The sequence below is a fragment of the Serratia quinivorans genome (assembly GCF_946227985.1).
In the GTDB taxonomy this organism is placed as follows: domain Bacteria; phylum Pseudomonadota; class Gammaproteobacteria; order Enterobacterales; family Enterobacteriaceae; genus Serratia; species Serratia quinivorans_A.
The window spans coordinates 57672-115342 of record NZ_CAMKGL010000011.1; the positions used below are offsets into that span (position 1 = coordinate 57672).

Annotated in this window: 52 protein-coding genes (2 of these 52 cut by a window edge); 28 read left to right on the forward strand and 24 right to left on the reverse strand. The window is 56.4% G+C overall.

Annotated elements, in window-relative coordinates; translation table 11 throughout:
- The 5 genes from fdhD to OCH02_RS21100 form a co-directional block, all read left to right on the forward strand.
- A protein-coding gene (gene fdhD, locus OCH02_RS21080; protein WP_261432883.1) for a formate dehydrogenase accessory sulfurtransferase FdhD crosses the window boundary here: on the forward strand, positions 1 to 263 show its 3' portion. 547 nt of this gene lie to the left of the window's left edge; the window shows 263 of its 810 coding nt (coding positions 548-810); its start codon lies off the left edge, out of view; its stop codon occupies positions 261 to 263.
- A 127-nt stretch (positions 264 to 390) separates the two neighbouring features.
- Entirely contained in the window at positions 391 to 1011 is a 621-nt protein-coding gene (gene sodA / locus OCH02_RS21085) for a superoxide dismutase [Mn] (protein ID WP_261432819.1), read from the forward strand.
- A gap of 127 nt (positions 1012 to 1138) precedes the next feature.
- Positions 1139 to 3067: a methyl-accepting chemotaxis protein gene (locus OCH02_RS21090; RefSeq protein WP_261432820.1), complete on the forward strand. Its 1929-nt coding sequence runs from the start codon at positions 1139 to 1141 to the stop codon at positions 3065 to 3067.
- 93 nt (positions 3068 to 3160) lie between these two features.
- The gene (gene yiiM, locus OCH02_RS21095) at positions 3161 to 3832 is read left to right on the forward strand and encodes a 6-hydroxyaminopurine reductase (protein ID WP_261432821.1); all 672 of its coding nucleotides are present in this window, start codon (positions 3161 to 3163) and stop codon (positions 3830 to 3832) included.
- A 238-nt stretch (positions 3833 to 4070) separates the two neighbouring features.
- Positions 4071 to 4850: a class I SAM-dependent methyltransferase gene (locus OCH02_RS21100; protein ID WP_261432822.1), complete on the forward strand. Its 780-nt coding sequence runs from the start codon at positions 4071 to 4073 to the stop codon at positions 4848 to 4850.
- A gap of 286 nt (positions 4851 to 5136) precedes the next feature.
- On the opposite strand, the gene OCH02_RS21105 is transcribed toward OCH02_RS21100, so the two are convergent.
- Both OCH02_RS21105 and OCH02_RS21110 read right to left on the reverse strand, forming a co-directional pair.
- Entirely contained in the window at positions 5137 to 5499 is a 363-nt protein-coding gene (locus OCH02_RS21105; protein ID WP_099062263.1) for a YibL family ribosome-associated protein, read from the reverse strand.
- 72 nt (positions 5500 to 5571) lie between these two features.
- On the reverse strand, positions 5572 to 7038 hold the full coding sequence (locus tag OCH02_RS21110; protein WP_112363454.1) for a PLP-dependent aminotransferase family protein: 1467 nt from the start codon (positions 7036 to 7038) through the stop codon (positions 5572 to 5574).
- A gap of 140 nt (positions 7039 to 7178) precedes the next feature.
- On the opposite strand from OCH02_RS21110, the gene OCH02_RS21115 reads away from it, so the two are divergent.
- Positions 7179 to 7787, forward strand: coding sequence for a LysE family translocator (locus OCH02_RS21115; RefSeq protein ID WP_012004548.1), 609 nt, complete (start codon positions 7179 to 7181; stop codon positions 7785 to 7787).
- Here OCH02_RS21115 and OCH02_RS21120 read toward each other — a convergent pair.
- From OCH02_RS21120 to OCH02_RS21135, 4 genes are all read right to left on the reverse strand, one after another.
- Positions 7784 to 8335 (reverse strand): MltR family transcriptional regulator, encoded by a 552-nt coding sequence (locus tag OCH02_RS21120; RefSeq protein WP_012004547.1) that lies wholly within the window; start codon positions 8333 to 8335, stop codon positions 7784 to 7786. The genes OCH02_RS21115 and OCH02_RS21120 overlap by 4 nt on opposite strands.
- A 173-nt stretch (positions 8336 to 8508) precedes the next feature.
- Complete coding sequence (locus OCH02_RS21125) at positions 8509 to 9663, reverse strand: mannitol-1-phosphate 5-dehydrogenase (RefSeq protein WP_261432823.1); 1155 nt, start codon at positions 9661 to 9663, stop codon at positions 8509 to 8511.
- A 58-nt stretch (positions 9664 to 9721) separates the two neighbouring features.
- Positions 9722 to 11641 carry a PTS mannitol transporter subunit IICBA gene (locus tag OCH02_RS21130; RefSeq protein ID WP_261432825.1) on the reverse strand — a complete coding sequence of 640 codons (1920 nt, stop codon included), beginning with the start codon at positions 11639 to 11641 and terminating at the stop codon, positions 9722 to 9724.
- Between the two features lie 535 nt (positions 11642 to 12176).
- Entirely contained in the window at positions 12177 to 12896 is a 720-nt protein-coding gene (locus OCH02_RS21135) for a DUF3053 domain-containing protein (protein ID WP_153858617.1), read from the reverse strand.
- Positions 12897 to 13134: 238 nt separating this feature from the next.
- Here OCH02_RS21135 and OCH02_RS21140 point away from each other — a divergent pair, with 238 nt between their 5' ends.
- Positions 13135 to 14136, forward strand: coding sequence for a Fic family protein (locus tag OCH02_RS21140; protein ID WP_261432826.1), 1002 nt, complete (start codon positions 13135 to 13137; stop codon positions 14134 to 14136).
- A gap of 41 nt (positions 14137 to 14177) precedes the next feature.
- Here the strand turns inward: OCH02_RS21140 and glyS are convergent, their stop codons facing one another.
- Both glyS and glyQ read right to left on the reverse strand, forming a co-directional pair.
- Entirely contained in the window at positions 14178 to 16247 is a 2070-nt protein-coding gene (gene glyS / locus OCH02_RS21145) for a glycine--tRNA ligase subunit beta (protein WP_261432827.1), read from the reverse strand.
- Between the two features lie 9 nt (positions 16248 to 16256).
- Positions 16257 to 17171 (reverse strand): glycine--tRNA ligase subunit alpha, encoded by a 915-nt coding sequence (glyQ, locus tag OCH02_RS21150; protein WP_012004542.1) that lies wholly within the window; start codon positions 17169 to 17171, stop codon positions 16257 to 16259.
- A 263-nt stretch (positions 17172 to 17434) separates the two neighbouring features.
- On the opposite strand from glyQ, the gene OCH02_RS21155 reads away from it, so the two are divergent.
- Complete coding sequence (locus OCH02_RS21155; RefSeq protein ID WP_261432828.1) at positions 17435 to 18775, forward strand: MFS transporter; 1341 nt, start codon at positions 17435 to 17437, stop codon at positions 18773 to 18775.
- Between the two features lie 18 nt (positions 18776 to 18793).
- Here OCH02_RS21155 and OCH02_RS21160 read toward each other — a convergent pair whose 3' ends face one another.
- Complete coding sequence (locus tag OCH02_RS21160; RefSeq protein ID WP_261432829.1) at positions 18794 to 20782, reverse strand: autotransporter outer membrane beta-barrel domain-containing protein; 1989 nt, start codon at positions 20780 to 20782, stop codon at positions 18794 to 18796.
- Positions 20783 to 20980: 198 nt separating this feature from the next.
- Here OCH02_RS21160 and OCH02_RS21165 point away from each other — a divergent pair, with 198 nt between their 5' ends.
- The 8 genes from OCH02_RS21165 (at position 20981) to ghrB (ending at position 28415) form a co-directional block, all read left to right on the forward strand.
- Entirely contained in the window at positions 20981 to 21544 is a 564-nt protein-coding gene (locus OCH02_RS21165) for a DNA-3-methyladenine glycosylase I (protein WP_261432830.1), read from the forward strand.
- A complete protein-coding gene (locus OCH02_RS21170; protein ID WP_261432831.1) occupies positions 21520 to 21978 on the forward strand; it encodes an N-acetyltransferase in 459 nt (152 codons plus the stop codon). The genes OCH02_RS21165 and OCH02_RS21170 overlap by 25 nt, the downstream gene beginning before the upstream one ends.
- Before the next feature lie 268 nt (positions 21979 to 22246).
- Positions 22247 to 22909: an OmpA family lipoprotein gene (locus OCH02_RS21175; protein ID WP_135314588.1), complete on the forward strand. Its 663-nt coding sequence runs from the start codon at positions 22247 to 22249 to the stop codon at positions 22907 to 22909.
- A gap of 137 nt (positions 22910 to 23046) precedes the next feature.
- Positions 23047 to 24063 (forward strand): LacI family DNA-binding transcriptional regulator, encoded by a 1017-nt coding sequence (locus OCH02_RS21180; RefSeq protein WP_041418841.1) that lies wholly within the window; start codon positions 23047 to 23049, stop codon positions 24061 to 24063.
- 185 nt (positions 24064 to 24248) lie between these two features.
- Positions 24249 to 25001 carry a sugar phosphate isomerase/epimerase family protein gene (locus OCH02_RS21185; RefSeq protein ID WP_261432832.1) on the forward strand — a complete coding sequence of 251 codons (753 nt, stop codon included), beginning with the start codon at positions 24249 to 24251 and terminating at the stop codon, positions 24999 to 25001.
- A 6-nt stretch (positions 25002 to 25007) separates the two neighbouring features.
- The gene (locus OCH02_RS21190) at positions 25008 to 25967 is read left to right on the forward strand and encodes a sugar kinase (RefSeq protein WP_261432833.1); all 960 of its coding nucleotides are present in this window, start codon (positions 25008 to 25010) and stop codon (positions 25965 to 25967) included.
- A 97-nt stretch (positions 25968 to 26064) separates the two neighbouring features.
- Positions 26065 to 27333 (forward strand): MFS transporter, encoded by a 1269-nt coding sequence (locus OCH02_RS21195; protein ID WP_017891160.1) that lies wholly within the window; start codon positions 26065 to 26067, stop codon positions 27331 to 27333.
- Between the two features lie 104 nt (positions 27334 to 27437).
- Positions 27438 to 28415 carry a glyoxylate/hydroxypyruvate reductase GhrB gene (gene ghrB, locus OCH02_RS21200; protein ID WP_261432834.1) on the forward strand — a complete coding sequence of 326 codons (978 nt, stop codon included), beginning with the start codon at positions 27438 to 27440 and terminating at the stop codon, positions 28413 to 28415.
- A 119-nt stretch (positions 28416 to 28534) separates the two neighbouring features.
- Here the strand turns inward: ghrB and OCH02_RS21205 are convergent, their stop codons facing one another.
- Positions 28535 to 28717 (reverse strand): CopG family transcriptional regulator, encoded by a 183-nt coding sequence (locus tag OCH02_RS21205; protein ID WP_261432835.1) that lies wholly within the window; start codon positions 28715 to 28717, stop codon positions 28535 to 28537.
- Between the two features lie 189 nt (positions 28718 to 28906).
- Between OCH02_RS21205 and OCH02_RS21210 the strand changes: the two genes are divergently transcribed.
- Positions 28907 to 30973, forward strand: a complete 2067-nt coding sequence (locus OCH02_RS21210; protein WP_261432836.1) for an alpha-amylase — start codon at positions 28907 to 28909, stop codon at positions 30971 to 30973.
- 134 nt (positions 30974 to 31107) lie between these two features.
- Positions 31108 to 32361, forward strand: a complete 1254-nt coding sequence (locus tag OCH02_RS21215; RefSeq protein ID WP_261432837.1) for a valine--pyruvate transaminase — start codon at positions 31108 to 31110, stop codon at positions 32359 to 32361.
- Between the two features lie 36 nt (positions 32362 to 32397).
- On the opposite strand, the gene OCH02_RS21220 is transcribed toward OCH02_RS21215, so the two are convergent.
- The 3 genes from OCH02_RS21220 to ibpA form a co-directional block, all read right to left on the reverse strand.
- The gene (locus tag OCH02_RS21220) at positions 32398 to 34056 is read right to left on the reverse strand and encodes a putative transporter (RefSeq protein WP_261432839.1); all 1659 of its coding nucleotides are present in this window, start codon (positions 34054 to 34056) and stop codon (positions 32398 to 32400) included.
- Between the two features lie 300 nt (positions 34057 to 34356).
- A complete protein-coding gene (ibpB, locus tag OCH02_RS21225; protein WP_135314580.1) occupies positions 34357 to 34785 on the reverse strand; it encodes a small heat shock chaperone IbpB in 429 nt (142 codons plus the stop codon).
- 124 nt (positions 34786 to 34909) lie between these two features.
- Complete coding sequence (ibpA, locus tag OCH02_RS21230) at positions 34910 to 35323, reverse strand: small heat shock chaperone IbpA (protein ID WP_004950577.1); 414 nt, start codon at positions 35321 to 35323, stop codon at positions 34910 to 34912.
- Positions 35324 to 35626: 303 nt separating this feature from the next.
- Between ibpA and OCH02_RS21235 the strand changes: the two genes are divergently transcribed.
- A complete protein-coding gene (locus OCH02_RS21235; RefSeq protein WP_261432840.1) occupies positions 35627 to 35971 on the forward strand; it encodes a YceK/YidQ family lipoprotein in 345 nt (114 codons plus the stop codon).
- Positions 35972 to 36005: 34 nt separating this feature from the next.
- Here the strand turns inward: OCH02_RS21235 and OCH02_RS21240 are convergent, their stop codons facing one another.
- The 6 genes from OCH02_RS21240 to OCH02_RS21265 form a co-directional block, all read right to left on the reverse strand.
- Positions 36006 to 37286 (reverse strand): DUF3748 domain-containing protein, encoded by a 1281-nt coding sequence (locus tag OCH02_RS21240; RefSeq protein WP_261432841.1) that lies wholly within the window; start codon positions 37284 to 37286, stop codon positions 36006 to 36008.
- A gap of 46 nt (positions 37287 to 37332) precedes the next feature.
- Positions 37333 to 38625, reverse strand: a complete 1293-nt coding sequence (locus tag OCH02_RS21245) for an MFS transporter (protein WP_261432842.1) — start codon at positions 38623 to 38625, stop codon at positions 37333 to 37335.
- 344 nt (positions 38626 to 38969) lie between these two features.
- Complete coding sequence (gene dgoD, locus OCH02_RS21250; protein WP_126501183.1) at positions 38970 to 40118, reverse strand: galactonate dehydratase; 1149 nt, start codon at positions 40116 to 40118, stop codon at positions 38970 to 38972.
- Positions 40115 to 40732 carry a 2-dehydro-3-deoxy-6-phosphogalactonate aldolase gene (locus OCH02_RS21255; protein ID WP_261432843.1) on the reverse strand — a complete coding sequence of 206 codons (618 nt, stop codon included), beginning with the start codon at positions 40730 to 40732 and terminating at the stop codon, positions 40115 to 40117. Before OCH02_RS21255 ends, dgoD begins: the two co-directional genes overlap by 4 nt.
- Entirely contained in the window at positions 40716 to 41609 is an 894-nt protein-coding gene (locus tag OCH02_RS21260; RefSeq protein WP_261432845.1) for a 2-dehydro-3-deoxygalactonokinase, read from the reverse strand. The genes OCH02_RS21255 and OCH02_RS21260 overlap by 17 nt, the downstream gene beginning before the upstream one ends.
- Positions 41606 to 42304, reverse strand: coding sequence for a FadR/GntR family transcriptional regulator (locus OCH02_RS21265; RefSeq protein ID WP_261432847.1), 699 nt, complete (start codon positions 42302 to 42304; stop codon positions 41606 to 41608). Before OCH02_RS21265 ends, OCH02_RS21260 begins: the two co-directional genes overlap by 4 nt.
- A gap of 306 nt (positions 42305 to 42610) precedes the next feature.
- Here OCH02_RS21265 and OCH02_RS21270 point away from each other — a divergent pair, with 306 nt between their 5' ends.
- From OCH02_RS21270 to OCH02_RS21280, 3 genes are read left to right on the forward strand one after another with little or no spacing between them, the layout of a single operon-like run.
- The gene (locus tag OCH02_RS21270; RefSeq protein WP_261432849.1) at positions 42611 to 43216 is read left to right on the forward strand and encodes a transcriptional regulator; all 606 of its coding nucleotides are present in this window, start codon (positions 42611 to 42613) and stop codon (positions 43214 to 43216) included.
- A complete protein-coding gene (locus tag OCH02_RS21275; RefSeq protein ID WP_261432851.1) occupies positions 43213 to 44181 on the forward strand; it encodes a threonine/serine dehydratase in 969 nt (322 codons plus the stop codon). The genes OCH02_RS21270 and OCH02_RS21275 overlap by 4 nt, the downstream gene beginning before the upstream one ends.
- On the forward strand, positions 44168 to 45109 hold the full coding sequence (locus OCH02_RS21280; RefSeq protein WP_261432852.1) for an ornithine cyclodeaminase family protein: 942 nt from the start codon (positions 44168 to 44170) through the stop codon (positions 45107 to 45109). Before OCH02_RS21275 ends, OCH02_RS21280 begins: the two co-directional genes overlap by 14 nt.
- 45 nt (positions 45110 to 45154) lie before the next feature.
- Here OCH02_RS21280 and yidA read toward each other — a convergent pair whose 3' ends face one another.
- The 5 genes from yidA to dnaA all read right to left on the reverse strand — a co-directional run bounded on the left by yidA (position 45155) and on the right by dnaA (position 52392).
- Positions 45155 to 45970, reverse strand: coding sequence for a sugar-phosphatase (yidA, locus tag OCH02_RS21285; RefSeq protein WP_261432853.1), 816 nt, complete (start codon positions 45968 to 45970; stop codon positions 45155 to 45157).
- Between the two features lie 245 nt (positions 45971 to 46215).
- Complete coding sequence (gyrB, locus tag OCH02_RS21290) at positions 46216 to 48630, reverse strand: DNA topoisomerase (ATP-hydrolyzing) subunit B (RefSeq protein ID WP_261432854.1); 2415 nt, start codon at positions 48628 to 48630, stop codon at positions 46216 to 46218.
- A gap of 18 nt (positions 48631 to 48648) precedes the next feature.
- A complete protein-coding gene (gene recF / locus OCH02_RS21295) occupies positions 48649 to 49734 on the reverse strand; it encodes a DNA replication/repair protein RecF (RefSeq protein WP_261432855.1) in 1086 nt (361 codons plus the stop codon).
- A gap of 161 nt (positions 49735 to 49895) precedes the next feature.
- Positions 49896 to 50996, reverse strand: a complete 1101-nt coding sequence (gene dnaN, locus OCH02_RS21300) for a DNA polymerase III subunit beta (protein ID WP_261111632.1) — start codon at positions 50994 to 50996, stop codon at positions 49896 to 49898.
- Positions 50997 to 51000: 4 nt separating this feature from the next.
- Positions 51001 to 52392 (reverse strand): chromosomal replication initiator protein DnaA, encoded by a 1392-nt coding sequence (dnaA, locus tag OCH02_RS21305; RefSeq protein ID WP_261432856.1) that lies wholly within the window; start codon positions 52390 to 52392, stop codon positions 51001 to 51003.
- A gap of 682 nt (positions 52393 to 53074) precedes the next feature.
- Here dnaA and rpmH point away from each other — a divergent pair.
- From rpmH to OCH02_RS21335, 6 genes are all read left to right on the forward strand, one after another.
- On the forward strand, positions 53075 to 53215 hold the full coding sequence (rpmH, locus tag OCH02_RS21310) for a 50S ribosomal protein L34 (RefSeq protein WP_003849659.1): 141 nt from the start codon (positions 53075 to 53077) through the stop codon (positions 53213 to 53215).
- 18 nt (positions 53216 to 53233) lie between these two features.
- Positions 53234 to 53593, forward strand: a complete 360-nt coding sequence (rnpA, locus tag OCH02_RS21315) for a ribonuclease P protein component (protein WP_025123954.1) — start codon at positions 53234 to 53236, stop codon at positions 53591 to 53593.
- Positions 53557 to 53814 carry a membrane protein insertion efficiency factor YidD gene (gene yidD, locus OCH02_RS21320; RefSeq protein ID WP_012004505.1) on the forward strand — a complete coding sequence of 86 codons (258 nt, stop codon included), beginning with the start codon at positions 53557 to 53559 and terminating at the stop codon, positions 53812 to 53814. The genes rnpA and yidD overlap by 37 nt, the downstream gene beginning before the upstream one ends.
- Positions 53815 to 53816: 2 nt before the next feature.
- Positions 53817 to 55454 carry a membrane protein insertase YidC gene (gene yidC / locus OCH02_RS21325; protein ID WP_261432857.1) on the forward strand — a complete coding sequence of 546 codons (1638 nt, stop codon included), beginning with the start codon at positions 53817 to 53819 and terminating at the stop codon, positions 55452 to 55454.
- A gap of 227 nt (positions 55455 to 55681) precedes the next feature.
- Positions 55682 to 57046 carry a tRNA uridine-5-carboxymethylaminomethyl(34) synthesis GTPase MnmE gene (mnmE, locus tag OCH02_RS21330; RefSeq protein WP_261432858.1) on the forward strand — a complete coding sequence of 455 codons (1365 nt, stop codon included), beginning with the start codon at positions 55682 to 55684 and terminating at the stop codon, positions 57044 to 57046.
- Positions 57047 to 57075: 29 nt separating this feature from the next.
- Positions 57076 to 57671, forward strand: partial view of an MBL fold metallo-hydrolase gene (locus OCH02_RS21335; RefSeq protein ID WP_261432859.1) — the 5' portion only. Its footprint extends 205 nt past the window's final position; only the first 596 of its 801 coding nucleotides appear in the window; it begins with the start codon at positions 57076 to 57078; the stop codon falls past the right edge of the window.

The following is a 57671-nucleotide window of genomic DNA, read 5'->3' on the forward strand; positions in this document are numbered from 1 at the left end:
TAGGCCGTCACGTGGCGCTCGACAAGCTGCTCGGCGTGCGCGCTAAACAAGACTGGCAACAGGGAGCAATCCTGGTTTCCAGCCGCGCCAGCTATGAAATGGTGCAAAAATCCGCCATGTGCGGCGTCGAGATCCTGTTTGTGGTTTCTGCCGCCACGTCACTGGCAGTGGAAATCGCCGAGCGCAGCAACCTGACGCTGGTCGGCTTCAGCAAACCCGGCCGTGCCACGGTGTTTACTCACCCGCAGCGCATTGTGGATTAACCAAAGACCACAATATAAGTAGGGCATTGATAATCATTTTCAATATCATTTAAATAACTATAATGATCCGACTGCTTACGCGGTGCTCACATAATGCGCCGCCCCTATACCCTTGGAGATGATGATTATGAGTTACTCACTGCCATCCCTGCCGTACGCCTACGACGCACTGGAACCGCATTTCGACAAGCAGACGATGGAAATCCATCACACCAAACATCACCAGACTTACGTTAACAACGCCAACACCGTACTGGAAGCTTACCCAGAACTGGCTAAATACAGCGTTGAAGACCTGATCCAGGATCTGGATAAAGTGCCTGCTGACAAGCGCACCTTCATGCGTAACAACGCCGGCGGCCACGCTAACCACAGCCTGTTCTGGAAAGGCCTGAAAATCGGCACCACTCTGGGTGGCGATCTGAAGGCTGCTATCGAACGTGATTTCGGCAGCGTTGAGAAATTCCAGGAAGAGTTCGAGAAAGCCGCAGCGACCCGCTTCGGTTCAGGTTGGGCCTGGCTGGTGCTGAAAGGCGACAAACTGGCTGTAGTGTCTACTGCTAACCAGGACAGCCCGCTGATGGGCGAAGCCGTTGCCGGCGCTTCAGGTTTCCCAATCGTGGGCCTGGACGTGTGGGAACATGCTTACTACCTGAAATATCAAAACAAACGTCCAGACTACATCAAGGCATTCTGGAACGTGGTTAACTGGGACGAAGCCGCAGCACGCTTCGCTGCGAAGAAGTAATTCGCCCCCAGAAATGAAGATACCCGCTTAGTGCGGGTATTTTTTTGACCAAAATTCGCTAAAGCTTGACCGTTTTTTGCCGATGGTTTGTTCAATTGACGTACGCCCAAAGGAAAGGAAAATCATTATGGCGGCATTGAAAACCTTGGCAGGAAAGTTCGTTCACCTCACCGTGGGTAAAAAGCTCGGCCTCGGATTTGGCCTGATGCTGTTACTGACGACGATCATCGCCGGTACCGGCGCTCATTACCTGAATATCATCGAATCCCGCGCCAACCGCATCGATTTCAGCAACCGGCTGAACGACGAGATCAACCAGGCCAAATACAACCGCGCGCTATTCGGCCAAACCTACAAACCGGAATACCTGAAAAATAACCGCATTAATATCGACAACGCGGTCAAGCTGATCAACCAGGGCCAGGCGCTGAACTGGGATGCGCAGAGCCGGAAAGATCTGCAGCGTTTGGTCGGGCTGATTGGCCAATACCAGCAACAGCAAAACGCCTTCGAAAAGGCAGTGGCGGCAAAAGATGCCGTACGCCAAAGCTGGAACATGTCGGAAGTGCAGGACAGCCTGAACCAGGTGGAGCGGCAAATCACCAATGCCGACCTGCAACTGGCCTTTATCCAGTTGAACCAAAAGCTGACCCTGGTGCGCTACGGTGCTCGTGGCCTGTTGCTGAGCCTGAGCGCGGAGTCCGAAGCCCCGCTGGTGGCGGCGATTGACGATGCACGCAGCGCGGCCAATGCGCTCAGTCGCCGGCTCAGCGATGCTCAACGCCCCTTGCTGCAACCCCTGCTGACCGCACTCGACGACTACAAAAACCGTATCGAAGCCTACCTGCCGGCCTATCAGCAGGAACAAGCGATCAGTCAGTTGCTGGGCAACAGCGCACAGGAAGTCGGCACGCTGGTTAACGCCTTTATGCAGGACGAACTGACGCAAACCCATAACGACATCAATTCGGCGCAGTTGCAGATGGGCATCACCACGCTGATCGCGATCATCGCCGGATTACTGGTTGCCTGGCGCATCACGCTGCAAATAACCCGACCGCTGCAAAGCACGCTGGCACTGGCGGAACGCATCGCCAGTGGCGATCTGCGTCAGGCGCAGACCAGTACCCGCCGCGATGAGCTGGGCCAGTTATTGAACGCGGTGGCGGCCATGAGCCAGAACCTGCGCGATATGATTGAAAAAATCCAGATGGGCGTCAGCCAGGTGTCCACCGCCGCCGCCGAGATTGCCGCCGGTAACACCGATTTGTCCTCACGCACCGAACAGCAGGCCGCCGCAGTGGAAGAAACGGCCGCCAGCATGGAGCAACTGACCGCCACGGTGAAGCAAAACGCCGAAAACGCCCATCATGCCAATCAGTTGGCTACCGACGCCTCGCAGACTGCCCAGCAGGGCGGCAAGCTGGTGGAAAGCGTGGTCAGCACCATGCGTGATATTTCCAGCAGTTCGCAGCGGATCGCTGAAATTACCACCTTGATCAACGGCATTGCCTTCCAGACCAACATTCTGGCGCTGAACGCGGCAGTGGAAGCTGCGCGCGCCGGCGAACAGGGCCGTGGCTTCTCTGTGGTCGCCAGCGAGGTGCGCAATCTGGCGCAGCGCAGTGCCCAGGCGGCAAAAGAGATCGAAGGGCTGATTGCCGAGTCGGTCAACCGGGTGCAGACCGGTACCACACTGGTGGAAAACACCGGCAACACCATGGAGCAAATCGTCCTGTCGGTCACCCACGTGCGCGACATCATGGCGGAAATCGCCGCGGCCTCCGACGAACAGACCCGCGGCATCGCCCAGATCGGCCAGGCGATTGTCGAAATGGACCACACCACCCAGCAGAACGCCGCACTGGTGGAAGAATCCGCCGCCGCCGCCGACTCGCTGGAAGAACAGGCAGAAATGCTGCTGCAGAGCGTCTCGGTATTCCGCCTGGCGGAGCATTCTGCGCCTGTCGCCGCGAAAGCCGCCGCAATCAAAACCCCGACCGGCAAACAACCGGCGCCCCAAACCGCCGAGCAAGACAACTGGACCACCTTCTGACCCTCTCCCGCCTGAAACCTCTCGGGCGGGTTATTGTTCCCCGCGGCCAACTCGGGCTATGCTGGGCCTTCGACGCGAGACAAGGAGGCGCACATGCATCACCCAGAGGTTTACATCGGCACTATCCAACCCTACGAAGGCGGACGGCCCAGCGGCATCGCCAAGCGCCTGGTGGACGGTGCCGTCAAGCTGACCCCGCTCGGCCTGGAAGGCGATGAACAGGCGGAGAAAAGTTATCACGGCGGGCCGGACCGCGCGCTGTGCCACTATCCTCGTGAGCATTATGTTCACTGGCGTGAACAGTTTCCGGCACAGGCCGAACAGTTCTGCGCGCCCGCTTTTGGCGAGAATATTTCTACCCTCGGGCTGACCGAACATAACGTATTTATGGGCGATATATTCCGCTGGGGCGAAGCGCTGATCCAGGTCACCCAGCCGCGCTCTCCCTGCTTCAAGCTTAACTACCATTTTGCTATCGACGATATCTCGGTGCTGATGCAGCAAAGTGGCCGCTGCGGCTGGCTGTACCGCGTGGTGTCCGCCGGCAAGGTCAGCGGCGATCGTCCGCTGGAATTGGTGACGCGCAACAGCGACGTCTCGGTCGCCGAGGCCATCGGCATCGCCTGGCATATGCCATTTGATGAAGAGCAGTATCGTCGTCTGTTGGCGGTGGCCGGGCTGTCTGCCAGCTGGAGCAAAACCATGCTGACGCGCATCAGCGAAGGCCGTCTCGAAGACTTTAATCGCCGCCTGCTGGGCCGCTGAATAAGACCGGTCGAGAATAAAAAATCCGGTGCAGGATGCGGCGTTAAGCATTTTTAGCGACCTATACTGTGATGCAACCCAACCGATATACCCTAAATAATTGGAGTTGCATAAAGGCGGCAAGAGCGCGCATCCCGAAGAGCTTACTGTCGTAAGTGATTCGGGTAAGTGAGCGCAGCCAACACAGAGGCAGCTTCAAGTATGACGGATATAACCTCTTTCAGGCAGGAGCAACGTTATGAACACCCCGTCTCATTCGATTCACCATGCCGCAGCCGAAGGCTACCAGGCCAATGCCGATCGTTACGTTAAAGGGCGTCCGGATTATCCGCCGGAGATAGCGACCTGGCTGCGCGACACCATCGGCCTGCACGCCGGTATGACGGTGATCGATCTCGGTGCCGGAACCGGCAAGTTCACCCCGCGCCTGCTGGAAACCGGTGCGCAGGTGATTGCCGTAGAACCCGTGGCCCAAATGCTGGAAAAGCTGTCGGCGGCGCTGCCGCAGGTGAAAACATTGGCGGGCACCGCGGAATCTATCCCATTGCCGGATGAGTCAGTCGACGCGGTGGTTTGCGCGCAGTCCTTCCACTGGTTTGCCACGCCGCAGGCTTTGGCCGAAATCCAGCGCATCCTCAAGCCCGGCGGCAAACTTGGCCTGGTGTGGAACATGCGCGATGCGCGCGTGAGTTGGGTGCGTAAGCTCAATCAGATTGTCGACCGTCACGAAGGCGACGCGCCGCGTTTCTATACCGGTGAATGGCGTAGACTTTTCCCGTCCAAAGGATTAGAACCGCTGCAGGAACAGGTGTTTATGCTCGGCCACCAGGGCGCGGTAGAAGATGTGATTTATAACCGGGTGCGTTCCACCAGCTTTATCGCCGCTTTGCCGCACGAGCAGCAAGAACAGGTGATTAATCAGATTCGGCAATTGGTGGCAGAGGAAGGGGAATTGCAGGGCAAAGAAACGGTAACCGTGCCCTATCAAACCAAGGCGTATTTCACCACCAAGCTATGAAAACCGGGCGCCACATACCCAAAATAATTGGAGTTGCATCACAACAAAGCCACGGCTTTGTTGAACAGCGCTTGCGCTGGCCCCAACGGGGCGAGGCTTTGCCGAGTAACGCGGCAAGAGCGAGAGTCCCCAGGAGCTGACTCAAGTCAGTGACTGGGGGGACAAATCTGCCGGGAGCAGATTTGAACGCTGCTTGCAGCGGCCCCGAAGGGGGGAGGCCCACGGATGGGCCGAATAACTGCGCAGCTAACACAGATGCAACTTCAAGTATGACGGGTACCGGTAATCAGAAGGCTTTCTTGGCGTAGCCGGTGACCACTTTCAGGCCCATTTCTCGGCCCAGTGCGGTCATCGGGTGCACCACGATCAGGCCGCGCACGTTTTTCTTCAACGTGCCCATATCCGCCTGTTCTTTCTTGGTGATTTCACGGCTGAACGGCAGTTGGCTCAGCTTTTGCGCTTCAGCGCTCAGCTTCTCAACGCGCACGCCTTTCAGGCGCTCGATCTCCGCTGCCATCTTCTCTTTTTCTTTGGTGTGCTGAGCAATCAGGTCAAGATTGCCCTGTTGGATAACCAGGGTGTCTTTGTGCTTGAGGGCGTCCAGCAGGTCGCTAAGGCGCTTAATCTCTGCCTTTTCTATTTCTTTCATGGTTTCTGGCCTGTTGTGCCGTTACGGCACGCTAATCAATGATGTCCACATTGTAGCAAAATGCGCGCGTGGTTACTCGTCTTGCGCAATACCCGGCGGCAAGCCGCTCATCTCGCAGGCTTTGGCACCGACGCGCGCCAGTGCCTGACTGTAACGGGCATTAAACGGGTAGCAGCAGGAAAGCCGCAACGCGTTACGATAGCGGCCACTGGGGGAATACAGCGTGCCGGGCGTCAGGCAAATTTGTTCCTCCAGCATCTGGTGGAACAACGCCACGCTGTCGACTCCGACCGGGAACTCCACCCAGAATACAAAACCGCCCGCGGGTTGTGTCGCCCGGGTACCGCGTGGGAAGTGACGCGCAATCAGCGCCCGCGCCTCGTCCACCTGAGCGGCGTAGCGTTTTCGCAGGTTGCGCAGATGGTGATCGTATCCACCGGTTTCCAGAAACATCGCCAGGGTTTCCGACAGCAACTGCGACTCGGACATCGACGACACCGCCTTCAGCTTGCGCAACGCCTCGTTAAAGCGGCCACCGCTGATCCATCCGATGCGGAAGTCCGGAGCCAGGGTCTTGGTAAAGCTGGAGCAGAACAGCACCCAACCGTCGCGGTCGAAAGATTTTACCGCCGGGGACAGCGCACCGCCGAATTGCAACTCGGCGTACAACCCATCTTCAATCAAGGGCACCTGGTGATCGTTCATCAGCCGCGCCAACCGTTTTTTCGCCGCCAGCGGCATGGTGCAGCCCAGCGGATTTTGCACCGTCGGCATGGCAATCACCGCATTCAGCCGCTTCTCATTGAGCAACAGTTCCAGCGCATCCAGCGACAGCCCGTGCTGCGGATCGGTAGGAATTTCCAGCGCCTTCAGCCCCAGGCTGGCCAGCAGCGGCAGCAGATAAAAATAGGTCGGTGATTCCAGGCCGATACAATCACCCGGTTTGGTGGTCACCCGCAGCGCCAGTTGCAGCGCCTCCATGCAGCCATGAGTCAGCGTGATATCGCCGGGCTCCAGCAGCATGCCCAGCGCCATCGAACGACGAGTGATTTGCTGTCGTAGCCGCAGGCTACCCGGCGGTAGTGCATATTGGCCGATCAAATTCGGCTGACGGCGTAACTGCGACGACAGCATCCGCCCCAACTTGCCGCCGGGATAAAAATCAGAAGTCTGCGGGCAGGCCAGCGAAAGATTGGTGAACGCCGGATTTTGCTGAGCGGCAAACACCGTGTCGATCAACGCCAGTACGTCATCCGCCGGTGGCTCTATCCGGCTGCTGGTCGGTGAAGCGGCCTTCAGCGCCGGTAAGGTGTTACACACATAAAAACCGGACTGTGGCCGTGCTTCTATCAACCCGCGATCTTCCAGCGTGCGGTAAGCCGCCACCACGGTATTGATACTGACGCTATGGCTCTGCGCGCAGCGGCGCACCGAAGGTAAACGGCTGCCGGGTAGCAGCGTGCCGCGGCGTATGGCTTCTGCCAGCGTATCCGCCAGCTGCTGGTAGCGCGTTTCCGGCATTTCATCGAGCAAGGTCACAGTTTGTCTCCAGGTAATGGGTACAGTTTGAATTTGATACAACTGTATCCATGACAATAGCGGGTTTCTGGTTCTGTCACCATCTGTCCGTAGGTTTTATGCTGGTTCCCTTGCTTCTCAGCTCTTGTAAGGAACCCGTTATGCTGGACTCCGCCTTTATCAGTTATGTCACAGTAATGTCGATCACCCCTGGCCCCAACAACCTGCTGCTGGCCTCATCCGGGGTCAATTTTGGTCTGCGTCGCACCTTGCCGATGGTGTTTGGCATTAGCGTCGGTTGTGCGGTGCAGCTGGCCTTGACCACCACCCTGCTGGCGCTGATCCTGAGTTCGGCCGCGATGATCCGCTTTCCGTTGGCGGTGATCGGTTGCACCTATCTGCTGTGGCTGTCATGGAAACTATTCAGGGCAGCCTCACCTGACGGCAAGCAGCAGGCGCAGCCGATGCGCTTAATCAGTGGCGCGCTGTTTCAGGCAGTGAATCCCAAAGCATGGCTGATGGCGATTAACGTCGCCATTCTGTTCACCCCGCGTGAAGGTGCCAGCCTTGGCCATACGCTGATGATCATTGCCGGTTTCACCGCCTTGAACATTCCTTGCGTACTGGTGTGGGCGATATTGGGCGATCGGCTGCGCGATGCGCTGCGCGTGACCTGGAAACTGCGGTTGTTTAACGGCGTCATGGCGGGCTTGATGGCAGCCACGGCACTGTGGCTGTTATTCGACGAGTGGCGCGCGGCCTTTGCTTAATTGCGGCCGAGCGGGGAAAGCCGGGACGGTTGTTTGGCACCGATACCGGCGATCAAATCCGTGACCGACAGTACCATTGTGGAACGTAGCACCTGCTGGTATCGCTGACGCTGCATGGCGATCAGCGATTCTTCCGCTTCGCCGGGCTGCAGGAAGGTCGGTACCGGTGGCAGTGCAGCCACGCAATGCAGTTCGCCGAACGGCCCGAGGATTTCATCATCGACAAAACGGTATTCCGCCCCGTCGTGGTTCAGTTCTTCGCGCATCGCCATCAGCAGTTCGGCGTCTTCGTATTCGTGACGTGAGATCACCCCCAGCCCATACATCAGCTTCAGGCGTACCGACAGCTCACCCAGCGGACCGGCCCCGGACAATAGCGGTTCGACGGCATACTTCACCGCATAGTCATCTTTGCGGAACACCTGCACCACCAGCACGTTCAGCGCTTCCGCCAGCAGCTCTACCGCCGCGATCAGAAAACTGCGCACCGTCTTGCCTGCGTTCAGCCGTTCCAGAACCTTATTTTCAAATGCCTGTGCTTCTTCCATCGTCGCTTTTCGAATGGCGTGGGAGGGGTGTGCTGTATCGGCCACTAATTTAATACCATAGGCGTTATTGTCGCAGCCAGTTTGCGGGCGGACAGCGCGCAGAACCCGCAGCGTACACGTAGTACGTGAGGCGTTCGAGCACTGCCCAACCGTAAAATGGCAAGTAAAATAGCCTATTGGCGCTGCATGGCGTTATACACAGCAATGGCCTGTTCTACAACCTCACTTTCCGCCGGCAGGCCGGAAATTTGCGCCAGCGCCGCTTTTGGCCCCAGTTTGGCCAGCAGTTCCACCAGCTCTTTGGCCTGCGGATCCTGCTCGCTGCGGTAGCTCATGGCGGCGGCAATACCCTGGATCAGATTGGCGTGCGGCAGAGCGTACTCCAGCGTGCCGAGCAGCGGCTTGATCAGGCGATCGCCGGCGCTCAGCTTGCGCAGCGGCTGACGGCCCACGCGCTCCACGTCGTCGTGCAGATAGGGGTTTTCAAAGCGGCTGAGGATTTTGTCTATGTAGGCGGCGTGCTTGGCGGCGTCAAAACCGTAGCGTTTGATCAGCACCGCACCGCTCTCTTCCATCGCGCCTTTCACCACCTGGCGGATCTTCGGGTCAAGAATGGCATCGCGAATGGTCAGCAGGCCGGCCTGTTGCCCAAGATAAGCGGTAATCGCATGGCCGGTATTGAGCGTGAACAACTTACGCTCAACAAACGCCATCAGGTTATCGGTCAGTTCCATGCCGGCAATCGCCGGTGGCTGCCCCTTGAACTGGGTTTGATCGACAATCCACTCGCTGAAGGTTTCTACCGTCACTTCCAGCGGATCGCTGCTGCCCGCTTCCGCAGGCGGTACAATGCGGTCAACCGCCGAATCAACGAAGCCGACATGCTGTAGGGCCCATGCCTGATCTTCCTGCGGCAGGACATCAAACACGTGCTGTTTTAACTGGCTGGTGCCACGCACCATGTTCTCGCAGGCGATGATGTTCAGCGGTTGGCTGTTGCCCTGCTGATGACGTTGGGTCAGCCCTTTGGCGATAGTCCCGGCAATCTTAGCCAGGATCTGCGGCCCCACGGCGGTGGTCACGATATCCGCTTCGGCGATCAACGCAACCGCCTCTTCACTGCCGCTGTTCACTGCGCTGACGTTGTTGACCTGTTCAACCCGAGCCTGTTCGCCGACCACGTGCACCTGATAACTTTTGCGGCTGTTCAGCAGGTCCAGCACCGTCTGGTTAACGTCGGCAAAGGTCAGTTCGGCCTGCGCGTCCGCCAGCAGCTTGCCGATAAAACCACGGCCAATATTTCCCGCACCGAAATGTAATGCTTTCATATTCCTACCTTTCTAATGTCGAAGGGTGCAGCAAGCTGCACCCCTTAAAATGGTTCTGTTATCCGCGTTTTTTGCCGCCCAGCAGATCCAGCACTTCCTGCACGCTGCTGGTATTCGCCAGCCGCTCGATGACGCCGTCGTCATCCAACGCGTTGGTCAGGCTGGTGATCACCTGGATATGTTCGTTATTGCGTGCGGCAATACCGATGACCAGCCGCGCCACCTCATCCTCTTCTTCACCGAAACGTACGCCCTGCGGGTATTGGCAGAACACCACGCCGGTGCGCAGTACCCGGTCTTTGGCTTCGATGGTGCCGTGCGGCACGGCGATCGACTCGCCCAGGTAGGTGGAGGTCAGCTTTTCGCGCTCCAGCATCGCAGGAACGTATTCCGGCTCGACGTAGCCGCCCTTGACCAGTTGCTCACCGGCAAAGCGGATCGCCTGCTCTTTGTCGCTGGCCTGCAGGTTAAGGAACACGTTGCTTTCGCTGAGGCGGAACAGGTTTTGCTCGGACGCTTCAAAGCTATCGTCCAACGTGCTGATGACTTTCTGTTGGTTATCGGTGGTTTTGTTGGCCGCCACCAGACGCTCGGTCAGATCGCTGTACAGCTTGCTGTCGAGGAAGTTGGTCAGCGAGATATGCTGGGCCTGTGGCGCATGACGCATCGCTCGTTCGGTCAGGTCGCGGTGAGTGATCACCAGATCCACATCGTCCGGCAGGCTGTTGATGGCGCTGTTGGTCACCGAGATATTTTTCAGCCCGGCATCTGCCACTTTTTTGCGCAGCACCCCGGCCCCCATCGCGCTGGAGCCCATACCGGCATCGCAGGCAACGATGATTTTACGTACCGTGGTCAGGTCGCCATCGACCGCTGCATGAGCCGCCGCGCCGCCTTTAGACTGCGACTTCATTTCTTGCATACGGCGAGTCGCATCGATCAGGTCGTCCTCTTCTTTCACTTTTGAGGTCTTCAGCAGGAAGCTGGCGACCACGAATGACACCACAAAGGCCGCACCGATAGCCGCCAGGTTGGCGAAATAAGCGCCCTTCGGCGTCATCGCCAGCACGGCCAGAATAGAACCCGGTGAAGCCGGAGAAACCAGACCACCGTTCAACAGGGTCAGGGTGAATACGCCGGTCATGCCACCCAGGATCACCGCCAACAACAGGCGTGGGTTCATCAGCACGTACGGGAAGTAGATTTCGTGGATACCACCGAAGAAGTGGATGATGGCGGCACCACCGGCAGACTGCTTGGCACTGCCGCGGCCAAAGAACATGTAGGCCATCAGCACGCCCATGCCCGGGCCTGGGTTGGCTTCGATCAGGAAGAAGATGGATTTGCCGGTTTCTGTTGCCTGCTGGATACCCAGCGGTGAGAAGATACCGTGGTTAATTGCGTTATTGAGGAACAGGATTTTCGCCGGTTCCACGAAGATTGACGCCAGCGGCAACAGGTTGTTGGTCACCATGATATTTACGCCGGTGGCCAGGATATGCGACAACCCTTCGACCAGCGGACCAATCGCCATAAACGACAAAATGGCCAGCAGCATACCGATAATGCCGGCGGAGAAGTTGTTCACCAACATCTCAAAACCGCTTTTGATCTTGCCGTCTACCCAGCGGTCAAAATGCTTGATCGCCCAGCCACCCAGCGGGCCGGCAATCATCGCACCGAGGAACATCGGCATGTCTGCACCGACAATCACGCCCATGGTCGTGATGGCACCGACCACACCGCCGCGATCGCCCCCCACCAGGCGACCACCGGTGAAACCGATCAGCAGCGGCAGCAGGTAAGTGATCATCGGGCCAACCAACTTGGCTAAGGTTTCGTTCGGCAGCCAGCCGGTAGGAATGAATAACGCGGTAATGATACCCCAGGCGATAAATGCGCCAATGTTGGGCATCACCATGTTGCTTAAGAAGCGGCCAAAGTTCTGAACTTTGACTTTGATGTCTGGTGAAAACATAAAACACACCCCTATTGTTACGCGCTGACAATAGAGCGCGTGATTATTGTTGTTACGATCCAGCTATGTTGTGGCTGTATGCGAAATGGACTCTATCACGCTGTTTTTACCGTGCGAACCTCACGGATTTTTTGTGATGCAGATCACCAACACCACCCCATCCAATGGGTATTTATAGTGATTTACATCACATTTTATCGGTGTAGAAAAAATACAACGCGCCAAATTCGCCCTAACATCCCGACATAATGAGATGCTGATCACATTTTTATATTGCGCGTTTGTTTTTAAATTGTGACATTGATCACAATCTATTTATTGATGGCTACCGAATCCTGGCCTGGGGGTGTTCTTCCCTGTGAGCATTCATCCCGTCGGGAAATAGCAGTGCGATGAATGAAAGAAAACTACATGTCGGAAAAAGATGATTAATTGAAGTGTAGTACAGAAGCGACGCGCAAGAAGTGAGCAAGTGATTGGAAAGACTGGAAGGGAAATAGCAGAAGCCGGGATACCGGCTTCTGCATTGACACTATTACTGAGTGACGCTTGAGACGGTTTTCTGTGCGTTCAGTAAATCCTGCTGCTTGGCGACCAGATTCGACATCATGGTGTTGTACTGCGTTGCCTGCTGGGAGGTACGGAATTGCACGCCGTTATTGTTAAAGCTCACCTGATTACCCTGCGTACGCAGGAAATCCCCAACCTGCACCAGATCCTGAACGAAACTGGCGGTAGCAGGAATAACCGGCATCAGCGCATTGGCCGGCCCGGTGACAATTTTGTCGTAGGCCTGGTTATATACCGCTTTCAGATCGTCAGGTTGCTTCAGCGCTGCACGGGCGGTATCCGCCTGTGATTTTGCTGACTGGATCTGTTGCCCCAGCAGGTTCAGCGCCCCAACGGACTGTTGCAGCGAATCACGCTTGCTCATGTAGTCCTGTGCAGTGCGGATCTGGTTAATTTGATCCAACGCCGGCGTCAGGCTGGCGTCCAGTGACTTGGACAACTGCTGTGAAAAGCCGACCAAAATAGCGTAATCACCGGCATAGTTGCCGAACTTCTGTTTCTGATCTTCGCTTAGCGTCGGGATTTTCGCGCCGCTGCGCATCACCGTATTCTGTATGTAATCAATAAACGCCTTGCGTTGTTCCGGCTCTTTATCGCCGCAAGCAGTCAGCTGCATGACCACCAACAATGCCAATACCGGGGCCAACCAACGCGCGAAATTTCTGCTCTGGATCCCTACCGCCATGTGACATAACTCCTGTTATAAACCTGCTTTTTCATCGGACTCCGTCCCTTTTGCTGCACTCCCTGCGCCTATAAGAATAGATCAACTGAGTGCGATCCGATACGCGATTCACCTTTCGGGGTTCATTCTTCGGTGAAAGGCCAATATGCAAGGCGCTATAGGCGCTGGCAAGAGGCTACTGTACCTGCTCAGGGGCATGATACACTTTTGTATCATTTATCACCGGGCCAAGCGACGTATGTCATCCTATCAGCCACCGTTGACCATCAGCTCACGTATGCTGCATCTGGTAACCGATGTCGGCGATCGGCTTGCGCGTTTAAAAATGCAGGCTGAGCAAGAGCAGGCCTTACGGCTACGCCGCATCAACCGTATCCGTACCATTCAGGGCTCTCTGGCTATCGAAGGCAATACTTTAAGTGAAGAGCAGATCACCGCCATCATCGAGGGTAAACGTATCATTGCGCCACCTCGCGATATTCAGGAAGCGCTCAATGCCATTCGTTGCTATGGAGACTTGAACAACTGGCGTCCCGTGCAGGAGGAAGATTTACTCGCTGCACACCGAACGCTGATGGCTGGCCTATTACCAGATGCCGGGCATTATCGCCACGGCGGTGTCGGGGTGATGAACGGCAAAACCGTCATTCATATGGCGCCACCTGCGGAAAGGGTTTGCCTGTTAATTCGGCAACTGCTGCTCTGGTTAAAAGAGACCGATCTACCGCCGCTGATCGCAAGCTGTGTATTTCATTACGAGTTTGAGTTTATCCACCCTTTCGCCGATGGTAACGGACGAATGGGCAGACTGTGGCAAACGCTGATCCTGTCACGTTGGGAGCCTTTGTTTGCCAACGTGCCAGTTGAAAGCCTGGTACATGACAATCAGCCCGGTTATTACCAGGCGCTGAATACCAGTAACCAACAGAGCGACTGCGCTCCCTTTGTCGAATTTATGCTGGGCATGATCTTACGAGCGTTAGAGCACAGCCTTACCCCCCAAGTCACCCCCCAAGTCACCCCCCAAGTCGCCGAGCTATTGGCGATACTGAAAGGCGAGATGTCACGCGAGGAAATTCAGCACGCGCTGCAACTGCAGGATCGAAAATCTTTCAGTGAGCGCTATTTACGCCCGGCTTTGAACGCACGGCTGATTGAAATGACGCTGCCGGAGAAACCCAACAGCCGTCTGCAGAAATACCGACTCACTCCTGAAGGCGAAACACTACGCCGGCGGTAATAAAAAAGGCGCCCTAAGGCGCCTTTTCACAACAGAACGGTTTACTGCAGTACGGAAATATCCGCGACCTGCAGGAACAGCTCACGCAGCTTGCTCAGCAGCGTCAGACGGTTCACACGCACCGCTTCGTCTTCTGCCATTACCATGACGTTGTCGAAGAACGCATCGACCGGCTCACGCAGGTCAGCCAGTTCCACCAACGCATCCTGATAGTTGCCTGCCGCAAAATACGGCTCCAGCTTATCGCGCAGCACCACCAAATGGGTCGCCAGTTGGATCTCAGCCGCTTCTTTCAATACCGAGGCATGAACGCGGTCATTGAGCGTATCGGTAGATTTCGCCAGGATATTGGAAACGCGTTTGTTGGCCGCAGCCAGCGCAGCTGCCGCTTCCAGGGTACGGAAGTGGGTCACCGCTTTGACGCGCGCATCGAAGTCCGCCGGTTTGGTCGGGCGACGTGCCAACACCGCCTGAATGGTGTCTACCGCGTGGCCTTCTTCCTGATACCAGGCGCGGAAACGGCCCAGCATAAACTCGACGACTTCGTCGACGACCTTCGCGTTGGTTAGCTTGCTGCCGTACAGGCGCACGGCCTCTTCGGTCAGGGTCTGCAGATCCAGCGTCAGGTTTTTCTCAACGATAATACGCAGCACGCCCAGCGCAGCACGGCGCAGTGCAAACGGGTCTTTATCGCCTTTCGGATGTTGCCCGATGCCGAAAATACCGGCCAGGGTATCCATCTTGTCAGCGATCGCCAGCGAACAGGCCACCAGCGACTCTGGCAGTGCATCACCGGCAAAGCGCGGCTGATACTGCTCATTGAGTGCAACCGCCACGTCTTCAGCCTCGCCGTCATGACGTGCGTAGTGCATGCCCATCACGCCCTGGGTGTCGGTGAATTCGAAGACCATGTTGGTCATCAGATCGCACTTCGACAGCAGGCCCGCACGGGTGGCGTGGTTAACGTCGGCACCAATCTGGCCGGCAACCCAGCCCGCCAGCTCCTGAATACGGTCGGTCTTGTCGCGCAGGGTCCCCAGTTGCTGTTGGAACAGCACGGTTTCCAGACGCGGCAGGTTATCTTCCAGACGTTTTTTGCGGTCGGTGTTGAAGAAGAACTCGGCATCGGCCAGACGCGGACGCACTACCTTCTCGTTACCGGAGATAATCTGCTGCGGATCTTTGGATTCGATATTGGCCACGAAGATAAAGTTCGGCAGCAGTTTGCCCGCGGCGTCATACACCGGGAAATACTTCTGGTCGCCCTTCATGGTGTACACCAGCGCTTCCGCCGGCACCGCCAGGAATTTCTCTTCGAACTTGGCGGTCAACACCACCGGCCATTCAACCAGCGAGGCCACTTCTTCCAGCAGGCTTTCGCTCAGATCGGCCTTGCCGCCAATGGTCGACGCAGCCAGCTCGGCGTCACGCTTGATCATCGCCTTACGGGTTTCGTAATCGGCGATCACCTTACCGCGCTCCAGCAGGATCTGCGGATATTGGTCGGCGTTGTCGATAGTGAACTCGGCTTCACCCATGAAACGGTGGCCGCGAACCGTACGGGCAGAATCGATGCCCAGCACGGTGCCAGGGATCAGTTCCGCACCCAGCAGCATCGTCACGGTGTGCACCGGACGCACGAACTGCACGTCGGAATCGCCCCAGCGCATCAGTTTCGGGATCGGCAGCTTGGCCAGAGAATTGCTGACCATGCCCGCCAGCAGCGCTTGCGCGGACTGGCCTTTAACATGGGCGCGATACAGCAGCCATTCGCCTTTGTCGGTCGCCAGGCGTTCGGCCTGCTCGACAGTAATACCGCAACCACGTGCCCAGCCTTCGGCCGCCTTGCTTGGCTTGCCTTCGGCGTCAAACGCCTGGGCAATGGCCGGACCGCGTTTTTCGACTTCGCGATCGGCCTGTGCAGCGCTCAAATTAGCCACTTTCAGCGCCAGACGGCGCGGAGCGGCAAACCAGCTCACTTCGCCGTGTTCGAGGTTGGCGCTATCGAGCTCGGCGGTAAAATTCGCGGCAAAAGCTTCTGCCAGTGAACGAAGAGCCTTCGGCGGCAGCTCTTCCGTGCCGATTTCCACCAGGAAAGTCTGTTGAGTCATGGCTGCCTCTTAGCTCTTGTTCTTTTTGCACATTGGGAAGCCCAGCGCTTCGCGAGAAGCGTAGTAGGCCTCGGCAACGGCTTTGGTCAGCGTGCGGATACGCAGAATATAACGTTGACGCTCGGTCACCGAGATCGCCTTGCGCGCATCCAACAGGTTGAAGGTGTGGCCGGCCTTCAGAATACGTTCGTAAGCCGGCAGCGGCAGTGGTTTCTCCAGCGCCAGCAGCGACTGGGCTTCTTTCTCGTACTGCTCAAAGCAGGAGAACAGGAAGTCCACGTCGGCGTATTCGAAGTTGTAAGTAGACTGCTCCACTTCGTTCTGGTGGAACACGTCACCATAGGTGGTCACCCCCAGCGGGCCGTCGCTCCACACCAGATCGTAGACGCTGTCCACGCCCTGGATATACATCGCCAGACGTTCCAGACCGTAGGTGATCTCGCCGGTTACCGGTTTGCACTCCATGCCGCCGACCTGCTGGAAGTAAGTGAACTGCGTCACTTCCATGCCGTTCAGCCACACTTCCCAGCCCAGGCCCCAGGCGCCAAGCGTCGGGTTTTCCCAGTTGTCCTCCACGAAGCGGATATCGTGAATGGTCGGATCCAGACCCAGCTCTTTCAACGAGCCCAGGTACAGTTCCTGAATGTTGTCCGGCGATGGCTTAATCACCACCTGGAACTGGTAATAGTGTTGCAGACGGTTTGGGTTTTCACCGTAGCGGCCGTCGGTCGGGCGGCGGGACGGCTGCACGTAGGCGGTGGCCATTGGCTCCGGCCCCAGTGCGCGCAGGCACGTCATCGGGTGTGAGGTTCCCGCACCGACTTCCATGTCCAATGGTTGAACGATGGTGCAGCCCTGGCGCGCCCAATAGTCCTGCAGTGTCAGGATCAGGCCCTGAAAGGTCTTGGTATCAAACTTTTGCATGTTGAATTCGCACGCGATACAAGTGGATTTAAATGGGATGCGCCAGTATACCCGTTGACCGTAAGATATACAGCCCGAATCCGGTAACAAGTGCGAATCATCAAAGAAGCGCGGCGTTTTTACGCACTGAAATGGGGCAAATGCGCCCGAATGGCACTGTTCCACTCTGTGGACACATAACGGCCCCCCTGCCCACCCTGGCCGCCGAGACTGGCACTAACCTTGCTAGCGTCCTGATAACCCACATTTCAGGAGGTTCGCAGATGACTACCGCCTTAACCGACAGCCGCTATCGCTACCGTATTTTCGCCATGGTGTTCTTTATTGCGTTGATCAACTACGTCGATCGCGGTGCGCTGTCCTTCGCCGCCAACGATATCTCCCGAGAATTCAACTTCAACAAGGCCCAGTTGGGTGCCGTACTCGGCTATTTCGGCTTTGGCTATTTATTCGGTTCGCTGTGCGGAGGCTTCCTGGCCGACCGCATGGGCACCAAAAAGGTCTGGCTGATCGCCGGGGCCCTGTGGTCGCTGCTGGAGATCGCCACCGCTTGGGCGGGTGAGCTGGGGGTGGCACTGTTCGGAGGGTCGGCAATCATGGGTTTCGCCGCGCTGCGCATCATGTTCGGCTTTGCCGAAGGCCCGGCCTATGCGCTGATGAACAAAACCATCGCCAACTGGGCACCGCGCAAAGAGCGTGGGTTTTCGCTGGGCATCGGGCTGCTGAGCACCCAGGTGGGATCGCTGCTGACCGCACCGCTGGCGGTGGGGCTGCTGCTGCTGACCGATGACTGGCGCAGCATGTTTATTTTGCTGGGTCTGTTCTCGCTGATCGCCATTTTGCTGTTTGCCCGTTTCTTCACCGACACGCCGCAAGAGCATCCGCAGGTCAACGCAGCCGAACTGGCAGCCATTAGCGCCGATCAGGACGCAGACAGCCAGCAACCGCGCCTGCCGTGGTGGGCCTTTTTCACCAACCGCACGCTGGTGTTTAACGCCCTGGGTTACTTCTCTTTCCTCTATGTCACCTTTGTGCTGGTTACCTGGGGGCCTAAATACCTGCAAGACACCTTTAATTACGATCTGCACTCACTGTGGTATGTGGCGATGATCCCGTGGAGCGGTGCCTGTTTCACCGTTCTGCTCGGCGGCCGCATCGCCGATGCGCTGCTGAGACACTTCGGCAATCTGCGGCTGGCCCGTAACCTGTTTGCGGCGGTCACGCTGCTGCTGACCGCCACCTGCTTCCTGTTAATCCCCTTTATGAGCACGCCAACCGAAATCATTTTGTTGATGACATTGGGAAACGCGCTGAATGCGCTGGTGAATAATGTGTATTGGTCGGTAGTGATCGACGTAACGCCGAGAGCTTCCGTGGGGGCTTACAGCGGTATGACGCTGGCGATAGCCAATATTGCCTCGATCACCGCGCCGATGCTGAGCGGCTGGCTGGCACAACACCACGGCTATGGCGCCATGTTCTTCGCCACCGCCGCGGTGTCTTTTTGCAGCATGCTGTGCATGACCTTGCTACAGCCGGAAAGAAAGATCGGGGCGGGCAGCGCGCTACCCAATCGCCCTGGTGTGCAGCAAACGGCTCCCTAAGCGATTAGGCTTCGACACTCAAAACCGCGCACTGACGCCGACGTTATACATAAACTGTTCGCCGCTGCTCAGGCCGCCGGTCTGCGAAACGGTGGCGAACGCGGCTACCTGATCGGTCAGCGGCATGTTTGCTCCCAGGGTCACATCCACCCAGTTTTTATCCTGATTGGCGCTGTCGCGGGTAAAAGAGGTCTGGGTAGACTTCAGCCCGCCGCCGGCCCGATAGACATCATCGCCAAACTGATGCTGATAGCTCACCTCGGCGTACGGATTAAACAGGCCGAAATTACTGTCTAACCGCCAGCCCAGCGCACCAATCTGCGAATGGTAGTTCTGGTCATTGAACCGCATGGCGGTACTGTCGTTGCCGTCCTCGCTGTAACCGGAGACGTTACTGTAATCCCAGGCAAACTGCGCCATTGGGCCGGTGGTCAGGTAGGAAGTAACAGGGAAGTCATAACCGGCGGTGACCCGCGCGCCCCACTGCTTGCCATCGGTGCTGCCGGTTTCGGTGCGGGTTAACGACCCTAGCTGCATGCTGCGGCGAATATCATCGTAATCCATTGTCGCGTAGTGCAGATCGGCATTCACCCAACCGTGCTCAAACACATTCAGGCCGGTAAAGGCCGAAAACAGCAGGCCGCGCGCCTTGTACTCATAGCGGCTGGAAGGCTGCTGATCGTCATTGGAACCGGAAATCAGCGCCCCAATTAGCCAGCCGTCGGTCAACTGGTAATCCACCCCGACCGTCAGATTATGGGTGGTGGCGTTGCCGTCACCTGCCGCCAGATTGGAAGAATAGTCATAGTGTTGTCCGGCATAACCACCGAATACGCCCAGCGCCCCTTGTGGGTTGCCGCCATTGCGTAGCTGTTGGAAACGGCTGTCGAGGGTAGCACGGCTGTCACGTGCCATGGCCGCCGTCGCCTGATTCAGCGCCACTACCTGCGCCGGGCCGTCCAGCACCGCCTGAATGTAATCGGCTATCAGTTGATGCGCCTGCGGGCTGGGGTGGAAATGATCGGAAAACAGGTAGGATTGGCTGCTGTCAAAACCTGGCATGGCCGAGCTGCACACGGCGGAAGAAACGCCTGGCGGGCAAGCCATACCGGCGGTATTGGTAAAGCCAAACTGCGCCGGATTGGCAATCGCCTCGCTAAACAACTTGTTTACATCAACCCGCACGATATTGCCGCTGCCCTGTGCCAGCAGGCGGTCTTCGCTTTGGTTATAAAAATCGGTCAGTTGGCCGGCCTGAGCGCTCAGGCTGTCAAAGGCGGCAATCAGCTGTGCGGCAATCGCCTGCTGCACCTGCGGGATGGCGCTGCCCTGTGCCGCCGCGGCCGTCAGTGCCTGGTGGATGGCCTGAGTTCGCGAGTCATTGTTCGGTGTCGCCAGCGAGTTAAGGGTGGCGTAGGCCGCCTGCACTGCCGCGCTTTGCACCGGCGTCAGCGCCTGCTGGATAATCAGCTCCATCAGCTGCGGCGTAGAGCCAATATTCGGCACCGTCGGAACGATCACCGTACCGGCACCGGCATTCAGCAACGAGTGAACCTGCGCTGCTGCTGCGGCCGCGCTGTTGTAGGCCACACCCGGCGCAGTCGTCGGGTTTAACGCCGCCGCAGCCAGATCATTGCCGCCAATCCAGTGTATATACAGGCCATCACCATCGGCCCGGCCATTGACCCGATTGAGATAGCTTTGAACCTGGTCCTGCGTGTTATCCGCCGGGTTAAGCGCCGGCACCGCCACGCCACCACCGGCGGCATAGTTGTCACCGCCGTTATCCGATGCCACCAGCGCGGCACCGATACGTTGCGCCAGCACTTCGTCATATAACAGGTGTTTATTGCTGTCGTAGGTAAAGCGGCCATTGTTACCGGTGTCGCTTAGACTGTCGCCAAACACGTAGAGTTGATCATAGGCCAGCACCGGGGTCGTCATACTGCATAATATTGCCACTGCAAGCACCGCCGGGCGGGGCATACGCGTTATTTTTAGAGGCATGAACAGACTCCTGAGAGCCAAGCAAATGAAGGAAAATACATTTTTATCATTGGCCTTTTTGGCTACCGGCCATCTAGTAAATATTGCTGGCTTTTTCGCCACGTCAAGCCGGTCGTTGATAAAACAATCAGGGGCTTGCCAAGTTCGCAACTTCGGGCGATGCTTACTGTAAATAAACACAGCACAAGGACAGTCAGTATGATCAACGAACGTTGCGGTTGGGTGACGGCAGATCCGTTATATCTCGAGTATCACGACAAGGAATGGGGCGCACCGACCACCGACGCGCATGAACTGTTTGAAATGCTGTGTCTGGAAGGGCAACAGGCCGGGCTTTCCTGGATCACCGTGCTGAAAAAACGTGAAAACTACCGTCGCGCCTTCCACAATTTCAACCCGCAGCGGGTAGCAGCCATCAGCGAACAAGAGGTGGAAACCTTGCTGCAGGACAGCGGCATCATCCGCCACCGGGGCAAAATCGAAGCCATCATTGCCAACGCCAGGGCCTATCTGGCGATGGAAGCGGCAGGAGAAGACTTCGTCAGCTTTATCTGGGCCTTTGTCGACGGTGAACCGCTGCTCAACCGTTGGCAACAATTGAGTGAAGTACCGGCGAAAACCGAACGCTCGGACGCCATGTCCAAAGCGCTGAAAAAGCGCGGTTTCAAATTTATCGGCTCCACCACCTGTTACGCCTTTATGCAGGCCAGCGGGCTGGTGAACGATCATCTGACAGGTTGCCTCTGCTACCCAAAGCCATAGCGATCCGCCCTTGCCGGCCGGGCGATCTGCCGCGACTGATGGCCCTGTGGCTGCCCAGCACCATCGCCGCCCATCCTTTCGTGAAGGAAAGCTACTGGCAGGAAAGCGCCACCCTGGTGCAGGAAAACTACCTGCCGCGCGCGCACAGTTGGGCGTATTGGCATGAAGGGGAAATCGTCGGCTTTATCAGCGTGTTGGATAAACGCTTTATTGGCGCGCTGTTTGTTGAACAGGCGTTTCACGGCCGTGGCGTCGCCCAGGCGCTGATGGCGTATGTGCAACAGCGCTATCCCCGGCTAAGTCTGGAGGTCTATCAGCAAAACCTGCGGGCCTGCGCCTTCTACCATAAGCAGGGTTTCCAGGTAACACAGCGTTTGTTTAATGAAGAAACTCAAGCCCATACGTTGATCATGAACTGGGCTGCCAGCGTTTGATTTTTGTCACTTCTGACTAAAAACAGCGCACTCCGCACCGGGGTGCGTTCAATTCAGAATCCGCTGCATGGTATTCCCCTTCGTTTTACCGGATAACAAGCGCAGCCCGTGAGCCGCTTATAATTTGTCACGTTTTTTTCCGGAACTGCCGGAGGAGATACGCGTCATAGTAGCGCCGCAACCTGGCGTGCCAGGCGGCCAACGGTTTTTTTAGCGTCCCCGAGATTGGACCGACGCACACAGATTCTGATGCCACAAAGGAAAAAACATGAATAAACGCATTGCGATTATTGCCGGCGCGGTGAGCCTTGCGCTCACGCTGTCAGCCTGTACCACCAACCCGTACACCGGGGAGTCTGAAGCCGGAAAATCCGGCATTGGCGCAGGGATCGGCGCGGCATTGGGCGCAGGCGTCGGCATGCTGTCCTCGTCTAAAAAAGACCGCGGCAAAGGCGCACTGATTGGTGCCGCTGCCGGCGCAGCATTGGGCGGCGGTGCCGGTTATTACATGGACGTGCAGGAAGCCAAACTGCGCGACAAAATGAAAGGTACCGGCGTTAGCGTGACCCGTCAGGGCGACAATATCGTGCTGAACATGCCAAATAACGTCACCTTCGACAGCAGCAGCGCTACCCTGAAACCGGCGGGTGCCAATACCCTGACCGGCGTGGCCATGGTGTTGAAGGAATACCCGAAAACAGCAGTTAACATCATTGGCTACACCGACAGCACTGGCTCCCGTGCGCTGAACATGACCCTGTCGCAGCAACGTGCCGACGGCGTCGGTAGCGCGCTGATCACCCAGGGTGTGGCGGCCAACCGCATCCGCACCTCAGGTGCCGGTCCGGACAACCCAATCGCCTCCAACAGCACCACAGAAGGCAAGGCGCAAAACCGCCGCGTTGAAATCACCCTCAGCCCTCTGCAGTAATCCCGTGCGGGGCGCTCTGCCCCGCTACTTCTTATCCCCCGGCGCTCCGCCATTGGGCATTCCGGCTCTGCGCCGGGTGTGTTAGTCTCCTTGGCAATTAACCACAGGGGAGATCGGCTGTGAGCAGTGTTAAGGCAATGCGCGCCTCGGGGCGGGCCACCATCAGCGATGTGGCGAAAACCGCCAAGACCGGTAAAACCAGCGTATCTCGCTATCTCAATGGTGAGCAGCACCTGCTTTCTGACGATCTCAAACAGCGCATCGAACAGGCGATCCACCAGCTCGACTATCGGCCAAGCCAGATGGCACGCAGCCTGAAGGGTGGCCAAACGCGGCTGATTGGCCTGATCATCGCCGATATCACCAACCCCTACTCGGTGGACGTGATGCGCGGTATCGAAGCGGCCTGTCGCCAGCACGGTTTTACCCTGCTGGTATGTAATACCAATAATGAGGTCAATCAGGAACAGCACTACCTGCAACTGCTCAGCAGTTACCGGGTTGAGGGTATCGTGGTCAATGCCGTCGGTATGCGTGAAGAGGCGCTGTCGACCCTGCAACAATCGATGTTACCTATGGTGCTTATTGACCGCAAAATCTCTGATTTCGCCTGTGATGTGGTAGGTCTCAACAATCACGAAGCGGCAACCGTCGCCACGGAACACCTGCTGCAACAGGGTTTCGAAGCCATTTTGTTTCTCAGCGAGCCGATCGGCACGGTCAATACCCGCCTGGAAAGGCTGCACGCCTTTAACCAGACCATGGCGCAGCATGCCGGACTGTTGGCCGAACAGGCCGAAACTCCGCTTAACGACGTTAAGCAGCTGGAAGGCGTGATCCGCGACTTTAACGCTCGCCATCGCGGTATGCGCAAGGCGGTGATTTCCGCTAATGGTGCCCTGACGCTGCAGGTAGCACGCGCCATGCGCCGATTGGGTATCCAATGGGGCAGCGATATCGGCCTGCTGGGCTTTGACGAACTGGAATGGGCCGAACTGGCTGGGGTGGGCATCACCACCCTGAAACAGCCCACCTATCAAATGGGCCATGCCGCGCTGGAGCAATTGGTGCAACGCATTCAGGGCCTGAATACACCCATCAGCGAACAGATGTTCCCCGGTGAGCTGATCGTGCGCGGCTCCACCACCCGATAATCTCCCTCCCTTTCCCGCAGGGGCGCGGCCTGTTACGCCCCTCACATCGCATCATCCAGACTATTTTTTGCTCAGGTTCGTGATTGCGATCATATTTTTACACTCTGTCGCTTTCGCCTGGAACCGGTACCATTTAACGTGTGGTTAACAGTATCGGTGGGACTGACACCACCTCAGGAGCAAAAATGACCAGAGAAATTATCATAGTGACCGGCGCCTATGGCACCGATACCGTCCAGCAGCTCGGTGGCCAGGCCGCTTTACTGCCGATCATCGCCGGCGCAGGTGCCGACGGCGTAGAAATTCGCCGCGAACTGTTTTCTGCTCAGGATCTACAGGACCTGCCGGCTCTGGCTCAGGCCATCGAACAGCAGCAACTGTTTGCCGTTTATTCCGCACCTGAAGCCCTGTTTACCCCACAGCACACTCTGAACCCAAACCTGGCGGCTCTACTGGCGGAAGCCCAGACGCTGAACGCACGCCAGTTAAAATTATCCCTGGGCCATTACCAGCCGGGCTTCGATTTTACCGAACTGAAAGTGGCACTGGAGCAGCATCCGGTCAGCCTGGTGGTAGAAAATGACCAGACCCCGGACTGCGGCATTCTGTCACTGCTGAATGCCTTTTTCCACGCGGCGGAAGATAACCGTCTGCCGGTCAGCATGACTTTCGATATGGCCAACTGGCACTGGGTCGGGCAAGACGCCTTCGCCGCTGCCGAGCGTCTGGCTCGCCACGTCAGCTATGTGCACGTGAAAGCGGCTACCCATGGCCTGCGTGGTTGGCGCGCCGTGGCGCTGGACGACAGTGACGGTAAATGGCGTGAGTTGCTGACCCGCCTGCCGCAGGATGTTCCACGTGGCATTGAATTCCCATTGCAGGGCGACAGTCTGGAAGACGTAACCCGCTACTACGTTAACCTGTTACGCGCGGAGTAAAACATCATGACAACGCTGACAGCCGCGCATAGCGCCCCCTTGGACGTCGTCACCCTGGGTGAAGCCATGGCCATGTTCGTGGCCAGCCAAACCGGCGATATGGCGGAAGTGGAAACCTTCACCAAACGCATTGCCGGTGCCGAACTGAACGTGGCGATCGGTCTGGCACGTCTGGGCCTGAACGTCGGCTGGGTCAGCCGCGTCGGCAATGACAGTTTCGGCCGCTTCGCCCTGCAACAATTGAAAAAAGAAGGCATTAACGCCCAGCGGGTAACGGTAGACGGCAATTATCCGACCGGTTTTCAGATCAAATCTAAAACCACGGATGGTACCGATCCCAAGGTGGAGTATTTCCGCAAAGGTTCGGCGGCCAGTCATCTTTCAGTGGACGATTTCAACCGCGAATACTTCGGTTCCGCCCGCCATCTGCACCTGAGCGGCGTAGCGGCGGCCCTGTCCGGTCAGTCGCTGGCGCTGTGTCACCATGCCGCACGTGAGATGCGTGCGATGGGCAAAACCATTTCGTTCGACCCTAATTTGCGTCCGGTGCTGTGGTCCAGCCAACAGGTGATGATCGAACAGCTCAATAAGCTGGCGTTTGCCGCCGACTGGGTGCTGCCGGGGCTGAAAGAAGGGCAAATCCTCACCGGCCAATCAACACCGGAAGGCATTGCCGATTTTTACCTGGAGCGCGGCGTACAGGCGGTGATTATCAAAACCGGCCCGGACGGTGCCTGGTTTAAAACCGCCGCCGGCGACCAGGCGGCCGTAGCCGCCATCAAAGTCGACAACGTGGTGGACACCGTTGGGGCAGGCGACGGTTTTGCCGTCGGCACCCTTAGCGCCCTGCTGGAAGGAAAAACGCTGAAACAGGCGGTTCAACGCGGCAACAAAATCGGCTCGCTGGCGATCCAGGCCATCGGCGACAGTGAAGGCCTGCCGACCCGCGCAGCACTGGCTGAATAAATATAACAAACATAATCGGTTAACCGACTTCTCCACATGACGTGTACCTCTGGCCCTACAACCAGGACGCGTTGAGAGAACACTGAGGAATCTGAACATGAACAAAGCGACTATCGCGGCTAAACGCTGGTGGTACATCATGCCCATCGTGTTTATCACCTACAGCCTGGCCTATCTCGACCGCGCCAACTTCAGCTTTGCTTCGGCCGCCGGCATTAATGACGATCTGGGCATTACCAAAGGCATGTCCTCGCTACTGGGTGCGCTGTTTTTCCTCGGCTATTTCTTTTTCCAGATCCCCGGCGCTATCTATGCCGAACGCCGCAGCGTTAAAAAACTGATTTTCTGGTGCCTGATCCTGTGGGGGGCGTGTGCCTCACTGACCGGCATGGTCAGTAATATCCCCATGCTGGCCGCTATCCGCTTTATCCTCGGCGTGGTGGAAGCCGCGGTAATGCCGGCGATGCTGATTTACATCAGCAACTGGTTCACCAAATCAGAACGCTCACGCGCCAATACCTTCCTGATCCTCGGCAACCCGGTAACGGTGCTGTGGATGTCGGTGGTTTCCGGCTACCTGATCCACGCCTACGGCTGGCGTGAAATGTTTATCTTTGAAGGCATTCCGGCGGTGATCTGGGCCTTCTGCTGGTGGGTGCTGGCCAAAGACAAGCCCGCCCAGGCCAAATGGCTGAGCGACAATGAAAAGCAGGCGTTGCAGCAACAGCTGGAAGAAGAACAAAAAGGCATTAAAGCGGTGCGTAACTACGGTGAAGCCTTCCGCTCACGCAACGTTATTTTGCTGTGCGCACAGTACTTTGCCTGGAGTATTGGCGTGTATGGCTTCGTGCTGTGGTTGCCTTCCATCCTGCGCAGCGGCATGCAGATGGGCATGGTGGAAGCAGGCTGGCTGTCGGCGGTGCCTTACCTGGCGGCGACTATCGCCATGATCCTGGTGTCCTGGGCCTCCGACAAAATGCAAAACCGTAAGCTGTTCGTCTGGCCACTGTTGCTGATTGGTGCGCTGGCTTTCTTCGGCTCTTACGCCGTTGGTGCCAACCATTTCTGGGTCTCTTACACCCTGTTGGTGATTGCCGGTGCCGCCATGTATGCCCCTTATGGGCCTTTCTTCGCCATCATTCCTGAAATGCTGCCGAAAAACGTTGCCGGTGGCGCTATGGCACTGATTAACAGCATGGGTGCGCTGGGCTCCTTCTTCGGGTCGTGGTTTGTCGGTTACCTGAACGGCGCTACCGGTAGCCCGGCGGCTTCTTATATGTTTATGGCCATTGCCCTGCTGGCGGCGGTGGTGCTGACGCTGGTAGTCAAACCCGCTCGCAACGAGGCCCAGCCACAACTGGCCTGATCTACCTGAATGACCGGGGTGACGGGTGCTGCGCCCTTCACCCTTTTTGCTTTATGTTATGTTGGATCCCCAACGTCCTAATCGTTAGCTTGCTGGAGTTCGTGATGAAGCCTTCTATCGTTTTATACAAAAACATCCCTGCCGACCTGCGTGAACGACTGGAACAGCACTTCACCGTGCACGCCTTCGACGGCCTGAACCCGGATAACCGCGATGAGCTGCGCCAGGCGTTGCAACAGGCGGAAGGGATCATCGGTTCCGGCGGTAAAATTGATGAGGCCTTCCTGCAGCAGGCGCCAAAATTGCGTGCGGCCTCAACCATTTCCGTCGGTTACGACAATTTCGACGTCGACGCGCTTAATGCCCATAACGTGCTGCTGATGCATACCCCCACCGTGCTGACCGAAACCGTCGCCGATACCATCATGAGTCTGGTACTGGCGACAGCGCGCCGGGTGGTGGAAGTGGCCGAACGGGTCAAGGCCGGCGAATGGCAGGGCAGTATCGGGGCCGACTGGTTTGGCGTCGATGTGCACCATAAAACCATCGGCATTCTCGGTATGGGCCGAATTGGCCTGGCGCTGGCGCAACGTGCGCACTTCGGCTTCGGCATGCCGGTGTTGTATAACGCCCGCCGCACGCACGAAGAGGCGGAGCAACGTTTTAACGCCCGCCGCTGTGACCTGGATACCCTATTGGCTGAATCCGATTTCATCTGCATTACGCTGCCGCTGACGGATGAAACTTTCCATATGATCAGCCGTGACCAACTGGCGAAGATGAAAAAGAGCGGCATCCTGATCAACGCCGGTCGTGGCCCGGTGGTGGACGAAGCCGCGCTGATTGAAGCACTGCAAAACGGCACTATCCATGCCGCCGGGCTGGACGTGTTCGAAAAAGAACCGTTGGACGTGTCTTCACCGTTGCTGACGCTGCCAAACGTAGTGGCACTGCCGCATATCGGTTCTGCGACCCATGAGACCCGCTATGGCATGGCCGAATGTGCCGTCGACAACCTGATTGCCGCACTGACCGGCACGGTCAAAGAAAACTGCGTGAATCCGCAACTGCTGAAAAAGTAACTTTCATGGATGCCAGTGAATTAAAAACTGGCATCCATTCAAATGTCGCGACCTTAGAACACTCTTGAGAGAACTAATCGTATTCCTCATCAAAATTGCTTACAGCTTCCCTTAGCCATTTAATTCTCATCGTGATTAATCACCCTCATCCGCTTGAAGCGCGCTTGCATTTCGTCGTCAGGAACAAAATCCCTCTTTTCCGCTTCAATGATTGCCTGTTGAGTTTCAGTAATCTGCCAGGCAGCTAACGCTTCGAGCTGCTCACTAAGATCTTCCGATAGTCGAACGGACATCACGCTCATAAATCCCCTCATACTACAAATGTACATGTCGCAATGTAGATTAAAAAACCACCGGGTAACAGCCTGGTTTCTCCCCCCGCCATCTCCTCCCGGAAAATTATCTGTTGGGATGAGGCTATTTTTTTATCGTTGGTCACACTGGGCATTACCCTACAAGAAAAACGCTTCCTGCCACGCGTAAGGAGAGCCATGAAACGCCTGACCCTTCCCCTGCTGATGCTGCTGTCACCGGCCGCCATGGCAAGCTGGACGCTGCAAAGCTTCCCGGCCTTTGACGAGTCCGCCAGCGGCATGTTCACCAGCCACGCCACGCTGCCCAAGGGCGAACTGCCGCTGAAGATTTACCAAGGCCAACAGTGCTGGCAGCCGACCACCACGGCCAAGCTGAATCAAGCCCTGTCGCTGCAACCTTGCGGCGATAACCCACCGGTCAACTGGCGGTTGTTCCGCGCCGGTGAATATCAGGTGCGTATCGACACCCGCAGCGGTACACCAACGTTGCAGCTCAGTCTGAAAACCGCACCGGAAACCGCCGCCGCTTCGGTAGCCCGCACCTGCCCACGCTGGAACGGCTTGCCGGTCACTCTTGACGTGGCGGCGACCTTTGCCGAAGGCGAAACGGTGCGTGATTTCTATTCAGGCCAAACGACCAGGGTCAGTCTGGGCAAAGTCACCCTGCAACCGGCCGCAGGCAGCGGGGGATTACTGTTGCTGGAGTCGGCAAGCAGCGAGAAAGCCGCGCCGTTCAACTGGCACAACGCCACGGTTTACTTTGCCCTCACCGATCGCTTTGAAAACGGTAACCCGGCTAACGACCACAGCTACGGCCGCCGCAGCGACGGCATGCAGGAGATAGGTACCTTCCACGGCGGTGATTTGGCCGGCCTGACGCAAAAACTCGATTATCTGCAACAGCTCGGCGTCAATGCGCTGTGGATCAGTTCGCCGCTGGAGCAGATCCACGGCTGGGTTGGCGGCGGTACCAAGGGCGACTTCCCGCATTATGCCTATCACGGATACTACGCGCTGGACTGGACCCGGCTCGATGCCAACATGGGCAGCGAGCAAGATCTGCGCGCGCTGGTCGAGCAAGCCCACCAGCGCGGTATCCGTATCCTGTTCGACGTAGTGGTGAACCACGTCGGTTACGCCACGTTAGCGGATATGCAGACCTTCCGGTTCGGCTCGCTGTATCTGAAAGGTGCAGAGATCGAAAAAACACTGGGTAAAAACTGGGGCGACTGGCGGCCGGGCACAGGACAAAACTGGCACAGCTTCAACGATTACATCAACTTCAGCGATAAGGCCGGTTGGGACACCTGGTGGGGTAAGAACTGGATCCGCACCGATATCGGTGACTACGATCCACCGGGCTATGACGACCTCACCATGTCGCTGGCCTTCCTCCCGGACATCAAAACTGAAGCGCCCGGTGCCAGCGGTCTGCCGCTGCTATATCGCCATAAACCCGACACTGCTGCGCACGAAATTCCCGGAGCCACTACCCGTGACTACCTGACGACCTGGCTCAGCCAATGGGTACGTGATTACGGCATTGACGGCTTTCGCGTCGACACCGCCAAACACGTAGAGAAACCGACGCTGGCGCTGCTGAAACAGCGTGCCACGGCGGCGTTGGCCGAGTGGAAGGCCGCTCATCCGCAACAGGCGCTGGATAACGCCCCATTCTGGATGACCGGTGAAGCCTGGGGCCATGGCGTGATGAAAAGTGACTATTACCAGAACGGCTTCGACGCGATGATCAATTTTGATTTTCAGGATCAGGCGTCGCAGGCGCTGAGCTGTTTCTCCAGCATCGACGCCACCTACCAACAGATGGCCGACAAGCTGCAGGATTTCAACGTATTGAGTTACATCTCTTCGCACGATACCCGGCTGTTCTTTGCCAGTGATGCCAAAGGGTCGCTGGCGCTGCAGCAGCGCGCCGCCGACCTGCTGCTGCTGGCCCCCGGCGCGGTGCAAATTTACTACGGTGATGAAAGTGGCCGTCAGCTTGGCCCGACCGGTTCAGACCCATTGCAGGGCACCCGTTCCGATATGAACTGGAATGAGCTGCAGGGCGACAAAGCCCCACTGCTGGCGCACTGGCAGCGGCTGGGCCAATTCCGCGCTCGCCACCCGGCAATCGGTGCGGGTAAACAACTGTCGCAACAGACGGCGCAATACTACGCCTTCAGCCGTCGGCTGGGCGACGATAAGGCTATGGTGGTGTGGGTCGGCGATCGGTCACATTAATTCAGATAAATATGCTGATAAATTACCATCGGGTGAAATTAACTCCCGGTGGTTATTTTGTGAGCCGCATTGCGCCGGAAATTGTCAGGCGGTATGGTGGGGAATTACCTGCTAAAAACAATACAGCTGCACCTATGACTTTTTCACTTTTCGGCGACAAATTTACCCGTTACGCGGGCATTACCCGTTTAATGGATGACCTGAACGAAGGCCTGCGCACCCCCGGTGCCATCATGCTCGGCGGCGGTAATCCGGCGCAAATTCCAGAGATGGAAAGCTACTTCAAGCAACTGTGTCAGGACATGCTCGACCAGGGCAAACTGACCGAAGCACTGTGTAACTATGACGGCCCGCAGGGCAAAGACGCCCTGCTGAAAGCACTGGCCAAATTGCTGCGCGACGAGCTGGGCTGGCAGATCTCTCCACAGAATATTGCACTGACAAATGGCAGTCAGAGCGCGTTTTTCTACTTGTTTAACCTGTTTGCCGGGCGCTATGCCGACGGCAGCCGCCGCCGCGTACTGTTCCCGCTGGCGCCGGAATATATCGGCTATGCCGATGCCGGGTTGGACGAAGGGCTGTTTGTCTCGGCCAAACCCAACATCGAATTGCTGCCGGAAGGCCAGTTCAAGTATCACGTTGATTTCGAACACCTGAACATCGGCGATGATATCGGTATGATCTGCGTATCACGCCCGACCAACCCGACCGGTAACGTGATCACCGACGAAGAGCTGATGAAGCTCGACCGGCTGGCGCAGCAGCGCAATATTCCGCTGGTGATCGATAACGCCTATGGCGTGCCCTTCCCCGGCATTATCTTCAGCGACGCAACGCCGCTGTGGAACCCCAACATTATTCTGTGCATGAGCCTGTCGAAACTCGGCCTGCCCGGTTCGCGCTGCGGCATTGTGATCGCCGATGAAAAGACCATCAGCGCCCTGACCAACATGAACGGCATCATTAGCCTGTCACCGGGCAGCATGGGGCCGGCGATGGCAACGGAAATGATTGAACGCGGCGACCTGCTGCGCCTGTCCAATGAAGTGATCAAACCCTTCTACAAACAGCGTGTCGAACACACTATCGAGATCATTCGCCGCTACCTGTCGCCAGAACGCTGCCTGATCCATAAACCGGAAGGGGCAATCTTCCTCTGGCTGTGGTTCAAGGACCTGCCGATCACCACCGAATTGCTGTATCAGCGCCTGAAAAAACGTGGCGTGCTGATGGTACCCGGCCACTATTTCTTCCCGGGGCTGGAACATGAATGGCCGCATACCCATCAGTGCATGCGGATGAACTACGTGCCGGATCCGGAGAAGATTGAGCGTGGCGTGGCGATCCTGGCGGAAGAGATCGAACGCGCGCATCAGGAAGCAGGCTGATCGTTGAGATGGGGCGCCCAAACGGCGCCCAGTTTTTTACATTGCCCAAAAAAGTACCGCCAGCAACTGCGGTGACATGATGCGCAGGAACATCGCCAAAGGATAAACCGTCGCGTAAGACAGTGCGGCAGCACCGCTGGTCGGGTGCAGGCCGTTAGCGAAGGCCAGCGCCGGCGGATCGGTCATTGACCCTGCCAGCATGCCAGACAGCGTAAGGTAGTTCATCTTGCCCACCATCCGCGCCAGTACGCCAACGCTAAACAGAGGGATCGCGGTAATCAGCGCACCATAGCCAATCCATGCCAGCCCTTCGCCATTAATCAGCGTATCGACAAAGTTGCCGCCCGATTTCAGCCCGACCACCGCCAGAAACAGCACAATCCCCAGTTCACGTAACGCCAGATTGGCGCTGGGCGGCATAAACCAGTACAGCTTGCCGATGCTGCCGATACGCCCAAGGATCAGCGCCGCCACCAGCGGGCCACCGGCCAGTCCCAGACGCAATGCCGCCGGGAAACCCGGTATAAACAGAGGGATAGATCCCAACAGCACGCCCAGGCCGATACCGATAAACACCGGCAGCATTTGCACCTGCTGTAACTTCTGCTGGGCGTTGCCGACAATCGCCGCCACCGCCTCGATAGATTCGGGCCGCCCCACCAGGTTGAGAATGTCACCAAATTGCAGCGTCACATTGCTGCCGGCCACCAGTTCGACCCCGGAACGGTTAAGGCGTGAGATCACCACGTCGTATTTCTGCTTCAGGTTCAGATCGCGGATTTTACTGCCCAACACCTTCTCATTGGTCACCACCGCTCTCACTACCTGCAGCTCTGTACCGCGCGTTGACAGCGAGACGTCGACCTCTTCGCCAATCACCAGCCGGGCATTTTCCAGGCTTTCGCGCTTGCCCACCAGATGCAGGTAATCGCCCAGTTCCAGCTTCTCCAACGGGGCAGGCACCATCAGCAAATCGCCCCGTTTCAGGCGAGAACAGATGATGTCCTCACCATTGAGCAGCGGAACATTTTTGACAGCCATTCCCTGCAGATTCGGGTTACGCACCGCCACGTTCATGGTGTGCAGTAGCTCGCGCTGGTTGCCCAGGCTGCTTTCAAACGCCTGCGCCTCTTGCTCGATATTAATGCGGAAAAACAGGCGTATCAGCCACATCACCAGCAAAATGCCACAGATGCCAAACGGATAGGCCATGGCGTACCCCATACCCATGCGATCGACCAATGCCGGATCTGACCCCAAATCGGTAAGGATTTGCTGCCCGGCACCGAGCGCAGGAGTATTGGTGACCGCCCCGGAGAACACGCCGAGAATGATTGGCAGCGGCACGGCAAACAGCTTGTGAACCCCCGCCGCGACCACCCCACCGACCAGTACCAGTAAAATGGCAAAGCCGTTGAGCCGTAGCCCGGACACCCGCAAGGAAGAGAAGAAACCTGGGCCGACCTGAATACCAATGGTGTACACGAACAGGATCAGGCCGAACTCCTGGATGAAGTGCAACATGTCGCCATTAAGATTGAGCTGCCAGCTCTGGGCGAAATGCCCAACGATAATGCCACCGAACAACACCCCACCGATGCCCAGCCCCACCCCATAGATCTTCCAGTTACCCATCCACAGCCCGAGAACGGCCACCAACGCCAACATACTGACGGTCAGGGCGATTTCGCTCATAGCGCACATCCTTGCCAGAAGTTTAACAACCAATTTGCGGTTAAAGTCACACAGTTAACAGGGATTTTGGCACAGGCGGGAAAGGGTGACTGTGGCTTGCGCCACAGATAAGCAAAAGGGGAAGCCCGTTAGGACTTCCCCCTTTGTCCGTCGTCTTTCAAGTTGCAGCGTTCAAATCTGTTCCCGACAGATTTGTCGCTCACCCCAGTTACTTACTTAAGTAAGCGCCTGGGGATGAGCGAGCTGGTCGCCTAGCTACAACTCGAAATTCCTAGGGCATTGTTGAAATTTTTCAATTTGTTATTTGGCTTCCAGCCCTGGCGTAGTGCCGATGGCGATCCGCTGTGGCTGCAGGGCTTCCGGCACCTGACGCACCAGATCGATATGCAGCAGGCCATTTTCAAACTGGGCCTCGGAAACCTGCAAATGTTCAGCCAGCGTGAAGGTCAGTGTGAACTCTTTGCACACCAGCCCCTGATGCAGATATTCCACCTGTTTTTCCGACGGCGTCGGCTTACCGCGCACGGTCAGGCGTGGGCCTTCGACTTCGATATCCAGTTCGCTTTGTTTGAAGCCGGCCAGCGCCAGAGAAATGCGGTAGTGGTTATCGTCGCTTTTCTCGATGTTGTATGGCGGGAACCCTTGCGGCTCCTGGCCGCCCATTGAACTGGCCAATTTGTCAAAGCCGATCCACTGACGCAGTAGTGGGGATAAGTCGTAATTACGCATAGTATAAACTCCTTCTATGAAGCGAGATTTTACCCGTAGGGTAAATTAAGCTGTGCCCCCTGACGGCAGGCAAGTTAACTAACATTCATTGCACCGGCGGTTCATTTCGCCGATGAAATAAGAATTATTTAATTTCTATCCGGCGCGGTTTTAATGTTTCCGGCACGATGCGTTCCATATCGATATACAACAGGCCGTTTTCCAACTTGGCGCCTTTAATTTGGATATGCTCAGCCAACTGGAATTTACGTTCAAAGTTGCGTTCGGCAATACCTTGATATAAGTAGGTTCTTTCCGCCGGCTCATTATTATGAGCACCGCGCACAATCAACAGATTATCCTGGGTAGTGATCTCGAGCTCTTGCTCGGCGAACCCTGCCACCGCGATCGCGATGCGGTAATGATTTTCATCCACCAGCTCGACGTTATAAGGGGGGTAGCCGCCATTACCCTGACTCTGGCCCGCCTCCAACGCATTAAACAAACGGTCAAAACCAATCGCAGAGCGATAGAGTGGAGAAAGATCGAAATTACGCATAAAACAGCCTCCTAAGGCACTTCAGCGAGGTTTAATAATTAAGCCTTCCATCATGGACAGGCTAAATATCAGAATTCCCTTACGGCGAATTCTTAATTTACTTCTGATAAGAAAATGGGGGTGGCTTTCACCATTTCAACCGGTGATGATCAAAAAAATGATAATCAGTGCAGCGAAAGTTTTTTTATCCCTTACAATAAACTGAGACGGCCGCCACAGAGCGGGCTCTTGCTCCTTTTAAAACATCCACAAGATGTTATAGATCAGCAGATTTTGGGGAACAGCACCCTGCAGGATGGAATAATGAAAACGATAAGAGTCATAGCAACCAGTTGCATGCTGTTAGCGACCAACGGCTGCTCCAGCGTAATGAGTCACACCGGCCCGAATCAGGGCTACTATCCGGGTACCCGTGCCAGCATGGACGTGCTGAGGGACGACAATACCAGTTGGGCGATGATGCCACTGGTGGCGCTGGATCTGCCTTTCTCGGCGGTGATGGACACGGTGTTACTGCCTTACGACTATATGCGCTCTGGCAGTGACGGTACCGCAGACTCACCGAGAGCGCGCATCTTGCGTGGCGAAGAGCAAAATCTGGCCGTCAGCGGCGATCCAGCCCATGTCGCCACTGCAGCACCACATTAAGCGACTCTGATGCGGGCTGCTCGCCCGCCGTTGCTCACACCTCGGCCACAAAAATCTGGCTGAATCCACCAACATCTCGCATAAACGCCACTTTGCTACCGTCCGGTGAGAACACAATAGCGTCCCCCGAAGGCGGTAACGCCGTTCGCTGCGTCAGGCGCTGCATCCGTCCGCTGGCTACCTCACATAACATCAGGCTGTTATCACATACCAGCGCGATACGACCGCCCTGCGGATGCCAACTGAACGCCGATTGAATCCCCTGTTGCCCCTGCGTGACCTGACGCGGGTCACCGCCGTTGGGTGAGACCACCCACAGCTGTACGACGCCCACGTCATCCTTCATCAGGCAGGCAATCATACTGCCGTCAGGTGAGCTGCGCAGCCAGTGGCGGGGAGTGGTCACTACACCGGGGAAACGTCGCTGGCCGCTAAAGGTCAGCCGACGTTGGCGTACCCCCAGCGGGGGGGCAGGTAAATGGGTCGGGGTACCTTGCAACGGCCGGGCACCGGCTTTGGCGTAATCGGCATCATCCTGGGGCAGATCAACAATAAACACTTCAGGCAGCTTTTCACCGCTGCTGGAAATCGTATCGCCGATGAACGCCAGCGCCCAGCGCTGTTGCCGCCCATCAGGCCGGGTATAACCGCCTTGGCCAACCCAGCCCTCTTCGTAGGCCCGATTAATTTGGTCACTGCCCGGCTGCGGTTGTGGCGTGGCCTCGCTGACCAATACGCAGTAATGGCTGCCGTCATATTCACGCGGATGCTGCTTGGGAGGGTTCACGCCCTGTAATGGCACAGCCACCCCCACGTTGCGCAGATCCAGCGCGGGGTCCAGCTCATGCATCACATGGTCATTATAGGTAAAGCTCAGGCGACTGCCGTCCGGACTAAACACGTGCACATGAGTGCCGCCGCGCAGTGCGCCGGGAGTGTAGGGCGCGGTGATATCCATCGCATCGAGGGTGATGGCCAGCTCGCGATCCGGTTCGCTGACAATCACCCCGCGACGGTGGTGAAAATCGTAATGCCAGACGCTATCAGGGTGCTCCGGGCCGTGAATAAAAGCATATCGGGCCGGCGTATCCGGGCTGACGGTCACCACGCCCACGTGAGCACCGTGCTGGGCACGGTACACCACTTCCACCACGCCGCTGTCTACGTTGACCCGTTCAATGCTCAGGCCGGTGAACGAAGCGCCGCTCGGGCGTACGTCGTAAGCCAGCCACTGGCTGTCCGGCGTCCAGACGTTAATATTGCTTAGCTGATGCCCACGTGGATCAAAAGTCAGCTGTTTTTCCCGATGGCTCATGGCGGCTCCCCTGCTCATGCTGGCACTGAGCCGCCATCTTACCGGATCAGCCGACGCGTTTCACATCACCCACCAACAGCAGATACGACAACGCGCCGAGGAGTGCCACAACGGCGATATAAATCAGTGAGGGTGCAAAACCATAATCCTGCGCCAGATACCCCACCACCAGCGGTACCGTGATGCCACCCAGCCCGCCGACAAAGTTAAACACCCCACCGGTCAAGCCAATCAACCGGGTTGGTGCCAGCGATGACACCAGCGACCAGGTAATGGAAGCGAAACCGTTGCCAAAGAATGCCAGCGCCATCAGCACCATAATCCACAGCGGATCGTCGGTGTAATTGGCGCCCATGATACAGGTGGATAGCAGCAACCCGCAGATAATCGGCGTTTTGCGCGCAAAACCGATTGAACGCCCACTGCGCAGCAAACGATCGGCAACAAAACCGGATAACAACACACCGCAGAACGCCGCCAGGAAAGGCACCGTGGTCATAAAGCCGGCGGTCAGTGCAGCAATGTGCTTTTCCTGCGTCAGGTAATTCGGGAACCAGGTAAGGAAGAACCACAGCGTTGAGGTAATGGCAAACTGACCCAGATACACCCCCACCAGCTTGCGGTGAAACACCAGTTTCCAGTCAGCGGTGGTGAGCGCTACGCGGTTTTTCTTTTCCGACGCGACGTCGCCGTCCACCATGCCACCACCGGCCTGAATATATTTTAGCTCGGCGTCGTTCACCCCTTTGCTGTTACGCGGCGACTGATAAACACGCTGCCACACCAATGCCCAGACGATACCGACACCACCAGTGATGATGAACACCCAGTGCCAGCTCAGGATCTCTTGAACCCAGATCAATAGCGGCGTCAAAAACGCCAGCCCGACAAACTGACCGGAAGTATAGAACCCCACCGCTGAAGCCCGCTCCTGCTCGGGGAACCAACTGGTGACGATGCGATTATTGGTGGGGAATGCCGGTGCTTCAAACAGCCCGGTCACCGCACGCAGGCCAATCAGTGATACCAGGCCACTGGCGAACCCCTGCAGCAGCGTTGCGATCGACCAACCCATAATGGCAATAAAATAGGTCAGCTTGGAACCGACGCGATCCAGAAACCAACCGCCAGGGATCTGACACAGGGTATAGGTCCAGGCAAACGCAGAGAAAATATAGCCCATCTGCGCCTTGCTGATGCCGAACTCCTGCTGAATATGCGCCGAGGCCACCGCCAGATTGGCGCGGTCGACATAGCAGATCACCACGGTGACAAATATCATTAATAACGTTAGATAGCGGCGTTTACTTTTTGGTGCTGAGGTTAAGGTTGTATCCATTATCTTTATTCCGTTATTTTTCGGATTTTAATAATAGCGGTGCGATGTTGTAGGGTAGCGCCGCCGAGTAGATTTACTGGTGATGATTTAAAAAAACGTCACGGGACACACTGGGAAAAACCCACCTAATGGCGGTATTAACCTGTCATGACAATAGGTTAGCGATATATATTCTTCTTAAAAAATAATAAAATCCACGTTATTGAAAATTGCGAGTGGTTATTCATTGCTTACCCTCTCAGTATTTATTTCATGTTTGTCCCTCGCCTGACGGCGACGTCAAGCGAGACACCATTTAAGTATCCTTTCAGCGTGAAATTTAATAATGATTATTTAAACCTGTATTACCACTCGGCAACTGCGCCGTCAGGATAGCGCCACACGGGATTACGCCAGTCCGTCGCTTGTTTGCTGCGCTCGATCACCAGCTCTTCGTTAATTTCCACCCCGAGACCCGGTTTAGTCAGTGGGTAGAAATGGCCATCGGTCATTTTGAAATCGTCTTTATTCACTACGTAATCCAGTAGTTCGGCTCCCTGATTGTAGTGAATACCCATGCTCTGCTCCTGGAACACCGCGTTACGCGCCACAAAATCCACATGCAGACAGGCGGCCAGCGCAATCGGCCCCAGTGGGCAATGCGGTGCCAGCGCCACATCATAGGTCTCCGCCATGGCGGCGATTTTGAAACATTCGGTGATGCCACCGGCGTGAGACAGATCGGGCTGAATAATCGCCAGGCCGCCCTCTGCCAGCACCCGTTTGAAATCAAAACGCGAATACATACGTTCACCGGCGGCAATCGGGATATGCGTCTGCGCCGCCAGGCGCGGATAGTACTCCGCCTGTTCCGCCAGCACCGGTTCTTCGATAAACAGCGGGCGGTACGGCTCCAGCTCTTTGATCAGGATTTTAGCCATTGGCGCATCGACACGACCATGGAAATCCAGACCGAACTCGATACGGTTGCCAAAGGCTTCGCGGATCTGCGCCACCACGGCCACCGCAGCATCCACCTTACGCGCGCTATCGATAATGCCCATCTCTTCGCAACCATTGAGCTTAAAGGTGTCGAAGCCGATTTCCGTCAGCTTGTTGATACCGGCGATCACGTCGGAAGGACGATCGCCGCCCACCCAGCTATACGCCTTGATTTTGTCGCGTACCAAACCGCCCAGCAGTTGATAAACCGGTACGCCCAGCGCCTTGCCTTTGATATCCCACAGCGCCTGATCAATACCGGCGATCGCACTCATCAGGATCGGTCCGCCACGATAGAAGCCACCGCGATAGAGCGTCTGCCAGATATCGTTAATTCGCGCAGGATCCTGGCCCACCACATATTCCGACAGCTCGTGCACCGCCGCCTCCACGCTGCGCGCACGCCCTTCAATCACCGGTTCGCCCCAGCCGACGATGCCTTCATCGGTTTCAATCTTCAGGAACATCCAGCGCGGCGGCAGCCGATAAGTGGTCATTTTGGTTATTTTCATTGGGTGGCTTCCTTATAGGCTCGAACGAAAGCGGCAGCCTGCTGAGCGGTGCGTTCTACCGATTGGCCGGCGCGATAGAGATCGCCCCCCAACCCGGCACCCACACAGCCTGCGGCCAGATACAGATGCACGTTTTCCGGCGTGATGCCGCCGACGGCAAAAACAGGGATCTGAGGCGGCAGTACCGCTTTCAGCGCCTTGATATAATCCGGGCCAAAGGAGACCGAGGGGAAAATCTTCAATGCCTGAGCCCCGGCCTCCAGCGCGTTGAATGCTTCCGAAGCGGTGGCGCAACCGGCGCAAACCGTCATGCCCAGCGCCACGCCCCTGCGGATCACCGCCGGTTGGGTATTGGGTGTCACCACCAGTTGGCCACCCAGCGCGGCCAACTCTTCCACCTGCGCAGGTTGCAGCACGGTGCCGGCACCGATCAGTGCGCGATCGCCGAATTTCTTCACCGTATCACCGATGCTTTGCTGCCAGTCCGGCGAGTTCATCGGTATTTCAATCGCATCAAACCCCGCCTCCAGTAAAGTTTGTACGTGATCAGCCACCTCCTGCGGTGTAATGCCGCGCAGGATGGCGATCAGTGGCAGTTCAGTATTCCAGCTCATGCACAATGCTCCTTATTCCCGATTGGAAAGCCCGATCGCCGTCCAGGATCTGGTGGCGTATCCCGGCCATAGTCAGTGCCTGGGCATAACGCTCGCCAAGCTGCGGGTTGCCGATCACCGTTAATGCCGCGTCAGGCGGCAACGGATATTCACGCTGCATTTGCGCCACCTCATTGCCGATCAACAAGCCGGAAAGCCAGTCGCTGACGGCGCTTTTTTCCATTTTGCCGAGCACGTGAGCAGCGCGAGTTTCAAATAAACATCGCACGATGTGGCTTTCATTCATACCGACATCCAACCCGCTGGCAAACGCCTGCGGATTAGGCCGTTGTTCACTTAATCCCACGCCGATCAACGAATGGCTGAGCAGCAAATGATGCAATTCGCCCGTCATCACCGTACGGAAATCCGCCAGGGTGTCATCTTCCATGCGCACCCATTTGCTGTGGGTACCTGGCATGACATAAACCGCCGCCGGCTGTTCGGCATAGGCACCGATCAACTGGGTTTCTTCACCGCGCATAACGTTGCAGTTATCTTCACGTTCGATACAAATGCCCGGAATAATCCAGGCCCGATAAGGTAAGGCCTGCTCTACCGCCGTTAACTGTTGGGCAACCTCGGTCAGGCGGGTTGGGCAATGCAGATAAGGCACCTGCAGCCAGCCGGCATTGCTGCCGACCATCCCCGCCATCACCACCGGCAGCGGCTCCGCCCAACGCGCCATTAGCTCGCTGAAAACCTGCTGCGGCGTGCGGCCGCCAAGGCGGGTAACACCGGCCTGCGACTGCAAGCTATCGACGCAGACACCCTGTTCGTAACGCCAGGCGCGCAGGTTGGTGGAACCCCAGTCAATCGCGATAAAATTGTTATTCAAGTGATGTCCTTTAAGCGTTTGGTCGAGCTGGCGATCATCGCCAGTGCCGCCTGCTCTGCGGCGTCCGCATCCTGATGACGGATGGCGTCATACAATTCCTGATGCTCGCGCAGAGTACGTGGCATATTGTCCTCATCTGACATGTAGGTGCGCTCAAACACCGCGCGCTGCAGCGAGCTAATCGCCACGCTGAGCTGCTGCAAAACCGGGTTGTGCACCGCCGCCAGCACCGCTTCGTGATAACGAATGTCGGCCTCATTAAAACGTTCACGATCCTGGTGGTGGATTTTCATGTCGTTCAGCGCCGCTTCGATCACCGCCAGTTCGCTGGAGGTAGCTCGCTCCGCCGCCCAGCGAGCAATCGTTGGCTCCACCAGGTTACGAACTTCACTCATCGAGGCGATTAGGCGTGGATCATAATCCTGCGCCAGCACCCAGTTCAGGACGTCGGTATCCAGATAATTCCACTGGCTGCGCAGCGTCACGAATGCGCCACGATAGCGCTTCACCTCCACCAACCGCTTGGCCATCAGCGCACGCAAGACTTCGCGGATGATATTGCGCGAGGTTTCAAACTCTTCGCACAGCTCCGTTTCTGCGGGGAGTGCCGCCCCCGGGACATATTTGCCACCGACGATCTGCTGGCCCATCTCGATAATGATGCGGTCGGTTTTACCGATCTGCTGCTTGTTCATGATTTCTCCGTGGCATTCGCCATGCTGTGATAACGGATTTACTTTACCCGCGTCTCCCATTGGCGTCCTGCGGTTGCAGCACAATCTTGATAACTCACCTCAACAACAATGGTCATATTGTAGTTCCAAAAATAAATGTTGTACTACAATCTGGATCACAAAATAGACAATCCAAGTTGGTGGGGATGCCAATAACCAATGGCAGTCGTTGAATGATCATCGTTAGAACGGCTCCGAAAGTTTATCGGTTTACAAATTAGAAAATTAATTCTAAATTGGACTTTTAAATCTAAATAAAAGATCACCATGCTGAGTCGCTACCACGCCATTGCCGATGCCATAACGCTGTTATTTTCCCCTTACGCCGAAGTGGCACTTCATGATCTCGCCAGCCAGAAACTGGTTTACATCAGCAATAACCGCTCGCAGCGTGAGCTGGGCGAAGACTCCAACCTGAGCGAGTTACAGGGCGATCAAGGTTTGCAGGTGATCGGCCCCTACCTGAAGCGCAATTGGGATGGCAGCCAACTGCGTTCTATCAGCGCAGTATTGCGCGACGATAACGGTGCCCCCATTGGCCTGTTGTGCATCAATCTTGATATCACCGTGCTGGAAAGCGCCAAAGCCGCGCTGGAAGTCTTCCTGGGTGGCCATGCCCTGCAACCACAGCCGGACGTGCTGTTTCAGGATGACTGGCAGGAACGCATCAACACCTTTATTCATCAATGGTTGCAACAGCGCCAACAAACGCTCGGCACCCTTAACGGTGCGGGCAAGCGGGCCATGGTGGAGGCGCTCTATCATCAGGGGGCTTTCAAAGGAAAAAATGCCGCCGGCTACGTCGCCAAGATCCTCGGTATCGGCCGCGCTACCGTCTACAACTATCTGAAAAATATCAAGGATTCTGTATGAGTCAGCTATTTGACGCGATTGTTTCCGCCCATCAGCAATTGCGCCCGCAGGTTCGCGTGACCCCGCTGGAACGCAGCGTACTGCTGTCACAGCAGTTGGGCTGCGAACTGTATCTGAAGTGCGACCATCTGCAACATACCGGTTCTTTCAAATTTCGCGGTGCCAGCAACAAACTGCGGCTGCTGAATGAGCAACAACGCAGCCGCGGGGTGATCGCCGCCTCGACCGGCAATCACGGCCAGGCCGTCGCGCTGGCGGGCAAACTGATGGGCGTCAGCGTGACGGTGTATGCCCCGGAAACGGCGGCAGCGATAAAACTGGAAACCATCCGTGCACTGGGTGGCAAGGTGGAACTGGTGCCGGGCGACGCACTGAATGCCGAGCAGGCGGGAGAAAAGGCTGCCATTGAGCAAGGCAAAGTCTATATCTCCCCCTATAACGACCCACAGGTGATTGCCGGTCAGGGCACCTGCGGCATGGAGTTGGTTGAGCAGCAAGCGGATTTGGATGCGGTGTTTGTTGCCGTGGGTGGCGGTGGCTACATTTCAGGAATCGGTACCGTTTTACAGCAATTGTCGCCGAAAACTCAGCTTATTGCCTGCTGGCCGGAAAATGCCACCAGCATGTATAGCGCACTGCAGGCGGGTCATATCTATCCGGTGGAAGAACAGGATACGCTGTCAGATGGCACCGCCGGCGGCGTTGAGCCGGATGCGATCACCTTCCCGCTGTGCCAGCAGGTGATTGACCGCAAAGTATTGGTCAGTGAAGCGGAAATCAAACAGGCCATGCGCCAGATTGCCGCCAGCGACCGCTGGATTATTGAAGGTGCTGCCGGGGTGGCCTTAGCCGCTGCCATCAAACTGGCTCCGGAATTTCAGGGCAAAAAAGTGGCTGTGGTACTGTGCGGGAAAAACATTGTGCTGGAGAAATACCTTAAGGCAATCTCCGATGAAAATCCTTAATAAACGGCAGATCCTTGAAGTTTTCGATGCAGATGCCGTCACATTGTTGCTAAAAAAGGGATTTATTGCATATTCCCAACGGCAAGTGCAACAGCCGCCAGTGCAGCATTTTCTGTTTGAACAGGCGGCGGGTGACTGCTGTATTAAATCGGCCTGGCTGGAAGGGGACGAACAATTTGTCCTCAAGGTTTCCGCCGGCTTTTACCATAACCCGGCGCAGGGGCTGGCCAGTAATCAGGGGCTGATGATGGCCTTCTCGGCGCAAACCGGTGAACCCCGGGCATTGTTACTGGACGAGGGGTGGTTAACTGCGTTACGCACCGCGCTGGCCGGGCGTATTGTCGCCGAACTCTGTGCTCCGGCATCGATCCCGGCGATTGGCATTGTCGGCTGCGGCATGCAGGCCCGACTGCAGTTACAACAGCTAAAGTCCCTGACCGCCTGCCGTGAGGTTTGGGTGTGGGGCCGCAACGAAGAGACCTTGCAAGCCTATCGGCGCGATGTCGAAGCCGAAGGCTTCCGGGTGAATATCACCCAGGATGCCGCGGAACTGGCAGCGCACTGTCGGTTGATTGTCACCACCACCCCGAGCCGCGAACCTATTCTGCACGCGGCGGATATTCAACCCGGTACCCACATCACCGCCGTCGGCGCTGACGCCCAGGGCAAACAGGAGTTGGCGGCCGATCTGGTGGCCAGGGCGGACGTGCTGTTAGTGGATGCTTTGGCACAATGTGCAGATTATGGTGAGATCGCCACCGCTTATCGGCAGGGTTTGCTTAAATCGACGCCGATCGTCGAATTGGGTACGGCATTGGCTCAGGGGATAAAAATGCGTAGCGACGCGCATCAAATCACGCTGGCCGATCTGACCGGGCTGGCGATTCAGGACGTACAGATTGTGAAGGGTATTTTGGCACGGATATAGAATGTTTTTAGGGGCGCAACTGCGCCCCTTTAAATCGAATCACCGTCAGGCATTCAGCACAAACTTCTCGATGGCGCGGGCTACACCGTCTTCGGTATTGGTGCTGGTAACAAACTGCGCTACCGCTTTCAGTTCCGGGATAGCATTACCCATCGCCACGCCAACACCGGCATACTCTATCATCGCAGTGTCATTGGCCTGATCGCCCAACGTCATCACGTTTTCACGCGCAATACCAAGATGATCGGCCAGCATTTTCACCCCGGTCCCCTTATCGACTTTCCGGTGTAAAATTTCCAGGAAGTAAGGCGCGCTTTTCAGGATAGTGTAACGCTCCCATGCTTCGGCCGGGATGCGGGCAATGGCGTGATCCAGCAGCTCTGGCTCGTCGACCATCATCAATTTCGGGAACCGAATCTCAGGATCCATCTCTTCCACGCTGCGGTACTTCAGCGGAATACCGGTCATCTCCGACTCATGCACGGTGTATTTGCCGATATCCTTGTTCGGGGTATACAGTGTGTCAAAATCAAATGCCTGGTAATGGACGCCCAACTCGCGTGCCATCTGCTCGAAATAAAGATAATCCTCAAAACCCAGCGTTTCCTGCAGGATGCAGGCACCGTCTACTGCCTGTAAAACCAGTGCGCCATTATAGGTAATACAGAAATCACCGGCCCCCTGAATATCCAACTGTCGCAGATAGTCCTGCACGCCAACATAGGGCCGTCCGGTTGCCAGCACCACATGCACCCCTTTGCGGCGTGCCTCGGTGATCGCCTGCTTTACCGCCGGTGTAATCTGGTGCTGCGGGTTGAGTAGCGTGCCGTCCATATCAATCGCAATCAATTCAATAGCCATTCGAGCCTTCTCCCAGTGGTTTTTTCCCATGCTAACGCGTTTCAGCGTCTAATGTCAGCGCCAAAAAAGGCGTAAAAAAAATCCGCACAAGTTTCCCTATGCGGATTTTCACAGCCCCGATCATACTTCAAGCCGCCTCTTTGTTGGCTGCCTTGACTCACCCCAGTCACTTAGTTATCTAAGCTCCTGGGGATTCGTTCAGTTGCCGCCTTGATGCAACTTGAATTATTTTGGGGAGAAAGAGGTTAGATATCGATGTTTGCCGCTTTCAGGGCATTTTCTTCGATAAAGGCACGACGAGGCTCAACCGCATCACCCATCAGGGTGGTAAACAGTTGGTCAGCAGCAATGGCGTCCTTCACGGTCACGCGCAGCATGCGGCGGCTTTCCGGATCCATGGTGGTTTCCCACAGCTGCTCTGGGTTCATTTCACCCAGACCTTTATAACGCTGTACGGCCAGCCCACGACGTGACTCTTTCACCAGCCACTCCAATGCCTGCTCGAAGCTTTCAACGGGTTGACGACGCTCACCACGTTCGATGAAGGCATCTTCTTCGATCAGGCCGCGCAGTTTCTCACCCAGCACGCAGATCTTGCGGTATTCACCGCCGTGGATGAAATCGAAGTCCAGCGCGTAGTCGGTATCCACACCGTGGGTACGGATGCGCAGTACCGGCTCAAACATCTGACGCTCACGGTTCTCAAAGAGAACCGAGTCATAGCTGCTGCCGTGCTGTTCTTTGTCGTTCAGCAATTTCACCAGCGAATCAATCCAGGTCTTAACCTTGGCCTGATCGCTCAGATCGCCCTCTGCCAGCGTTGGCTGGTAAATCAGGTTGTTCAGCAGGGCACGCGGGTAGCGGCGCTCCATACGACCGATCAGCTTCTGCACGCTATAGTGCTCGGCAACCAGTTTTTCCAATGGCTCACCGGCAAGCGCTGGGGCGCTGGCGTTGGTGTGCAGGGTTGCGCCATCCATCGCGATGGCGATTTGGTACTGATCCATCGCCTCGTCATCTTTGATGTACTGTTCCTGCTTGCCTTTTTTCACCTTGTACAGCGGCGGCTGGGCAATGAACACGTGGCCGCGCTCAATGATTTCCGGCATCTGACGGTAGAAGAAGGTCAACAGCAGCGTACGGATGTGCGAGCCATCGACGTCGGCATCGGTCATGATAATGATGCTGTGGTAACGCAGTTTGTCCGGGTTGTACTCATCGCGGCCAATGCCGCAGCCCAGTGCAGTGATCAGCGTCGCCACTTCCTGCGAAGACAGCATCTTGTCGAAGCGTGCTTTCTCAACGTTGAGGATTTTACCTTTCAACGGCAAGATTGCCTGGTTCTTACGGTTACGCCCCTGCTTGGCAGAGCCGCCCGCTGAGTCCCCTTCCACCAGGTACAGTTCGGACAGCGCCGGGTCACGTTCCTGGCAATCTGCCAGTTTGCCCGGCAGGCCGGCCAGATCCAATGCGCCTTTACGACGGGTCATTTCGCGCGCTTTACGCGCCGCTTCACGGGCACGTGCCGCATCGATGATTTTACCGACGACAATTTTCGCATCGCCCGGATTTTCCATCAGATAATCGACCAGCTTTTCGTTCATCAGTGTCTCAACCGCGGTTTTCACCTCGGAAGAAACCAGCTTGTCTTTGGTCTGAGAAGAGAACTTGGGATCCGGAACTTTCACCGAAACCACGGCAATCAGGCCTTCACGCGCATCGTCACCGGTGGCGCTGATTTTGGCTTTTTTGCTGTAGCCTTCTTTATCCATGTAACTGTTCAGGGTACGGGTCATAGCGGTACGGAAACCGACCAGGTGGGTACCCCCATCACGCTGTGGGATGTTGTTGGTGAAGCAGTAGATATTTTCCTGGAAACCGTCGTTCCACTGCAGCGCCACTTCCACACCGATGTCGTCTTTCACGGTTGAGAAATAGAACACGTTGGGATGGATCGGGGTTTTGTTTTTGTTCAGGTACTCAACAAACGCCTTGATACCACCTTCGTAGTGGAAGTGGTCTTCTTTATCGGTGCGTTTGTCTTTCAGGCGGATAGACACGCCCGAGTTCAGGAATGAGAGTTCACGCAGGCGCTTGGCCAGAATATCGTACTCAAATTCGACATTATTGGTGAAGGTTTCATAGCTCGGCCAGAAACGCACCGTGGTGCCGGTTTGATCGGTTTCACCGACCACTTTCAGCGGCGCCTGTGGCTCGCCCATGGCGTAGGTTTGCTCGTGCACTTTGCCTTCGCGACGGATAACCAGTTCCAGCTTCTCGGAAAGGGCGTTAACAACAGAAACACCCACGCCGTGCAGACCGCCGGACACCTTGTAGGAGTTGTCATCAAATTTGCCGCCGGCATGCAGCACGGTCATGATCACCTGCGCCGCAGAAACCCCTTCCTCTTCGTGAATACCGGTCGGGATACCACGGCCGTCATCCTGTACCGAAACGGAGTTGTCGGCATGGATGGTCACCTGGATGTCACTACAGTGGCCAGCGAGTGCTTCGTCGATAGCGTTGTCCACAACCTCGAATACCATGTGGTGCAGACCGGTGCCATCATCGGTGTCGCCGATATACATGCCCGGGCGCTTACGCACCGCGTCCAGCCCTTTTAATACCTTGATACTTGAGGAGTCATAAGAATTCGACATCAACGTTTCTCGCTCATTTTAGTCCTGTGGTTGAACCTCTATTTTACCTTGTTCCACGCGGAACATCTTGCCCTTTTCACCGGCCATATCGGTCACTTGTTCAGCACTTACGGCACTGACAAAGACCTGGGCCTGGGTGGCTTTCAGGCGATCGGCCAGCAACCGGCGACGGCCGGTGTCCAGCTCGGAGGCAAAATCATCAATCAGATACAGGCAACGCCGCCCGCTCTGCCGGGTGAGAAACTCACCCTGCGCTAAGCGCAACGCGCACATCAGCAACTTCAGCTGACCGCGCGATAACAAATCCTCTACCGGCGTGCCGTCGGCACGGATGCGAAAGTCCGCTTTATGCGGCCCCACCGCGGTATAGGTTAACGCCCTGTCACGCTCAAACTGGCGCTCCAGCAGCTCTCCGTAGTCGCTCTCCTTGTCCCAGCCACGCTGGAAAGAGAAACTCAGGGCAAATTCGGGCAAAAACTGCGCACATGTCGCGGTAATATCCGCGGCAATCGCGTCGCTGTATGCTGCCCGCCACTCGCTGATACGCTCGGCCAGCGGGATCAGTTCCTGATCCCAGGCGCGGAGCTGCGCATAGCGACTGACCTGGCGCAGCGCGGCATTGCGCTGCTTCAGTAACCGTTTCAGGTTGCTCCAGGCGGTGAAAAAACCGGGTTCGTTATGAAAACAGCCCCAGTCCAGGAAGGCACGCCGGAATTTCGGCCCACCGTTTAGCAGGGTAAAACCTTCGGGGGTAATCAGTTGCATCGGCAATAGCTGCGCCAGTTCAGCCACTTTGTGGCCGTCGCTGCCATCGATGCGTACCTTGCTGTCCCCCTGACGGCTCTTGCTTAATCCTACGGATATTTCACGCTCTGCACCGTCAATACGGCCGTGCAAAATAAACTCAGGCTGATCGTGGCGGATCACCCGCCCAGCCTGCAGGCTGCGAAAGGCCCGCCCGTGCCCAAGGGTATACACCGCCTCAAGCACGCTGGTCTTTCCACTGCCATTGGCACCCACCAGGAAGTTGAATCCCGGCGCCAGCGCCAAATCGGCAGCTTCTATATTACGGAAATCTTTAATCAGTAAACGCGTTAATGCCATGCCAATTCCATCACCGGGAAATTACGCTCAATGTGAGGGCGTTATCGGCGCTGGCAGTTTACGTGCGGACAGCGCACAGCAACCGGAGCGTACACAGAGTACGTGAGGATTGCGAGCACTGCCCAAGCGTAAAATGGCAAGCAAGATAGCCCGGATATCGATCACAACCGCATTGGCATGACGACGTAGGCAGCGGACTTACTGGCACCGTCTTCGATCTGCACGCTGGAAACCGAGTCGGTCAGCAGCAGGCGCACATCTTCACACTTGAGCGCGTTCAATACGTCCAGCACGTAGCTGACGTTGAAACCAATTTCCATCTCGGTGCCGTCGTAGCTGACATCGAGGATCTCTTCCGCCTCTTCCTGTTCTGGGTTGTTGGCGGTGATCTTGAGCTGATTTTGGCTGACATACAGGCGTACGCCGCGGAACTTTTCGTTCGACAAAATGGCCGCTCGAGCAAACGCCTGCTTGAGCAGATCGCAGCCGGCTTCCAGCGTTTTGTCCGGGTTCTTCGGCAATACGCGACGATAGTCAGGAAAACGGCCATCAACCAGCTTGGAGGTGAAAATAAAGTCACCGACGTGGGCGCGAATGTTGTTACTGCCGATCTGCAGTTGCAGCAGCGTATCGCCACCGTCGAGCAGACGCACCAGTTCCATCACGCCTTTACGCGGCACGATCACCGAATGCGATGGCAATTGCTGACCGATCGGCATTGAGCACACCGCCAGGCGGTGACCATCGGTCGCCACGGTACGCAGTTCTTCACCTTCGGTTTCGAACAGCATGCCGTTTAAGTAGTAGCGCACGTCCTGATGAGCCATTGAGAACTGCGTGGCTTCGATCAGGCGCTTAAGGGTCGCCTGCGGCAGAGAAAATTCAACTTCGCTCTGCCAGTCGTCCAGGTTCGGGAAATCCACCGCCGGCAACGTAGAAAGAGAGAAGCGACTGCGGCCGGAACGCACCAGCATACGCTCGCCTTCCAGCGTCACAGTAATCTCGGCCCCTTCAGGCAAGCCACGGCAGATATCAAATAATTTACGCGCGGGGACGGTAGTCGCGCCCACCTCATGAGGTTGGGACAGGGCAACGCGCGCCACCATCTCCATCTCCAGATCGGTGCCGGTCAACAGCAGGCAGCCTTCCGTCACCTGCAACAGCAGGTTACCCAGAATTGGCAGCGTTGGGCGGCCGCCCAGCGGGCTGCTCACCTGTTGCAGTGGTTTTAGCAGATGCTCACGTTCAACGATAAATTTCATAGCGCTAGGAAGATAATGTTCTGATTAAATTGGAGAAATCTTCTTTGATGTCGTGACTTTCCTCACGCAGCTGCTCGATCTTCCGGCAGGCGTGCAACACCGTGGTATGGTCGCGGCCACCAAACGCATCGCCGATTTCTGGCAGGCTGTGGTTGGTGAGCTCTTTTGCCAGCGCCATCGCCATTTGGCGGGGACGGGCAACGGAACGCGAGCGCCGCTTGGACAACAAATCAGCGATTTTAATTTTATAGTATTCCGCCACCGTCTTTTGAATATTATCGATGGTGACCAGCTTTTCCTGCAGTGCCAGCAGATCGCGCAGCGCTTCACGCACGAAATCGATGGTAATGGCACGGCCGGTAAAGTTTGCGTTGGCAATCACGCGGTTCAACGCCCCTTCGAGCTCACGCACGTTGGAACGCAGGCGCTTGGCGATAAAGAACGCCACTTCGCCCGGCAGACGGATATTATTCTCGTCGGCCTTTTTCATCAGGATCGCTACGCGGGTTTCCAGTTCTGGCGGTTCGATTGCTACCGTCAGCCCCCAACCGAAGCGGGATTTCAGACGATCTTCCACGCCGTTAATCTCTTTCGGATAACGGTCCGAGGTCAGGATTATCTGCTGATTGCCTTCCAACAGGGCGTTAAAGGTATGGAAGAACTCTTCCTGTGAACGCTCTTTATTGGCAAAAAATTGGATGTCATCGATCAGCAGCGCATCAACCGAACGGTAATAACGCTTAAATTCTTCAATGGCATTGTTCTGCAAGGCTTTGACCATGTCCTGCACAAAGCGTTCAGAGTGCATATAGACCACTTTGGCGTTGGCCTTGCGTGCCATGATGCCGTTACCCACCGCGTGCAACAGGTGAGTTTTACCCAGACCGGTACCGCCATAAAGGAACAACGGATTATAGGCACCGCCCGGGTTATCTGCTACCTGACGGGCCGCCGCGCGCGCCAACTGGTTGGATTTACCCTCAACAAAGTTATCAAAGGTGTGCTTTGGGTTAACGTTGGAGCGGTAAGAAAGTTCAGGCTGCGGCGCTGCGTTGTCCCAGCTTGGGCGGGACGGCGCGGCAACACGCGCTATTGGCGCGCTGGGTGCACTGACGCTGGCGGTGACGGTCTGGCTAATGATTTGGGAGAGGGGTTTACTGCCCACTTCAAAACGCAGCAATGGGGCATCCGTACCGCAGAAATCATTCAACAGGCCATTGATATTGTTTAAGTACTTATCGCGAACCCAATCCAGCACAAAACGATTGGGCGCATAAAGCGCCAGGGTGTTGTCACTCAGTTCCGCCTGCAATGGGCGTATCCACATACTAAATTCTGTGGCAGGTAACTCATCCTGCAATCGGGCAAGACACTGCTGCCAAAGCGAAAGTGACACGGCGGACTCCACTCGAACAAGATCAATAAAAGAAAAGAATCAGGCTAATTTTTTATAACTCATGATTTTTGACACATACCCGGCATCGGCTGTTTGCCTGTGGGGGATGCGAACCGCCTTTCACGGTTTATGTCCCTCACGATCCCCGCTTGAGAGATCGCGATCGGAATGACGGATCATAGCGCAATCCGCGCAAGAGATCCTCCTCTTCATCACAGATTAGATCCATTTTATCCACAGGCCCCGGCCTGCGGCGATCTTTTCGCCAGCCTCGCTAAATTGCAGGCAAAAACCCGCCTGAGGAAAGGTATTTTTTACATTGTCAACCGGTTATACCCTGTTATCCACGCCAGATCCTTGGCTTTGCCCCCAAGGATCGCATCGGGATCCTTGCGATTTACCCCCGAGTCCGTATAATCTTCGCCCTACGTGTGTACCTGGTTCCTAAATGGTGTGTCATTAACCGGACAGGATTCTGCGGTGACCACGGGCCAATACCGGATTTTACTCCGAATTGGCAGACAACCAGGTAGGCTAGCGCAATGTGAATTGACTCAGGACTGTACAATTATTACAATCCCGCCTCTTTATATATTGCGATTGAGGCGTCGGTCGTCTTCACGCCGAATAGCCAAACGCGTTTACTGATCAGTAATTATTTTAAGTTTAGGTAGAAATCGCCATGAAACGCACTTTCCAACCGTCCGTATTGAAGCGTAACCGTAGCCACGGCTTCCGTGCTCGTATGGCCACCAAAAATGGTCGTCAAGTTCTGGCCCGCCGTCGTGCGAAAGGCCGTTCTCGTCTGACTGTTTCTAAGTAATAAAAGCTAACCCGCTGAGTGGTTAAGCTCGCTTTTCCCAGGGAGTTACGTTTGTTAACTCCCACTCACTTCACTTTCGTCTTCCAGCAGCCACAACGGGCTGGCACGCCGCAAATCACCATCCTCGGCCGCCTGAACCAGCTGGGGCATCCCCGCATCGGTCTTACCGTCGCCAAAAAACACGTCAAACGCGCGCATGAACGCAACCGGATCAAACGCCTAACCCGCGAAAGCTTCCGTTTACTTCAGCACGAGTTACCGGCGATGGATTTTGTCGTGGTGGCCAAAAAAGGGATAGCGGATTTGGATAACCGTGCACTGACGGAAGCTTTGGAAAAATTATGGCGTCGCCACTGTCGCCAGGCTCCCGCATCCTGATCGGGCTGGTGCGGGCTTACCAGCTCGTCATCAGTCCGCTGCTTGGGCCTCGTTGTCGCTTCCAGCCGACATGCTCTCATTACGCAATTGAGGCATTAAGCAGGTTTGGCATGATAAAAGGCAGTTGGTTAGCATTGAAACGCGTATTAAAATGCCACCCCTTGAACCCAGGTGGCGATGATCCCGTGCCGCCGAAACCCGACGATAACAGAGAACACTAACGATGGATTCGCAACGCAATCTTCTCCTCATCGCTCTGCTGTTCGTGTCTTTCATGATCTGGCAAGCCTGGCAAACGGACAACGCTCCGCAACCAGTCGCGCAGACCACGCAACAGACTTCGAACCCTGCTACCGGTGATGCCGCAAGCTCAGCAGTTCCAGCCAGTGGCCAAGGTAAACTTATTACCGTAAACACTGACGTGCTGTCGCTGACCATCAACACCCGTGGTGGTGATATCGAGCAGGCTAAACTGTTGGCCTACCCGGACACTCTGGGTTCATCGACGCCATTCCAGCTGCTGGAAACCACACCGGCATTTGTTTATCAGGCGCAAAGCGGCCTGACCGGCAGAAACGGCCCGGATAACCCGGCAAATGGCGAACGTCCTCTGTTCCAGGCGGCGCAGGACAGCTATACCTTGCCGGAAGGCCAGGAAGAGTTGCGTATCCCGCTGACCTTTACCGGTAAAGACGGTGCAATCTACACCAAGACTTTCGTGCTCAAGCGTAACCATTACGCGGTTGGCGTTGACTACAACGTCGACAACAAGAGCACCACTCCGCTGGAACTGACCCTGTTCGGTCAACTGAAGCAGACCACCGAACTGCCTAAGCACCGTGACACCGGCAGCAATAACTTCGCTCTGCACACCTTCCGTGGTGCGGCGTACTCTTCCAGCGAAGACAAATATCAGAAGTATGCGTTCGATAAGGACGAGAACCTGAGCGTGACCACCCAGGGCGGTTGGGTTGCGATGCTGCAACAATACTTCGCCACCGCCTGGGTACCGGCAACTCAGGGTAGTAATACCTTCTATACCGCCAAGCCTGGCGACAACCTGTCTACCATCGGCTTCAAATCTACTCCGGTAGTGGTGCAGCCTGGTGCGCAGCAGCAGCTGAACGCCACCCTGTGGGTTGGCCCGGAACTGCAGGATCAGATGGCCCAACTGGCACCGCATCTGGACCTGACCGTGGATTACGGTTGGTTGTGGTTCATCTCCCAGCCGCTGTTCAAACTGCTGAAGTTCATCCACGGCTTTATCGGTAACTGGGGCTTCTCAATTATCATCATCACCTTCATCGTGCGCGGCATCATGTACCCGCTGACCAAAGCGCAGTACACCTCGATGGCGAAAATGCGCATGCTGCAGCCAAAACTGCAGGCGATGCGTGAGCGTATCGGTGATGACAAACAGCGCATGAGCCAGGAAATGATGGCGCTGTACAAGTCTGAGAAAGTGAATCCGTTGGGGGGTTGTCTGCCGCTGGTTATCCAGATGCCAATCTTCCTGGCGCTGTACTACATGTTGATGGGCTCGGTTGAGCTGCGCCATGCGCCGTTCGCGCTGTGGATCCATGACCTGTCGGCGCAGGACCCGTACTACATCTTGCCAATCCTGATGGGCGTGACGATGTTCTTCATTCAGAAGATGTCGCCAACCACCGTGACTGACCCGATGCAGCAGAAAATCATGACCTTCATGCCGGTGATCTTCACAGTGTTCTTCCTGTGGTTCCCGTCCGGTCTGGTGCTGTACTACATCGTCAGTAACCTGGTGACCATCCTCCAGCAGCAGTTGATTTACCGCGGCCTGGAAAAACGTGGCTTACACAGCCGCGACAAGAAAAAGACCTAAGCGTATTGTAAGGGTTTGGCGCGCTGAACCCTTGCAGCGATAGATAAGAGGCGGTCATTAGACCGCCTTTTTGCATATTTTATTGTCAGAGAGAACCGCCTTACCCGACAGCATTCGAGCTTGCAGGTAGGCGGCAACTGAACGCATTCCCGAGAACCTGGTAAGCCAGGTGACCGAGGGTAAGAGAAGGCAGCCAACACCGCTGCAACTTGAAGGATAAAGGGTATATGAGCACCACCGATACCATCGTAGCCCAAGCCACCCCGCCGGGACGCGGCGGCGTCGGCATTCTGCGTATTTCCGGCCGTGGCGCCAAAGACGTCGCCCAGGCCCTGCTCGGCAAGCTACCCAAGCCGCGTTACGCCGATTACCTGCCATTCCGAGATGCCGCAGGGGCCACCCTGGATCAGGGCATCGCACTGTGGTTCCCGGGCCCTAATTCGTTTACCGGCGAAGACGTGCTGGAACTGCAAGGCCATGGCGGGCCGGTGATCCTCGATCTGCTGCTCAAACGCGTGTTGGCGCTGCCAGGCATGCGTATCGCGCGGCCCGGTGAGTTTTCCGAACGCGCATTCCTCAACGACAAGCTGGATCTGGCGCAGGCCGAGGCGATTGCCGACCTGATCGATGCCAGTTCAGAGCAGGCGGCACGCTCAGCCATGAACTCGTTGCAGGGGGCTTTTTCCACCCGCATCCACCAGCTTGTGGAAGCACTTACTCACCTGCGGATCTATGTAGAAGCGGCCATCGACTTCCCCGATGAAGAAATCGACTTCCTGTCTGACGGTAAAATCGAAGCGCAGCTCAATGGCGTTATGGCCGATCTGGACAGCGTACGCGCCGAAGCGCACCAGGGCAGTCTGTTGCGTGAAGGGATGAAGGTGGTGATCGCCGGGCGGCCAAACGCCGGTAAATCCAGCCTGCTGAACGCATTGGCCGGCCGCGAGGCGGCAATTGTTACCGATATCGCCGGCACCACCCGCGACGTTTTGCGCGAACATATTCACATCGACGGCATGCCATTGCACATCATCGACACCGCCGGCCTACGTGAAGCTATCGACGAAGTTGAGCGCATCGGTATCGAACGTGCATGGAACGAGATCGAACAGGCGGATCGCGTACTGTTTATGGTCGATGGCACCACCACCGCGGCCACCGAGCCGGCTGAGATTTGGCCAGAGTTTATGGCACGTCTGCCGCACCGCTTGCCCATCACCGTGGTGCGCAATAAAGCCGATATCACCGGTGAGACGCTGGGTATGACCGAAGTAAATGGCCACTCACTTATTCGCCTGTCGGCGCGTACCGGCGAAGGCATAGATCTGCTACGTGACCACCTGAAGCAGAGCATGGGCTTCACCAGCAATATGGAAGGCGGCTTCCTGGCACGCCGTCGCCACCTGCAGGCGCTGGAGCAAGCGGCCCAGCATCTGGTTGAGGGCAAAGAACAGTTAGTGAGCGCTTACGCGGGGGAGCTGTTGGCCGAGGAATTGCGCCTGGCGCAGCAGGCGCTGAGTGAAATCACCGGTGAATTCACTTCCGATGACCTGCTGGGACGCATCTTCTCCAGCTTCTGTATCGGCAAGTAAACCATCATCCCTCTAAGGAAAGAACAGGCATGGCATTAACTCTCAAGGTGTTACTGGAAAACCGCCGCGCCACCGGCGTGGACAAATCGCTGCGGGTGAAAGCCGGGCTCAGCCTGTTGATTCAGGATGAAACGGACTCGGTTTTATTTGATACCGGCCCTGATAACACTTTCCTGCATAACGCAGAACTGATGGGCGTCGATCTGTCCGGGTTAACCGCGACGCTACTGTCACATGGTCATTATGACCACTGCGGCGGCGTCCCTTGGTTACCCGATAACAGCCGTATCATCTGCCATCCGCAGATCGCCAATGAACGCTATTCGGCGGTAAAACTGCTGGGTAAAACCCGGAAAATCAAAAAATTATCGCTGGATATCGATTACTCACGGCATCAAATGGAGTACAGCAGTGAGCCACTGCATATCAGCGAACGTTTTATCTGGTCCGGGGAAATCGCGGTTGCCGAGCCAAAAGCCTATGGCGTGATCAGTGGCAACACCGAGGCGGTGGATTACGTTAGCGACGAGGGTGTGCTGATTTATAAGTCCGATCGTGGGTTGGTGATTATTACCGGCTGTGGACATCGCGGGATCATTAACATCGTGCGCCACTGCCAAAAGAT

Bases quoted from the DNA above. Each gene is read 5' to 3' on its own strand.
- sodA (WP_261432819.1), top strand. From the start codon at position 391: ATGAGTTACTCACTGCCATCCCTGCCGTACGCCTACGACGCACTGGAA.
- OCH02_RS21270 (WP_261432849.1), top strand. From the start codon at position 42,611: ATGCTGAGTCGCTACCACGCCATTGCCGATGCCATAACGCTGTTATTT.
- OCH02_RS21185 (WP_261432832.1), top strand. From the start codon at position 24,249: ATGACCAGAGAAATTATCATAGTGACCGGCGCCTATGGCACCGATACC.
- OCH02_RS21265 (WP_261432847.1), bottom strand. From the start codon at position 42,304: ATGAACAAGCAGCAGATCGGTAAAACCGACCGCATCATTATCGAGATG.
- OCH02_RS21245 (WP_261432842.1), bottom strand. From the start codon at position 38,625: ATGGATACAACCTTAACCTCAGCACCAAAAAGTAAACGCCGCTATCTA.
- OCH02_RS21115 (WP_012004548.1), top strand. From the start codon at position 7,179: ATGCTGGACTCCGCCTTTATCAGTTATGTCACAGTAATGTCGATCACC.
- OCH02_RS21195 (WP_017891160.1), top strand. From the start codon at position 26,065: ATGAACAAAGCGACTATCGCGGCTAAACGCTGGTGGTACATCATGCCC.
- OCH02_RS21165 (WP_261432830.1), top strand. From the start codon at position 20,981: ATGATCAACGAACGTTGCGGTTGGGTGACGGCAGATCCGTTATATCTC.
- dgoD (WP_126501183.1), bottom strand. From the start codon at position 40,118: ATGAAAATAACCAAAATGACCACTTATCGGCTGCCGCCGCGCTGGATG.
- OCH02_RS21140 (WP_261432826.1), top strand. From the start codon at position 13,135: ATGTCATCCTATCAGCCACCGTTGACCATCAGCTCACGTATGCTGCAT.
- glyQ (WP_012004542.1), bottom strand. From the start codon at position 17,171: ATGCAAAAGTTTGATACCAAGACCTTTCAGGGCCTGATCCTGACACTG.
- gyrB (WP_261432854.1), bottom strand. From the start codon at position 48,630: ATGTCGAATTCTTATGACTCCTCAAGTATCAAGGTATTAAAAGGGCTG.
- OCH02_RS21275 (WP_261432851.1), top strand. From the start codon at position 43,213: ATGAGTCAGCTATTTGACGCGATTGTTTCCGCCCATCAGCAATTGCGC.
- OCH02_RS21130 (WP_261432825.1), bottom strand. From the start codon at position 11,641: ATGTTTTCACCAGACATCAAAGTCAAAGTTCAGAACTTTGGCCGCTTC.
- OCH02_RS21100 (WP_261432822.1), top strand. From the start codon at position 4,071: ATGAACACCCCGTCTCATTCGATTCACCATGCCGCAGCCGAAGGCTAC.
- glyS (WP_261432827.1), bottom strand. From the start codon at position 16,247: ATGACTCAACAGACTTTCCTGGTGGAAATCGGCACGGAAGAGCTGCCG.
- dnaN (WP_261111632.1), bottom strand. From the start codon at position 50,996: ATGAAATTTATCGTTGAACGTGAGCATCTGCTAAAACCACTGCAACAG.
- OCH02_RS21105 (WP_099062263.1), bottom strand. From the start codon at position 5,499: ATGAAAGAAATAGAAAAGGCAGAGATTAAGCGCCTTAGCGACCTGCTG.
- OCH02_RS21125 (WP_261432823.1), bottom strand. From the start codon at position 9,663: ATGAAAGCATTACATTTCGGTGCGGGAAATATTGGCCGTGGTTTTATC.
- ibpA (WP_004950577.1), bottom strand. From the start codon at position 35,323: ATGCGTAATTTCGATCTTTCTCCACTCTATCGCTCTGCGATTGGTTTT.
- ibpB (WP_135314580.1), bottom strand. From the start codon at position 34,785: ATGCGTAATTACGACTTATCCCCACTACTGCGTCAGTGGATCGGCTTT.
- OCH02_RS21255 (WP_261432843.1), bottom strand. From the start codon at position 40,732: ATGAGCTGGAATACTGAACTGCCACTGATCGCCATCCTGCGCGGCATT.
- OCH02_RS21155 (WP_261432828.1), top strand. From the start codon at position 17,435: ATGACTACCGCCTTAACCGACAGCCGCTATCGCTACCGTATTTTCGCC.
- OCH02_RS21210 (WP_261432836.1), top strand. From the start codon at position 28,907: ATGAAACGCCTGACCCTTCCCCTGCTGATGCTGCTGTCACCGGCCGCC.
- OCH02_RS21175 (WP_135314588.1), top strand. From the start codon at position 22,247: ATGAATAAACGCATTGCGATTATTGCCGGCGCGGTGAGCCTTGCGCTC.
- OCH02_RS21160 (WP_261432829.1), bottom strand. From the start codon at position 20,782: ATGCCTCTAAAAATAACGCGTATGCCCCGCCCGGCGGTGCTTGCAGTG.
- OCH02_RS21190 (WP_261432833.1), top strand. From the start codon at position 25,008: ATGACAACGCTGACAGCCGCGCATAGCGCCCCCTTGGACGTCGTCACC.
- OCH02_RS21205 (WP_261432835.1), bottom strand. From the start codon at position 28,717: ATGAGCGTGATGTCCGTTCGACTATCGGAAGATCTTAGTGAGCAGCTC.
- OCH02_RS21280 (WP_261432852.1), top strand. From the start codon at position 44,168: ATGAAAATCCTTAATAAACGGCAGATCCTTGAAGTTTTCGATGCAGAT.
- OCH02_RS21235 (WP_261432840.1), top strand. From the start codon at position 35,627: ATGAAAACGATAAGAGTCATAGCAACCAGTTGCATGCTGTTAGCGACC.
- OCH02_RS21215 (WP_261432837.1), top strand. From the start codon at position 31,108: ATGACTTTTTCACTTTTCGGCGACAAATTTACCCGTTACGCGGGCATT.
- yidD (WP_012004505.1), top strand. From the start codon at position 53,557: ATGGCGTCGCCACTGTCGCCAGGCTCCCGCATCCTGATCGGGCTGGTG.
- OCH02_RS21240 (WP_261432841.1), bottom strand. From the start codon at position 37,286: ATGAGCCATCGGGAAAAACAGCTGACTTTTGATCCACGTGGGCATCAG.
- OCH02_RS21135 (WP_153858617.1), bottom strand. From the start codon at position 12,896: ATGGCGGTAGGGATCCAGAGCAGAAATTTCGCGCGTTGGTTGGCCCCG.
- yiiM (WP_261432821.1), top strand. From the start codon at position 3,161: ATGCATCACCCAGAGGTTTACATCGGCACTATCCAACCCTACGAAGGC.
- ghrB (WP_261432834.1), top strand. From the start codon at position 27,438: ATGAAGCCTTCTATCGTTTTATACAAAAACATCCCTGCCGACCTGCGT.
- OCH02_RS21120 (WP_012004547.1), bottom strand. From the start codon at position 8,335: ATGGAAGAAGCACAGGCATTTGAAAATAAGGTTCTGGAACGGCTGAAC.
- recF (WP_261432855.1), bottom strand. From the start codon at position 49,734: ATGGCATTAACGCGTTTACTGATTAAAGATTTCCGTAATATAGAAGCT.
- rpmH (WP_003849659.1), top strand. From the start codon at position 53,075: ATGAAACGCACTTTCCAACCGTCCGTATTGAAGCGTAACCGTAGCCAC.
- OCH02_RS21090 (WP_261432820.1), top strand. From the start codon at position 1,139: ATGGCGGCATTGAAAACCTTGGCAGGAAAGTTCGTTCACCTCACCGTG.
- OCH02_RS21220 (WP_261432839.1), bottom strand. From the start codon at position 34,056: ATGAGCGAAATCGCCCTGACCGTCAGTATGTTGGCGTTGGTGGCCGTT.
- mnmE (WP_261432858.1), top strand. From the start codon at position 55,682: ATGAGCACCACCGATACCATCGTAGCCCAAGCCACCCCGCCGGGACGC.
- yidC (WP_261432857.1), top strand. From the start codon at position 53,817: ATGGATTCGCAACGCAATCTTCTCCTCATCGCTCTGCTGTTCGTGTCT.
- OCH02_RS21180 (WP_041418841.1), top strand. From the start codon at position 23,047: ATGCGCGCCTCGGGGCGGGCCACCATCAGCGATGTGGCGAAAACCGCC.
- yidA (WP_261432853.1), bottom strand. From the start codon at position 45,970: ATGGCTATTGAATTGATTGCGATTGATATGGACGGCACGCTACTCAAC.